The sequence below is a fragment of the Providencia sp. Me31A genome (genome assembly GCF_050487165.1).
GTDB lineage: Bacteria > Pseudomonadota > Gammaproteobacteria > Enterobacterales > Enterobacteriaceae > Providencia.
In genome coordinates this window covers 1-57,671 of the sequence record NZ_JBKQGZ010000013.1, presented here as the reverse complement: position 1 = coordinate 57,671, position 57,671 = coordinate 1, and the positions used below count along the sequence as shown (strand labels likewise).

The following is a 57,671-nucleotide window of genomic DNA, read 5'->3' as shown; positions in this document are numbered from 1 at the left end:
GGGGTCGAATTAAACAATGTACTTAAACAGATGGGTACGCAGATCCAAACACGTGATCCATACTTAAAACTGGTTCGAGTAGGGCAGTTTGATCCAAAAACAGTTCGCTTAGTTTTCGAAGTGAAAAATAAAGTGAATCCTCAATTCTTTACGATGACACCCGTAGGTGAGTTTAAACACCGTTTAGTTCTTGATTTTTATCCAGCTAAAGGTGTGGATACGAATGATGATCCGCTACTAGCTTTGCTTGAAGATTACAACAAAGGTGATCTTGAAGAAAGTATGCCTGCTCAAGCGAAAAAGCCAGGAAAAGCAGGAACGGATCGACCTATCATCATCATGATTGATCCAGGGCATGGCGGCGAAGATCCTGGCGCAATAGGAAAATATAAAACACGTGAAAAAGATGTGGTTTTGCAAATTGCTCGCCGCTTAAAAACAATGATAGATAAGGCTCCGAAAATGCGTGCGTATATGACACGTAATGAAGATGTCTTTATTCCGTTAAAAGTACGAGTGGCCAAAGCTCGGAAAATGCAGGCTGATTTATTTGTTTCTATTCATGCGGATGCATTTACTAATCGATCCGCTCGCGGATCTTCTGTTTTTGCCTTATCAATAAAAGGGGCAACCAGTAATACCGCCCGCTACCTTGCCCAAACTCAGAACGAAGCTGATTTAATTGGTGGTGTGAGTAAGAGTGGTGATGCGTATCTTGATCATACTATGCTCGATTTAGTGCAAACAGCCACGATTAATGACAGTTTAAAATTTGGCGATGAAGTATTAAAGCGCATGGGCAAAGTTAATAAGTTGCATAAAAACAAAGTGGATCAAGCAGGGTTTGCAGTATTAAAAGCACCTGAAATACCGTCAATTTTAGTTGAAACTGCGTTTATTAGTAACTTAGAAGAAGAGCGTAAATTAAAGACCTCCAAGTTTCAGCAGCAAATGGCTGAGTCAATTTTTGAAGGAATTAAAGCTTATTTCCGTAATGGCGGAGAGTTAGCTATTCGCAATTAATCAAATATATTCAGTTTGTGAATGAAAGGTGATGAACGAATAGTGAGTCACTTTTTTTATATAAGCAAAAGTTGAAGTAATAATGGATTGATAAAGCAGGAAAATAAAGAAAGAGGAAAAATTGGTTGCGGGGGCTGGATTTGAACCAACGACCTTCGGGTTATGAGCCCGACGAGCTACCATGCTGCTCCACCCCGCGCCTGAAGAAGTAAAAAATTGGTTGCGGGAGCTGGATTTGAACCAACGACCTTCGGGTTATGAGCCCGACGAGCTACCATGCTGCTCCATCCCGCGACTGAATTCTTACGACTATTGATTTTACTGCAAACTACTTTGACGCTTTACTGACTAAACAGTAATTGGTTGCGGGGGCTGGATTTGAACCAACGACCTTCGGGTTATGAGCCCGACGAGCTACCATGCTGCTCCACCCCGCGTCCGATGCGGGCACTATACTCGGGATGAGATCTGATGCAAGTTTTTTCGTGTTTTTTTTTCAAAATTTATCATTTGTAGAACAAAATACGCACGGAATGTCTATTTTTTCATCTTTGTAGAGGGCGAGAAGAAAAATAACTCGGCTAAATATGTTTACTCATTTCATTCCCAATTTGGGTTTGCTATTGTGCGTTTCATATTGGATTGTTGGAAGTATCTGGAGTGGTGAAGCATGAATGAAGGATTAATAAAAATCGTCAATAAACAAAGAGCAAGAAAATGGTTGGTGGCAAGTGTATTTGTTTCTTTGCTAGCAGGGTGCCAAACTCATCCAACAGATAAAGGCCAGCAATATAAAGATGGACGTTTAGATCAAGATTTGCAAAAAGTTAGCTTAGTAAACGTTCAGGGGCAGCCTATTAATGCTCCGGATTTTAATCGACAGGTTAGTGAAATCCAAAATGCATCGCCACGTTTATTTCAAAATAATAGTGACACCTACCATGCTATTGAAAACTGGTTAATGGCAGGAGGTAATCCCGCCCAATTAGCTAATTTCAATTTAACCGCTTTCCAAATGGAAGGGGCTGATAACTATGGTAATGTCCAGTTTACGGGTTACTACACTCCTGTCATTGAAGCTCGACGTACACCACAAGGTGAATTCCGCCATCCACTATATGGTATGCCTGTTAAAGGTAAATCGCGTTTACCTAGTCGGGCGGCAATTTATAATGGGGCATTGAGTAAAAACTTAATCTTAGCCTATAGCAACTCAGCGGTTGATAATTTTATGATGGAAGTTCAAGGAAGTGGCTATGTTGACTTTGGTGATGGTAGTCCATTGAATTTCTTTGGTTATGCGGGAAAAAATGGTCATCCATATAAAAGCATTGGCAAAGTCCTTGTTGATCGCGGAGAAGTTCCACTCAGTGAGATGTCCTTACAAGCAATCCACGATTGGACAAATAGCCACAGTGAACAAGAAGTACGCCAATTATTAGAAGAAAATCCATCATTTGTTTTCTTTAAGCCTCAATCATTTGTACCTGTTAGGGGGGCGAGTGCTGTACCTTTAATAGCAAAAGCGTCAGTAGCATCAGATAAAACGTTGATACCAGCAGGTACTGCCTTGCTTGCAGAAATCCCTATATTAGACGGTAATGGAAAATTTACGGGGCAATATGAAATGCGTATGATGGTCGCCTTAGATGTGGGCGGTGCAATTAAAGGGCATCACTTCGACATCTATCATGGAACAGGCCATGAGGCAGGAAAAATGGCGGGTTTTTATAACCACTATGGCCGTGTTTGGGTGCTGAAAAAAAGCCAACCATTGTTTGGTTCAATGTAGTTATTGTTTTTATTAAGGTCATTTATCATTATGCAAGCTAAGCTTTCTGATGCTTGGATGCAGCGATTTGCTGGCATCGGGCGCTTATATGGGCAGCAAGCTCTACATCTATTTGCACGTTCTCACATTTGTGTTATTGGCGTTGGGGGTGTTGGGGTATGGGCTGCGGAGGCGCTTGCTCGCTCAGGTATTGGTTATATCACATTGATTGATATGGATGATATTTGTGTAACCAATACAAATCGCCAGTTACATGCAATTAAATCGACCGTTGGCTTGCCTAAAGTCGAGGTAATGAAAATGCGCATTTTGGACATAAATCCTGAATGTGTGGTGAATGTTATTGATGATTTCATTACCCCTGATAATGTTGACCAATACCTCAGTATGGGATTTGATTACGTTATTGATGCGATTGATAGTGTTAGGCCTAAAGCTGCCTTACTGGCGTACTGTAGACGTTTTAAAGTACCAGTGGTAACTACTGGCGGTGCAGGGGGACAAATTGACCCAACACAAATCCAAGTTGCAGATTTAGCCAAAACAATTCAAGACCCTTTAGCAGCTAAATTACGTGAACGATTGAAATCCGACTTTAATGTTGTCAAAAATGGCAAAGGCAAACTTGGGATTGATTGTGTTTTTTCGACTGAACAATTGGTTTACCCACAAAGTGATGGCACGGTTTGTGCCGCAAAAAGTACGGCTGAAGGTTCTAAACGTATGGATTGTGCTTCAGGATTTGGAGCAGTGACGATGGTTACGGCAAGTTTTGGATTTATTGCTGTTTCTCATGCTCTTAAAAAAATGATAGCAAAAGCACAAAGGCAAACGAACAATCAGTAGCCGATAATTAGAGGCTATTGTAATAATAGCCTCATTCAAGGTGTTAGGCTGGCGTCATTTCGCTCACAATATTTTGAATTGCAGTAATTAGTGCTTGAATACCATTTTGACGTGACTCACTCAATTGACCAGATAAACCGGTTTGTGCGAGTAAGCCATTAAAGTCAATTTCCATAATTTCTTTAGCTGTTTTTTGTTCTATCGCAGCTAATAAAATTGCAAATAGGCCTTTTACTACACGCCCTTCGCTATCCCCGTAAAAATGGAACGTTTCATCATCGTTAATCAAGGCGCCAATCCAAACGCGATTCTCACAACCTTTAACCTCTTGAGTTTGCTGTATCTCTTCATTAGTTAAAGTGGGGAGTTTCCGTGCAAATTGGATTAATAAACGATATTTATCTTCCCATGCTTTGTGTGTGGAAAGCTGTTCAACTATTTCTTGAATTCCAATCTCTGTCCCGAAAGGGTGCGGAGCAAGTTCATGTCTAGTCGAAGTCATTAGGCTTCCTTCTGTATCTTTAGTATTAATTTAATCATTTAGTAGAGAAAGTGAAAATGTGACTGCATCAATAAATGTATCAATATCTTGCAGACTGTTATACGGCATCATTGAGATGCGCAAGCAACCACTTACCTTTAATGCATCCATTAAAGGTTGTGCGCAATGTTGCCCATAGCGTAATGCAATATTTTGTTCGGTCAAGAGAACACCTAAATCGCTATGGTGAATACCCTGAAAATTAAATGATAACAAAGGTGAATGTGGAGCACTATAAGCAATGAAGCCCGGTAGTGACGAAAGTTTGCTGTTGGCATGTTCAACGAGTGAGCGAGTGTAGGCTTCTGCTGATGATAAATCTATAGTCTCGAGCCATTCAAGTACAGAAGAAAAGGCAATAACACCCGCAATGTTGGGAGTACCCGCTTCAAAACGTTGTGGGATTGGTGCGGGTGTAAAATGTTCAAAAGTGACTTCAGTTAACATTTTGCCACCACCGTGCCAAGGGGGCATCTGTTCTAAAAGTTCCATTTTACCATAACATACGCCAAGTCCTGTTGGCCCATAAAGTTTGTGGGCTGAAAATACATAGAAATCAATATTGAGCTCAGTGACATCAAGAGGGTTATGGACTACACCTTGTGCGCCATCAACGACGATGCGAGCTCCAACCTGATGGACAAGTTGAGTGATCGCTAATAAATCAGGTTGATAGCCAGTAACATTAGACATCTGGGTTATTGCCACAACCTTACATTTTGGTGAAAGTTTGGATTTGAGTACATCAATATTTAAAGTTAAGTCATTTTCCACTGGCCATTTAATAACTTTTGCCCCGGTTTGTTGAGCAAGCATAATCCAGGGTAATAAATTAGAATGATGTTCTATCTCACTAACAATGATTTCATCTCCAGGTTGTAGCACTGAACGAAAATAACTTTGAGCGATCAAGTTAATTGATTCAGTGGTCCCTCGAGTCCAAATAATATTCTTTTCGCAAGGTGCATTTATAAATTTAGCAGCACGAATTCGCCCCTGTTCAAAGTCACGGGTTAACTTTAAAGATTCAGATGACTGTCCTCGATAGACTGAACTTCCTGATAAGCTGTAATAATTATTAGATGCACTAATCATAGCGACAGGTTTTAACGCTGTTGCAGCACTATCTAAAAACACAGTTGTTGATCTTATCGCTGGAAAGGCAAGGCGAAATGAGGCAGCATTAAAATGATCCATAGCTTATTTCTTTTAAATTAATATTTATCTGTTAATTGATATAGATATGCATTGTATAATTTGATTGTACATTTATTAGTACATTTACGGCTATTTTTGATTGATTTAAATATGGTATTTTTTTAATCCAATCATTGAAATATTTTGTTACGTTTGGTATTAATTGTTATCAATTATCTAAATTTGCTTTTTTAGGATAATTCAGTGTTTTGCATCGCAATGCAATCTTTTTTATTTAGAAATTATTCTGTTGCTACTCTTGGCGAGTAAATTTCAAGAGTTATCTTAAATACCTAACTGAAAGTTTTTTCGGTACACTAGTAATTATCTGTAGCTATTTGTATTTATTGAGTTAAATTTACGTAAGTACATGTAATTAGTTTGGTAGATAAATAGTAAAAAAAAGCACCGCTTATTTGCGGTGCACTATAAAAATCACTATGGACAGACAGGGTAAATGTACAGGAAGTGAAAAAAACAGTAGCTAAAGCTACAAAGTCTGGTTTAACCAGACAACTTGCAAACACAACATCACAACCACAAAGCCAAAAGTTTCAAAGTAACTAAACTCTGTAACTTTTCGTTCCGGCTTAGGAAGTGTGCATACTATAGGTATTTACTGGCGTATCCTCAAGGGACAAATTATAATGCTTCGGATGAAAAAAACTAATGTATAACAATATGCCGAGTATAAGTGATTATGTCTAAGAGATTACCGCCCCTTAATGCACTGAGAGTCTTTGATGCCGCTGCTCGTCATTTAAGTTTTACTAAGGCAGCAGAAGAATTATTTGTAACTCAAGCTGCAGTTAGTCATCAAATGAAGAGCTTGGAAGATTTTCTTGGATTGAAGCTATTTCGCCGTCGTAACCGCTCATTGTTATTAACGGAAGAAGGGCAAAGTTATTATCTTGATATTAAAGAGATTTTTTCTTCTTTGAATGAGGCTACGCGCAAGCTTCAAGCGCGAAGCGCGAAGGGGGCATTAACAGTAAGTTTATCGCCGAGTTTTGCTATTCAGTGGCTAGTACCAAGGCTTTCAGGGTTTAATCAAGCTTACCCTGGTATTGATGTACGGATTCAAGCTGTAGATAGAGAAGAGGATAAGTTGGCAGATGATGTCGATGTCGCTATTTTCTACGGCAGAGGAAATTGGTCTGGTTTAAGAACTGATAGACTGTATGCAGAATATTTAATGCCAGTATGTTCGCCATCTTTGTTGGCACGGGGTAATCAGCTTAAAAACCCAGAGGATTTAGCGAAATGTACGTTGCTTCACGATTCTTCACGCAAAGACTGGCAAGCGTATGTTAAGCAACTAGAGTTACAACATATAGTCAATGTACAGCAAGGGCCAATATTCAGTCATAGTGCGATGGTTATTCAGGCGGCTGTACATGGGCAAGGTATCGCGTTAACTAATAATGTAATGGCTAAAAATGAAATTGATGCAGGGCGTTTAGTTTGTCCCTTTAGTGAGGTGTTAGTTAGTAAAAATGCATTTTATTTAGTTTGCCAAGAAAATCAGGCCGAGTTAGGCAAAATTGCAGCATTTCGCCAATGGATACTAGGGCAAGCTGCAAGTGAACAAGAAAAATTAGGCTTTATTACGGGTGACCAAGATGTGGCGCTTATTCAGTAATCAAGTAGTTAAATAAAAAGGTGTTACTGTGAATAGTCGTTTGATGTTAATTTTTGCGGGAATTAGTGGCTTTTTTACTGTTGCTTTTGGCGCGATAGGTTCTCATGCTTTATCGTCAATTATGAGTGTCCATCAAATGGACTGGATTGATACTGGCCTGCGTTATCAAATGCTGCATACTCTGGCTTTAATGGTTTTGGGGGCAGTTTTACTACGTAAAGTTATATTATGGTTTTACTGGTCAGGGGTGTTTTTCTCTGTAGGTATACTTCTTTTTAGTGGTAGCCTTTATTGTATGGCCCTATTGCAGGTAAAATACTTTTCTTATTTTACGCCAATAGGGGGAGTCTGTTTCCTGATTGGCTGGCTGTTAGTGGTTATTGGCGCTATGCGTCTAAGGAAATCGGCGTCACGCAATGAGTAATAAAATTGCACTATATTGCCGTCCAGGCTTTGAAAAAGAATGTGCAGCAGAGATTACAGATAAGGCTGGGCAAAAAGAAATTTATGGTTTTGCTCGAGTAAAAGAAAACAGTGGTTATGTTATTTTTGAGTGCTATCAAGCTGACGATGCTGATAGGCTCGCACGGACGCTACCTTTTCGTGAATTAATTTTTGCTCGTCAAATTATTGTGGTAGGGGATTTGCTCAAAGACCTTCCACCAGAAGACCGTATTACCCCAATTGTTGATGCACTGAGCCAACAAGTTGTACGTGCAGGGGACGTTCGCGTTGAAGTTGCTGATACTAATGAGTCAAAAGAATTAATGAAATTTTGCCGTAAATTTACGGTACCTCTGCGTAATGCATTACGCAAAGAAAAAGTTTTGCTGCCTCTTGAGAACTTTAAACGTCCCGTGATCCATGTATTCTTTATTGCACCGGGTTGTTGTTATACGGGGTATTCTTATACCAACAATAGCTCGAATTTTTACATGGGTATCCCACGACTAAAATTCCCATCAGATGCACCTAGCCGCTCAACGCTAAAACTGGAAGAAGCTTTCCATGTGTTTATTCCTTATGAAGAATGGGATGAACGTTTAGCGAGTGGTATGAAGGCGGTAGATCTCGGTGCATGCCCTGGCGGATGGACTTATCAACTGGTAAAACGCAGTATGATGGTGGATGCGGTAGATAATGGTCCTATGGCAGAAAGTTTGATGGATACAGGGCAAGTTAAGCATCACCGTGAAGATGGTTTTAAATTTAAGCCAACGTCTCAAAATATAACATGGCTAGTTTGTGATATGGTTGAAAAACCAGCAAAGGTTGCTGCATTAATGACGGCATGGTTAGCTCAAGGTTGGTGTAGAGAGGCTATTTTCAATCTTAAATTACCTATGAAGAAACGCTATGAAGAAGTTTCACATATTTTAGAAAAAATGAAAATGCAACTAAAAGAGCAGGGTGTGAATGTCTTAATTCAAGCGAAGCAACTTTATCATGATCGTGAAGAGATTACGGTGCACGTGACAAGAATTTGGGCAGCTAACCCTATGGCTCGTGAGTTTTATTAAGCCATCGCTGTCATTTGAAAGGTCACTTCAAAGGTGGCCTTTTTTATATCTGTTATTTAGGTGAGTAACGTAACTGGTTCAAATTACCTTGTAAGGCAATATCTGTTCTTAACGTTGCAATATCGCGACAAATTAGTGCAATTTCTTGCTGGTTGAGTAATTTTTTTTGCCATTTATCATCAAGGTTATCTAGATGAGCAAATAAGTTTTCGATAGAGTGGTATTGTTGCAGTAGGAGTGTCGCGCTTTTTGGCCCGATACCTGCTACACCAGGTATTTTACTGCTGCTGATACCCGCTAGTCCCCAATAGTCAGCGAGTTGTTCAGGTTTTACACCGAATTCTTTTTCAATAAAGGGAACATCTAACCAACGCTTTTGAAAATAGTCGCGAATACGAATATTCGGCGATAATAATTGGCAGTAACCTTTGTCTGTTGAGACAATGGTCACAGTATGACCTGCCTTAGCGATACGAGAGGCTAACGTTGCGGCTAAATCATCAGCTTCATCTCCTTCAGATTGCCAACAATGAATACCTTTCTCTTGAAACAGTGTCATTAACGCTGGGAGCTCAGCTTGCAAATCCTCTGGCATGGGTTGTCTGCCCATTTTGTAATCAGCGAGCTTCTCATGGCGCCAACTTTGGTGGCGACCTTCTTCATCAAATACCGCCACAATATGCGTTGCGGCGGTGTGATTCAGCAACTGAGATATAGCAGACAAGCAAGTTTCTCCACATGGACTTCCTTGCACCGCGTGGATACGGCGTATCAAATTCAATGCATCAATAATTAACAAATGGATCATAAATACGCCATACCTAGAAAGACCTACCTCTGAATATACTAAACTTACTTTACAATTTTGTAGCAAGGCTCGTAAGCCGTGCCGCCGGGCAGCTTCATACGGTGCTGTTCAACAAAGCCTTTCAGTAGAATATCCATGCGATTCATGAGTTCTGTATCACCATGAATTTCGAATGGGCCATATTTTTCAATTGCTTTCATTCCGACTTCTTTTACGTTACCTGCCACAATACCCGAGAACGCACGACGTAAGTCGGAAGCGAGTTTTTCAGGGGCTTGGCCTGGGTAAAGATTCAATGATGCCATGTTTTCATGACTTGGCTCAAATGGATGCTGTAAATCTTGTGCAATTTTGATTGACCAGTTGAAACTATAAGCATCGCCTGTACTGCGGCGGTTTTCTTTGACGAGAGGCATGCTTTTTTTCATCACTTGAGCAACTTCTTGAGCATCATCAATAATGATCTGGTAATGTTTGCTCGCTTCGTCACCTAAAGTATGGCGGATGAAATCATCTAAAACAGCAAAATATTCAGCACTTTCTTTTGGACCAGTTAAAATTAATGGTAATACTTGCTCGCTGTTTGCTGGGTCCATTAAAATTCCCAACAAATAGAGCAGTTCTTCAGCCGTACCAACCCCACCTGGGAAAATAATGATGCCATGACCTAAGCGAACAAACGCTTCCAAACGTTTTTCTATGTCAGGCATGATGATCAATTCGTTAACGAGTGGGTTAGGTGGCTCAGCAGCAATAATTGATGGCTCAGTTAAACCAATAAAACGGCTGTTTTTATATTGTTGTTGAGCATGGCCAACAGCAGCGCCTTTCATTGGAGCTTCCATTGCGCCAGGGCCACAACCTGTACAGATGTTTAACTCACGAAGACCAAGTTCATTACCGACTTTTCGACCATATAGGTATTCAATTTCATTAATTGAGTGGCCTCCCCAACAGACGATCATGTTTGGGTCTTCATCAATATGTAGTGTCCGTGCATTACGTAAGATAGAGAAAATCATATTGGTAATATGTGTGCCATTTTCTAAATCTAAACGGAATTGTTCTTTAGCGTAGGTAATTTGTGCGTGAACAAACAGAATATCGCGTAATACAGCGAATAAGTTGGCTTGTAATGTGCGAATGATTTTGCCATCTACAAATGCTTCTTCAGGTGGGTCAATGAGCTCAAGCTTAACGCCACGTTCACGGCGTAGCACATTGATATCAAAACCTTTGCTTTTTTCGAGCAATTCTTTGCTGCTATCAGTAAGACTACCTGAATGTAAAACGGCTAAAGAACAATTTCTAAATAATTGGTACAAATCGCTACTTGCCGTGCGTTTTAGCATATCTACTTCAAGTTGAGAAAGTAGATCCATAGATCCTAATGGACTGATATGAGTAATCAAGTAGTACTCCTTTACCCCATGGGCTCTTGATATATGAATTGTACTGCAAATGTATTAATAACCATTTACTACCAACTGTTTTTTAAACATTCATCAACTACATACATATTTATTGCCGAGCTAAACGACCTAATTCGGGCGTAAAGTCTTCATTACTGCGCCATGGGTTAATATCAAGGCCGCCACGACGGGTATAACGTGCGTAAACGCTTAATTTTTCAGGTTTACACAATTGTGTAATATCATTAAAAATTCGTTCAACACATTGTTCATGAAATTCATTGTGATGGCGAAATGAAACTAAATAACGCAGTAAGGCTTCATGATTAATTTTAGGGCCTCTATAGTGGATCTGTACAGACCCCCAATCAGGCTGATTTGTAATCAAACAATTCGATTTTAACAAATGACTGACTAGTGTTTCTTCAACGATGCACTCTTGAGTGCAATTAGCTAAATAGTCACGGTTAAACTCGTAATTATCGATATCAATTTCCAGCTCATCAATACATTCACCATTAAAAGAGTGAATAGGTTGATGAGCAAGATCATTTAGTTTATGGAGTGTAACGCTTACCTTACCATTAGCACAGTGGCTTAAATCATTTTGCAAAACGCTTCGCACGTTTTCCCAAGTTTCATAGCGGGTTTGATTAAAACTGTTGAGATACAGCTTAAAACTTTTAGATTCAATGAGGTTTTCGCTATTTGCATCGACACTAATTGAGCCTATAGCCACTTGGGGAACACCGCGTTGATTAAGCCAAGAAAGTTCATACAGAGTCCAAATGTCAGCACCATGAAATGGAAGCGCATTGGCATAAATCGCCAATGGATCGCGGTTTAAACTGCGGGGTACGGCTTGTAATAATGCTGCATCATATTGATCATGGTAAGCCGTCTTTTTCCCAAGGGTTAAATTATCAAGTGCGGGATTATTTTGGTAGTGTGACATATTGGACCTTATACTCCATAAAATAAAATGAGGCTAAAAGCAGAAGAGAGTACATTTTATTCGCCTGCAAAACTCTGCCATAATAGCATTTATCCTTAATATTGACGTCTTTCAATTTAATTACCTATAAAAATCACGCAATCATGAATACAACACTCTCTGCGGTACTGCATAATTTTACTGAGAAATATGTTTCTCAATGGCATCAGCAAACAGGTTTGTCGCCAGCTTCTAAAGAGTTATATGGTGTTCCGTCTCCTTGTATTGTGCGTACAGGGGAAAACTGGGTTTATTGGGAGCCCAAACCATTCCCACACACCAAGGCAAACTTAGAAAAAGTGGCAACCGCCTTAGATATTAGCCTACAAACGGATATTCATGTTTTTTACACTACTCAACTTGCTGGCGATATGAAAGCCAAATTTAGAGATATTACACTTAGCCTTGTACAGGTTTGGAGTGATGAAGATTTTATCCGTTTACAGGAAAATTTAATTGGGCATTTAGTGACTCAAAAACGCTTGAAGCTGCCACCCACTTTATTTATTGCAACTTTAGACTCTGAAATTGAAATGGTTTCAATGTGTAATTTAACGGGAGAAATTATTTTAGAAAAATTTGGTAGTCAAGAAAGACGCGTACTTTCGTCTAGTTTAATGGCTTTTCTAGAGGAACTCGTACCGATAGTGGAACCCCTAGGGTAAGTATTTTAATGAGAAAACTGTAAGCTAATGCTTACAATTTCGCTAAGTCATTTCTCAAAAAAATTTCGTTTTATTGAAATGATAATTATTTAACTTTTAATTTCATAACGTTACTATTTTTCAATGTATCGTCATCATTTTTATCGAATTATTGTTTTCTTCGCTAGGTTGTTTCACTAATGGATTTAATACATTCTACTCGGGCTGGACAGGGTAAATTTGTTTAGCGTTTTATACTACTTCTAGAGTGTAAAAAGTGTTAAAAATAAGGTAAGGGATTATTAAATAGGGAAGAAACATCTATTTGCTTGTTTTATTCAACAGGATGTTGAGCGACAGGATGTCAGTTCGCAGGATGCATAAGTTTTAAGATGTGAGCCAGTCAGCGGTGGTTGACTGGCTTTTTTTCATTCAATTTAGTGGGCTAAAGGCTAATAGTGGTTATTGAGTGAGTTCTCTGATAATGACGTAATAATACTTTGAGTCATTGCATCACGCAGCGCTTCTCTACGTCGAAACTCTGCACGACGCTGGCTTTTGACTGATTCAATATCACGCGTAGGTTCTTGTGGTGGTAACTGAAACCAACCATCCGCGTTGGCTGTTGCACCACATTCCAGCCAGAAGGTATCATAGCTTGATTTCAAATGTTGGCTTTTAATATGGCACTGGTTAGAGATGCCCAGAATAGATTTTACATGGAAGAATGCAGCAACGGCATAAACGGCGGACATTAATAGGTTTTTAGGCCTCATGTTGTGCATTTGTTTAGTGATTAGCTTAACTTGTTCAACACTGTGCTCAGTCGACGGTCCTTGTAAGGAGCAAACATACATCTGCCCTTCAGGTCCGAACGAAAAACTCATCAAATAAATATCATCACCTATTTCATTTTTTAGGTGTAGGGTTAAATCGCCTTCCCTTGGATATTGCGAGTAAATTAAAAATAACTGAGCAAAATCGCCTGATTTTAGTTCAATATCAGCAACTTTCAGTCCTTGCCGCTTTGCACAAAACATCGCCTCAATGGCTTCTTGCTTAAAGGTAGTTTCAATTAAGTTGAGTGTATAGCTGGCTGTAATCAGCTTTTGTTTCCCATTCCATGCTTTATGGAGGTACTTATTAATAGGCCTTTCAATAAAATGTGGAACACCTTCAATGATAGAAGATAATTGAACACTACGGTAATTTTGGCACATTAATTGATAGTGCTTATATTGTTCTGAAGGTAATTTTGCAATGCGAACTTTTCTTTTTAATTCAATATACTTAGAATTGAAAGCTTTCCAAGCTTTGCTTTCTTTGCGCCACTGTTTTAATAGTCCCATAGATAAACCATCTAATTGTTAATTATTCTCCGGTAATAAATTTCAAAAAAACACGTTATGATACCTTTATTAACCACAACAAAAGGTCAACAAGACTTATTGATTTTGTTAATGCAAAACATGAAATTGAAAATAAAAGCGATATACAACCAATAAGCTTGTATTTAGGTACTTTTAACCCCATTTATCCGACAGAATTGTTAGGAAAAATAAAGTATATTTTCCTTTGTTATCATCAAATAGGCTCAAGTATGAATCTCGAACAACGTATTACTGAAAAGCTCCGTCATTTAGAAGAAGAAATGAAATTAAAATCCCTATGGAATGAGTTACCGCCAAGTGACGAAGCCTTTGAAAGTGTTCAACCTTTTTGTATTGATACTATGGATGCATTGGAATGGCTACAATGGGTTTTGATCCCTCGCTTGCAAATGCTAATCGAACAAGGTGCAGTATTACCGACCAATTTTGCGGTAGCACCTTATTTTGAAGAGGCTTACAAGCACGATGAAGAAGAACGTTATGCTTTGGTCATCAGTCATTTACGTGAATTAGATAGCCTATTCTTACCAAATGCCAATGGATAACTAATTTATGTTGGAAATCATTTACCATGATGAATACATGGTAGCGGTGAATAAGCCTGCGGGTATGTTAGTGCACCGTAGCTGGTTAGATAGTAAAGAGACCGTATTTGTTATGCAGACTCTAAGAGATCAAATCGGCCAACATGTTTATCCTATTCATCGGCTAGATAGGCCAACTTCAGGTGTGTTACTCTTTGCGTTGTCGAGTGACGTTGCTCGGCGTCTAGCAGGGCAATTTGAAAGCCACCAGTTAAAAAAAGTCTACCATGCTATCGTTCGAGGTTATTTAACTGAACAACAAACGATTGATTATCCTTTGTTAGAAGAACTGGACAAAATAGCCGATAAACATGCGACTCGTGAACCTGTTTTACAAGAGTGTGTTACGCATTGTCGGCCTATTGCTACGGTTGAGTGCCCGATTGCGATTGGCCGTTACGCAACATCACGTTTTAGCTTAGTTGAGCTAGAGCCCGAAACGGGTCGTAAACATCAACTCAGAAGGCATATGTCGCATTTACGGCATCCTATTATTGGTGATAGTAAACATGGTGATTTACGACAAAACCGAGGTGTTAGCTCACATTTCTCTGTTTCTCGTCTAATGTTGCATGCCAGTTTTTTAAATTTAAGTCATCCTATCACAGAACAAAGTATATCGTTGGTTGCCCCTTGGGATGCACAATGGATATCACTCATTGAACAGTTTGGATGGTCAGATGATGTGGCCAGATTAGGTGTTCAAGTTATTAATTCACACGATTAAGCAAAATAGAGGGAGGTGTTATGTCAAAAATCGGCATTTTTGTTGGGACTGTCTACGGTAATTCTTTGGCTGTTGCTGAAATAGCTCAAGAGATTTTAGAGCAACAAGGGCATGAAGTGGTTGTTTTTGATGAACCGACTCTAACAGATTGGCAGCAGTATAACACTGGTAATGAAATTGCGTTGATTGTTACTTCATCAACAGGACAAGGTGATTTACCTGATACCATCGCCCCCCTATATAGCGAAATCAATGATGTCGTTGGTTATCAGCCTGATCTGCGTTATGGCCTTATTGCTTTAGGTGATAGTAGCTATGAACGTTTTTGTGGTGCAGGTATTCAGTTTGATGAGTTACTCACTGAACAATCAGCTACGCGTATTGGCGATATTTTGTTTATTGATGCCATTGAGGTTGATGCTCCAGAAGAGTTCGCAAAATCGTGGATTGAAGCATGGAGTGAATTGCTTTAATTTTAATGTTGCAGCTTGCACCGTGATGTACCACGGTGCAGTAAATTAGTTTTGACTATACTGGTAGTTTATTTACGAGTCAGTTTTTCAAGATCCGCTTCTATTTCTGCAATTTTATTCGAAACAACATATTCTAAATGACGTAAGTCATCAAGAATTTTGTTCTTCAAGTCAATATCGTTTTGGTCTGTTTGACAGATTTGATCAAGCTCTTCGATAGCGTAACGAAGATTGGTGTTGATCTCATTAATTTCTTTGAAATTATTACTACCATCAGCAATGGTTTTTCGTTGGCGTGGGTATTTAAATTTTACGCTTTTCGCGAAAAATTCACCTTTATCTTTACGAAAATAGATTTTTAAAATGTCATTGTTCGCTTCTTGGCGTAAGGTATAGCGGTCAATGTCCTGAGGGTTACTGATGCCTAAACTTTTCAAATTATCGTACATGTTAGCTCGCTTAACAGTAGAGTTGAACAGAGTGATAGTGTGAGCAGGCCGTAACAATATCGGTCTATTTCTCTTTATTGAGCTACTTATTGGGCTACTGGCTAAAGCACCATACTATGTCATTCGGCAAGTAGCATCATTATAATGAAAAATAAAATAATACAGTTTTATTGATGGTAAACGGCAAAAGCCACGGACATATTATGCGCGATTTCTTGAAATTGACAAACTTCTCTTTGCAATTAATGCGCAAAAATCAATTATAAAAAGAAATGAAGTTGGGGAATATTAAAAATGGCCTCCCGAGTTGCATACCAACGTATGCGCTTCGGGATAGCTTTGTTGTCCTGATTACTCGGTATTTATTATCAAAATCAAGTAACAGGCTTGAGGATAATTAACAAATGGTGTTCATTAATTATTCATCAATACTTCTTAATAATTCATTGATACCTACTTTACCACGGGTTTTCTCGTCAACTTTTTTCACAATGACTGCACAATAAAGACTGTAGCTGCCATCTTTTGACGGTAAGTTACCAGAAACCACCACTGAACCCGCTGGTACACGGCCATAGAATATTTCCCCCGTTTCACGGTCATATATTTTGGTACTTTGTCCCAAATAGACACCCATAGAAATCACGGAGCCTTCCTCGACAATCACCCCTTCAACGACTTCAGAACGAGCGCCGATAAAGCAGTTATCTTCAATGATTGTTGGGTTAGCTTGTAAGGGCTCTAAGACGCCACCAATGCCGACACCACCGGATAAATGCACATTTTTACCAATTTGCGCACAAGACCCTACAGTAGCCCAAGTATCTACCATAGTACCTTCATCAACATAGGCACCAATATTGACATATGATGGCATTAACACGCTGTTTTTCGCGATATATGCCCCTTTACGTACTGCGGCGGGTGGAACAACACGGAAGCCTTCTTTTTCAAAGCGCGCTTGGTCGTAGTCGGCAAATTTCATCGGTACTTTATCGAAGTAACGGCTTTCCGCACCATCAATCACTTGATTGTCTTGGATGCGAAATGACAATAAAACGGCTTTTTTTAACCACTGATGGGTAACCCATACGCCAGCAATCTTTTCAGAGACACGCAATTTACCGCTATCGAGTAAAGCGATAGTGTCTAAAACGGCTTGTTTTATAGGTGCAGAGACAGTGTTAGGTGTAATGCTAGCTCTGTCTTCAAATGCTTGTTCAATGATCGCTTGTAAATGCTGCATTGATTGTATTTTCCTCTTGAATGACATAAAAGTGAACGTTCATCATGAAAATGTGATGAGCGTTATATTTTATCCTTCGATTCTAGGGCTTCTGTCAACCTTTCTGATAACTCTTGTTGTATATTTTTACTTAATGCCTTGTGTTCTTTATCCGCTAACACAAAAAAATCCTCTACTTTTTCCCCAATTGTTGTGATCCGAGCACCATAGAGTGAAATTTCCATTTGGGCAAAAATATGGCCAATTCGTGCAAGTAAACCCGGCTGATCCAACGCAAATAGCTCCATGTAAGTACGACGCTCATTTGTTGAGTGCAGGAAATTGACTTTGGTTGGAACGGTAAAATGACGTAGTTTGGCTGGAATGGTTCGTGTTTTGGGGAGTGAAATTTCAGGTTGCTGTACCGCAAGTAATAGCATTTTGCGGATGTGCTCATATCTATCTTTTGATAGTGGGCTACCATTTGGCTCTAACACGACAAAAGTATCCATTGCCTTATTATCTTTATTGGTAAAAATCTGTGCGCTATGAATACTTAAATTACGTCGGTCTAATTCACTCGCTACAGCAGCAAATAAATGAGGTTTATCATGGCACCAAATAAAAATCTCTGTTCCACCATGCTTAGGTTGAGTGCTGATCAATATGAGGGGTTGACTGAGATCATGAGCTAACAAGTGTTTGGCATGCCAAGCAAGCTGGGATGGCGTGTGGCGTAAAAAATAATCTGCATGGCAGCGAGACCAGAGCGTTTGTAACTTTTCCTCATCGATTGATGATTGTTTTAGCAATGATAGGGCTTGGTTGCGATGGTGACGAATGCGTTCACGTAAATCAGGGGTACTTTGCATACCTTGATTTAACTGGTGTTCCGTAGATAAAAATAGTTCACGGATTAAACTTTGTTTCCAGCTATTCCATAATGTGCTGTTAGTCGCACAAATATCAGCAACAGTTAAACACATCAAATAGTTAAGGCGGGAAACCGTTTTGACCTCACCAGCAAACTGTTTAATAACATCAGGGTCTTGAATGTCACGCCTTTGGGCTGTTACTGACATCAATAAGTGATTTTTAACCAACCATGATGCTAACTCAGCCTCTTTAAGCGGCAGGTCATGTAATAGTGCGAAGTCATAGACAAATTCTGCGCCAAGATCGGAGTGATCCCCAGACCGGCCTTTGGCAATATCATGGAAAATAGCGGCTAAACGTAAAATTTCAGGCTGTAACAGTTTGGGATAAACATTGACGCACAGAGGGTGGTCTCGCCGGTTTTCTTCCAATGTGAAACTATCAATTTTTTGCAGCACTCGAATCGTATGTTCATCAACAGTATAGGCATGGAAGAGGTCGAATTGCATCTGACCTACAATATTGCTCCACAGCGGAGTATAGGCACTCATTACGCTATGAAGGTGCATGGGGACAAATGCGCCTTTGATTGCCCTCGGATGGCGTAATATTTTTAGGAATAACTTTCGCGCTTCGTGAAGTTCACATAAGGGGGCAGCAAGGTTTCGTCGTGCAAAACGTAACAGGCGTAGAGTCGTTGAATAGATCCCTGTGATATTTGGGTAGCGAGCCATTTGATAGAACATTTTTAAGATAGTGGCCGGCTGATCGATAAAGAGATTTTCATCAATCACATCAATTAGTGTGCCACGAAGCTGAAATTGTGAATCAATAGGTCGCGGTTTTTCATTGGGGTTAAGGGTTAAAATGGCTTCATCAAATAATTGGAGCAGCATTTGATTCAGTTCTCTTACGCGACGAGTAACACGATAGAAATCTTTCATCATCCGCTCGACAGGCTGGTTTTTTTCACCTTCATAGCCCAGCAAACGGGCAACACTAAATTGGCGATCAAATAATAGGCGATTGTCATGGCGTTTGACCACCAGATGTAGAGCAAAACGAATTTTCCATAAAAACATTAAACATTCTTTGAGCTCTTGGCGTTCTTCTCCAGTTAAAAAACCGAAACCGACCATTTCATCAACGGTGGTTGCACCAAAATGACGCCTACCTACCCAAAGTAAGGTATGAATATCCCGTAGTCCGCCAGGGCTGCTTTTAATATCCGGTTCTAAATTATAGCTCGTACTGTGATAGCGTTGATGACGCTCTTGTTGCTCCTCAATTTTGGCTGCAAAAAATACCGCAGAAGGCCAAAAGTCATCACTGAATATGGTTTTTTGTAATTGTAAAAATAGCGCAACATCACCACAAATTAGCCGAGACTCAATTAAATTAGTTGCCGTGGTAAGATCTGCGTTACCTGCCTCAATGCATTCAGCGAGTGAGCGAACACTATGACCAATATCAAATCGCAAATCCCACAATAATGTAATAAATTGACCGATTTTACTGGCGATTTGCTCTGGAAGCGGATCTTTACTTAACACTAAAATATCGATGTCAGAAAGAGGGTGTAATTCATGGCGTCCATAGCCGCCAACAGCGATCAAAGACATGTTAGGTTGTTTATCGAACTTAAAATACTGCCAAAGGCGTGTCAGTAAATTATCCAAATAATCGCTACGAATATGGATCAGGTCGACAACATTTTTACCTTGGTTAAATGCATTTTCCAACCATTGGTCGAAGTGTTCAACATGCAGCCTTAAAGTATTAAGCTCAAGGTCACTAGGTGTAAAATGATTTGGTGAGAGATAGGCGGTAGAATATGCTGTCATTTTTATATTCCGTATTAGTCGCGATAGGAAAACGGTTATCAGCTTACGGTTTTTTCGTAAAAATGAACAGAAGAAAGAACCCTCGCTAAGGAGGGTTCGATTAAGAAAATTAGGCGTTAACTAATACTGCGGAAATAAACGGTTCTTCTTCTTTTCGTAATGTGAGGATCTCACAACCCTCATCAGTGACGACTAAAGTGTGCTCGTATTGTGCTGACCAGCCACGATCTTTCGTTTTAACTGTCCAGCCATCTTTCATAGTACGAATACGATGGTCGCCTGTATTGACCATAGGTTCGATAGTAAATGTCATGCCTTTTTGCAGTACAACACCGCTATCATCTGCGTCATAGTGCAAAACTTGAGGTTCTTCATGGAAACCCTCACCAATACCGTGACCACAGTATTCACGCACGACTGAAAAATCTTGTTTTTCAACAAATTCCTGAATCGCTTTACCAATGGTGCGTAAACGAATACCCGGTTTCACCATACGAATGGCAAGATATAGGCTATCTAATGTTACTTGGCAAAGGCGCTCACCTTGAATGGTTGGCTTGCCGACGATAAACATTTTAGATGTATCACCGTGGAAGCCTTCTTTAATTACCGTAACATCGATATTAACAATATCGCCATCTTTTAAAATTTTATCGTCACTCGGGATTCCGTGGCAAATAACATCATTGACGGAGATACAAACGGATTTAGGAAAACCGTGGTAATTTAAGCATGCAGGAATAGCTTGCTGTACATCTACAATATGCTGATGGCATAAGCGGTCGAGTTCGCCAGTGCTGACACCGGGCACAACGTGTGGCGCAATCATTTCTAACACTTCAGCCGCTAAGCGTCCAGCAACACGCATTTTCTGAATATCTTCTTCAGTTTTGATAATAATAGCCATGAGTCTAGTCCATTCATGCCATTAGCTCTTAATGACATGTTAAATAAAGAGGGTTTGAAAATGGAGGTTGAATACCATTTTTTACATCGATAATACTTATGGTAACAGCCACTGCATTTTCTGCCAACTAGCTAACGATAGATTCGAAAGTGGAAGTTGCTTTTAGGATAGGTGATAAGGGGTGATGGGGTTGTTCACTTTGAGCCATTAATAGCACAAAATGCAAATGGTTATTGCCAAGGAGAATGGGTAGGGGAAATATGTAAGTAAGATAACCCATTCTATAGATAAGGGTTTAGATCTAAGCAAAAGGCACCTATAATTTCAAAGTGCATGTTCTATCTATATTCAATCGACGTAAAGTCATTTTTGTGAGCGAAAAAAACAACAAAAGTTGGCTTTAGAGTTGGTTTTATGGTATAAAGCGCGCCGGCAATCCATATAATTTCTTCTCACTGCGTTTTGTGTGCCATGATGGTGCTCAACTTCGATTTCTGAAAAGAAATTGGATATGCGAAAACTTAAACTCAATTGTGTAACAACACACACAAATCGACACATGCGCCGGGGTGCTCTTATGCGTTTAAACGCAGCTTTGGAGTCGGTAGTATGGGATTTGTGGAGGCATAACCCCAATTACTTAAATACAGAGGTATTAAATGGCAACTGTTTCCATGCGCGATATGTTACAAGCGGGCGTACACTTCGGTCACCAGACTCGTTACTGGAACCCAAAAATGAAACCTTTCATTTTCGGCGCTCGTAACAAAGTTCATATCATCAACCTGGAAAAAACTGTTCCAATGTTCAACGAAGCTTTAGCTGAGTTGACTAAGATTGCTTCTCGTAAAGGCAAAATTCTGTTTGTCGGTACTAAACGTGCTGCAAGCGAAGCCGTTCAAGAAGCTGCTAACAGCTGTGACCAATATTTCGTTAACCACCGTTGGTTAGGCGGAATGTTGACTAACTGGAAAACCGTTCGTCAGTCAATCAAACGTCTGAAAGATTTAGAAGTTCAATCACAAGACGGTACTTTCGACAAACTGACTAAGAAAGAAGCGCTGATGCGTTCTCGTGAATTAGGTAAGTTAGAAAACAGCTTAGGCGGTATCAAAGATATGGGCGGTTTACCTGACGCTCTGTTCGTTATCGATGCAGACCACGAACACATTGCTATCAAAGAAGCAAACAATCTGGGTATCCCAGTATTTGCTATCGTTGATACTAACTCTGATCCAGACGGTATCGACTTCGTTATCCCTGGTAACGATGATGCAATCCGTGCAATTAAACTGTATCTGGGCGCTGTAGCAAGCACCGTTCGTGAAGGCCGTTCACAAGACCTGGCTGTTCAAGCAGAAGAAAGCTTAGTAGAAGCTGAATAATAAGGTTTAATCCTTATTAATAGGTATTGCTATACAGGTACTGCTATATGTTAGAAGGGGCCTGATTTTGGCCCCTTTTATATATGAATCAGAACTATCCACGTGAGGACGACTCTCACGGGGAATATCGAGGAATAAATCACATGTCTGGAATTACCGCTGCATTGGTAAAAGAACTGCGCGAACGTACTGGCGCAGGTATGATGGAATGTAAAAAAGCACTTGTTGAAGCTAATGGCGACATCGAATTAGCGATTGATAACATGCGTAAATCAGGTCAAGCAAAAGCGGCTAAAAAAGCAGGCCGTGTTGCAGCTGAAGGTGTTATCCTGACTGAAGTTTTCAACGGTGGTAAAACAGGTGCTCTGATTGAGCTGAACTGTGAAACTGACTTTGTTGCTAAAGATGCGGGTTTCTTAGCATTTGGTAAAGAAGTTTTAGCTTCTGTTGTTGCTGACAAAAATACTGACATCGAAGCGCTGAAAGCAAAATTCGAAGACGCTCGTACAGCTTTAGTTGCTAAAATCGGTGAGAACATCAACATTCGCCGCGTAAGCATTCTGGAAGGCGCACAAGTAGGTAGCTACCTGCACGGTGCTCGTATTGGTGTTTTAGTTGCGGCAGAAGGTGCTGACGAAGAATTACTGAAACACATTGCTATGCACATCGCTGCAAGCAAACCTGAATATGTGACTCCAGATGACGTTCCTGCTGATGTTGTTGCTCATGAGCACCAAATTCAGTTAGACATCGCAATGCAATCAGGTAAACCACGCGAAATCGCTGAAAAAATGGTTACTGGTCGCATGAACAAATTCACTGGCGAAATCTCACTGACAGGCCAACCTTTCGTAATGGACCCAAGCAAATCTGTTGGTGACTTACTGAAAGAAAAAGGTGCTTCTGTTTCTAACTTCATTCGTTATGAAGTTGGTGAAGGTATCGAGAAAGTTGAAACTGACTTCGCAGCAGAAGTTGCTGCAATGAGCAAGTAATCAACTTAAGGGCCGCCAATTGGCGGCTCTGTTTTATACACGTCTATCTAAAGCTGTATGATATTGCTTTCTTCAGTTAATCAAATTGTGTATATATCTCAATTGGGTTATTTGGCACCAACATGCAACTCTAACTATTCAGTGTATGGCGTTATATTTAAAATTATAAAATTAGGTACGTAGAAACTGACTTTCTACGTGTGTTACCCCAATAAATAATCTGTTAGGACAGAACACCATGGCAACCAATGCAAAACCCGTTTATCAACGTATTCTGCTCAAGTTAAGTGGCGAAGCCTTACAAGGCGCAGAAGGTTTTGGTATCGATGCTAGCGTTTTAGATCGTATGGCTCAGGAAATTAAAGAACTCATAGAACTGGGTATACAAGTCGGTGTAGTTATTGGTGGTGGTAACCTGTTTCGTGGTGCTGGTTTGGCACAAGCTGGTATGAACCGTGTTGTCGGTGACCACATGGGCATGTTAGCAACAGTGATGAATGGACTCGCTATGCGTGATGCATTACATCGTGCTTATGTGAATGCTAGACTGATGTCTGCGATTCCACTTAACGGTGTCTGTGATAACTATAGCTGGGCAGAAGCCATTAGCTTGTTACGTCACGGCCGTGTTGTTATTTTTTCTGCGGGAACAGGAAATCCATTCTTTACAACGGACTCAGCTGCATGTCTGCGCGGCATTGAGATCGAAGCTGATGTTGTGTTAAAAGCCACCAAGGTTGACGGCGTTTATTCAGCCGATCCAGCAAAAGATCCAGAAGCAGTTTTGTATGAAAATTTGAGTTATCAAGAAGTTTTAGAACGTGAACTAAAAGTGATGGATTTAGCTGCATTCACATTAGCACGTGACCATAATTTACCGATTCGTGTTTTCAATATGAACAAGCCGGGCGCTTTACGTCGTGTTGTTATGGGTGAAAACGAAGGAACTCTGATTTCTCACAATTAATACTCAGAGACATCAGCTGAGTTTAAATGTATTATCTAGCATATGAATTCAGACTATTTAAGCGAGGTCGCACCGCGGCCTTTAATAACCAGTTCTTAAGGGTTGAAAACGTGATTAACGAAATCCAAAAAGATGCTCAAGAGCGTATGGAAAAAAGCCTTGAAGCATTCAAAAACCAAATTAGTAAAGTTCGTACAGGCCGCGCATCTCCAAGCCTGCTAGATGGTATCTCTGTTGAATATTACGGCACAGCAACACCTCTGCGTCAATTAGCAAACGTCACTGTTGAAGATTCACGCACATTAGCGATTTCTGTTTTTGACCGCAGCATGTCACCTGCGATTGAAAAAGCGATTATGGCATCTGACTTAGGTCTGAACCCATCATCAGCAGGGACCGTTATCCGTGTTCCTCTTCCTCCACTAACGGAAGAGCGTCGTAAAGACTTAATTAAAGTGGTTCGTGGTGAGGCCGAACAAGGCCGTATTGCTGTTCGTAACGTTCGCCGTGATGCTAACGATAAAGTAAAAGCTTTACTGAAAGATAAAGAAATCAGTGAAGATGATGAGCGTCGTTCACAGGATGATATCCAAAAATTGACGGATAACTTCATCAAGAAAGTTGATGAGTCATTAGCACAAAAAGAAGCGGAACTGATGGAGTTTTAATCCATCAATGATAATAGAAAGCCACCGAAGCAAACTAAAAAAGTGTGTTAGGGTGGCTTTATTATTTTTCATATCTATTAATAAATCCTTTCCAATCATTAAGCTGATATAATCTCAGTATTGAATTAATACAGAGTAGTCAATCACTATGAAACGTCTGACAATCCTAGGGTCTACAGGCTCAATTGGTACCAATACACTTTCTGTTGTTCGTCAAAATCCTGAAAAATTTCAAGTTACAGCATTAGTAGCGGGTAAAAATGTTGCTGAAATGGCAAAGCAATGCCTTGAGTTTAGTCCGAAATATGCGTCAATGGCAGATGAAATTTCAGCGAAAGCGTTGCGTATCATTTTGGCTGAAAACAACAATAAAACGGAAGTGTTATCAGGTAAACAAGCTGCCATTGACCTTGCGGGGCTTGACGATGTAGACCAAGTCATGTCTGCAATTACGGGTGTTGCAGGTTTACTTCCTACTTTATCGGCGATCCGTAAAGGCAAAAGAATATTATTAGCGAATAAAGAGTCTTTAATAACCAGTGGCCGTTTATTCTTTAATGAGATTCGTAAACATAATGCGACAGTTTTTCCTATTGATAGTGAACATAATGCTATCTTTCAAAGTCTGCCTGAAATTATCCAATTAAATTTAGGTTTCGCTGATTTATCTGCATCGGGTATTTCAAGTATTATATTAACAGGCTCTGGAGGCCCATTTAGAGAGACTCCGTTATCGCATTTCGACAATGTGACGCCAGATGAAGCTTGTAATCACCCTAATTGGTCGATGGGGCGGAAAATTTCAGTCGATTCAGCGACAATGATGAATAAAGGTCTAGAATATATTGAGGCTTGCTATTTCTTTAATGCTAGTGCTCAGCAGATGGAAGTGATTATTCATCCTCAATCAGTGATCCATTCAATGGTTCGGTATCGAGATGGTAGTGTGATCGCCCAATTAGGAACACCTGATATGCGCACACCAATTTCATATAGCATGGCATATCCTCAGCGTATTACATCAGGGGCTAAATCACTTGATTTTACAAGCCTTTCATCATTAACCTTTGTTGAACCTGATTATCAACGTTATCCTTGTTTAAAATTGGCTATCGATGCTTGTCATCAAGGGCAAGCTGCAACAACGGCACTCAACGGGGCGAATGAAATAACGGTTGCGGCTTTCCTTGAAGGAAAAATTCGTTTTACGGATATTGCAAAAATTAATCATAAAATACTTGAGAGCCAAGTTTTTTCTGAACCTGTTTCTATTGACGAGGTCTTAGAAATCGATGAATGTGCGCGTCGGGATGCGGCAAAAATAATCGCTCAAACAGTTTAAGCTTGGTATGTGATTTGTTTAGTTGCCGATAGCCATAATAACTCTTTAGTATGTGAACTGTTCAAGAAGAAAGATAATATAGTATTTCGCTGAGAATTAAGGATGTGTCTTATCAGCAAACGTAATCATAATGGTTATCATTGGGCTGTATTCTCAAGGCGGTACTCACAAGGATTAACATTTAATGAACTCTAGTGGTGAAAATCTCTCTGATTCGATGATGCCTAAGCATGTCGCTATCATTATGGATGGCAATGGGCGATGGGCGAAACAAAGAGGTAAACTTAGAATAACGGGCCATAAGGCGGGCGTTGAATCTGTTCGTAATTCAGTACGTTTTGCCGTAAAAAATAAAATTAGCTCACTCACATTGTATGCTTTTAGTAGTGAAAACTGGAGAAGGCCTGAAAAAGAGGTCAGCTCTTTAATGGAATTATTTGTTTTTGCACTCGATAATGAAGTTAAAAATCTGCATAAAAACAATGTAAAATTAAAAGTTATCGGTGATGTTAGTCGCTTTAGCGAGCGCCTCAGAAAAAGAATTGATAAGGCAGAGGCACTAACGAAGAACAATACGGGCTTGAATTTGAATATTGCAGCAAACTATGGTGGTCGTTGGGATATTACCAATAGCGTGAAGCAAGTATTTGCTAAGGTACAAAGTGGTGAGATCTCAATCGATGACATCAATGAAGAAATGATTAATAGCCAGATTTGTATGCATGACCAAGAAAATGTCGATTTAGTCATAAGAACAGGTGGGGAACATCGTATTAGCAACTTCCTATTGTGGCAAGTCGCCTATGCGGAATTTTATTTCACCAACGTTTTATGGCCAGATTTTGACCAAGTCGTGTTTCAGAATGCAGTTGATGCTTTTAGTAAGCGTGAGCGTCGTTATGGTGGAGCTGAATCAGATGATGAACTCGTCAAATAATAGGGGAAAGATGTGCTGAAATATCGTTTGCTTACTGCGATAGTGTTAATACCGATTGTTATTGCAGCGTTGTTTTTACTTTCTCCAGTAAACTTTGGTTTTGTCGTAATTGCTGTCTGTGCATTAGGTGCATGGGAATGGGCACAATTTGCAGGCTGGCACTCACAAGTTAAACGCATTGGGTTAGCCGTTGTTTTTGCTGCCATATTGCTTGTGATCCAGTTTTCTATTCCAAACATAACCTCATTTTCCAATCAGCCGCTAGTTCTTTATGGCTTGTGGGCGGGGCTAGTTTGGTGGGTCGTAGCGATTATTTTAGTTGTGACGTATCCTGCCACAGCATCTTGGGGAAAATCAGTGGTTATTCGCCTGCTATTTGGCGTGCTGACTATTATTCCATTCTATTTTGGCATGATGGTGCTTAGAACGATTGGTTATCATAGCGACACATTCTTTGGTGCGTGGTGGCTGTTATACGTTATGTTACTTGTCTGGGGGGCAGACTCCGGAGCTTATGCATTTGGGCGTACCATTGGCCGTAACAAGATGGCACCTAAGGTTTCTCCTGGTAAAACTTGGGAAGGCTTAGTGGGGGGGCTTATCACCGCAGGTATTATTTCTTGGGTGTTCAGTACATATGCGCCAATTCCTGTGATGCCTGATTATTTGCTAGTGACTTCGATTATTGTTGTTGTAGTATCTGTATTTGGTGACTTAACGGAAAGTATGTTTAAGCGTCAATCAGGTATAAAAGACAGTAGCCATTTGATCCCAGGGCATGGTGGTATTTTGGATCGAATTGACAGCTTAACAGCGGCAATCCCAGTTTTTGCTGGGCTAAATTTGTTAATTTTTAACGGCTTTGGTCTTTAGGAAGATAAATGGGATTTATTTGGAGTTTAGCGGCGTTTATTATTGCGATTGGTGTGCTGATTACAGTACATGAGTATGGTCATTATTGGGTCGCTCGCCGTTGTGGTGTTTATGTAGAACGTTTCTCGATTGGTTTCGGGAAAACGTTATGGCGTAAAGTCGATAAACATGGCACTGAGTTTGTATTAGCCATGATCCCGTTAGGGGGTTATGTCAAAATGCTTGATGAGCGTGTTGGAGAGGTTGCTCCTGAACGTCGTAATCAAGCGTTTAATAACAAAACCGTGGGGCAGCGTGCCGCTATTATTAGTGCAGGACCAATTGCGAACTTTTTGCTCGCTATTGTTGTCTATTGGATTGTCTTTATGATTGGTGTTCCTTCGGTGAAGCCAATTATTGAAGATGTGAAACCGGGTTCGATTGCAGCGGCTGCAAATTTTGAACCAAAAATGGAACTAAAATCTATTGATGGTATCGAAACTCCTGATTGGAATTCTGTTCGCTTAGCCATAGTGAGTAAAATCGGTGATCGTGAATTAACGGCGCAAGTGTTGCCAAACGGTTATAATGAGCCGATCAGTAAAACAGTTGATTTAACGACTTGGCAGTTTGATCCAGAAAAGCAGGACCCAATATTGTCCATAGGCATAATGCCTGTATCTGCAAAAATTGATCCTGTCATTCAAAAAGTGACCGAAGGGTTAGCAGGCTCTCGTGCTGGGTTACAGCCGGGCGACAGAATTGTTAGTGTTAACGGGGAAGTGCTGGGGGTTTGGGAACCTATCACGCGTATTATTCGTAATAACCCGGGAACGCCATTGAAGTTAGAAGTACAACGGTCGCAACAATTGGTTACTCTCACGTTGACTCCAGATAGCCAAGATGGACCACGTGGTGAAAAAATTGGGTTTGCGGGCGTTGAACTTTCAGTGTTACCGTTAGCAAATGAATATAAAATGGTACAGCAATATGGGCCATTTTCTGCGTTTTACCAAGCGAGTGATAAAACGTGGCAGTTAATGAAATTAACGGTCAACATGATGGGTAAATTGGTTGTTGGTGATGTCAAACTCAATAACTTAAGTGGTCCGATATCTATCGCAAAAGGTGCGGGGGTATCTGCCGAATCGGGCTTGGTATATTATTTGATGTTTATTGCGCTTATTAGCGTCAATTTAGGTATCATCAATCTGTTTCCATTGCCTGTTTTAGATGGGGGGCACTTGCTCTTCTTATTAATTGAAAAAATTAAAGGAAGTCCGGTGTCTGAGCGAGTACAAGACTTTAGTTTTCGGATAGGTGCAATGGCATTGATTCTGTTAATGGGACTTGCACTTTTTAATGATTTCTCTCGCTTCTAATTTTTGAAAGCTGGGGACCAGTAAGGAATACGCATAACAACGATGGCGATGAAAAAGTTGCTCATAGCGTCGCTGCTTTTCGGCAGTGCCACTGCATACGGTTCAGACGGATTCGTAGTTAAAGACATTCGTTTCGAAGGTCTACAACGCGTCGCCGTTGGTGCAGCATTATTGAACATGCCAGTTAGGGTTGGCGACTCGGTTGATAACGATGATATTAGTCGTTCGATTCGCTCCCTATTTTCAACCGGTAACTTCGAAGATGTTAGGGTCCTGCGTGATGGAAATACGCTGATCGTTCAAGTAAAAGAACGACCAACTATCGCAAGTATCACTTTTACGGGGAATAAATCTGTAAAAGATGACATGCTAAAGCAGAACTTAGAAGCTTCGAATATCCGTGTTGGTGAGGCTCTCGACCGCACTACAATTGCGAATATTGAAAAAGGGTTAGAAGACTTTTACTACAGCGTGGGTAAATATAATGCAACAGTAAAAGCCGTTGTTACGCCTTTGCCGCGTAATCGTGTTGATTTGAAATTTGTTTTCTCTGAGGGCGTTTCTGCTCAAATTCAACAGATTAATATTGTTGGTAATAAAAATTACACAACTGCGGAATTGGTTAACAAACTGCAGTTGCGTGATGATGTGCCATGGTGGAATCTTGCTGCTGACCAAAAATATCAAAAACAAAAACTGGCGGGTGACTTAGAAACACTGCGCAGTTTCTATCTTGATCGCGGTTATGCACGCTTTAATATCGACTCGACACAAGTAAGTCTGACGCCAGATAAAAAAGGCATTTATATTACGATTAATATCACTGAAGGCGACCAGTACAAAATTTCTGGCGTTGAGGTTAATGGTAATACCGCGGACCACTTAGCAGAAATCCAAGAGTTAATCACGATCACACCGGGAGAATTATACAACGGTGCGCAAGTGACACGCATGGAAAACAAAATTAAAGAAATGTTTGGTCGCTATGGTTACGCTTATCCACGTGTTATGACTCAGCCTGAAATTAACGATGCAGATAAAACGGTTAAATTGCACCTTAACATTGATGCAGGTAACCGATTCTATGTGCGTGAAATTCGTTTCCAAGGTAATGACACCAGTAAAGATACCGTTTTACGCCGTGAAATGCGTCAGATGGAAGGTGCTTGGCTCGGAAATGACCTTGTTGAGTTAGGTAAAGAACGTTTGAATCGTACCGGTTTCTTTGAAACTGTTGATGTTGAAACTCAACGTGTTCCAGGTACCCCTGACCAAGTTGATGTTATCTACAAGGTTAAAGAACGTAATACAGGTTCAATGAACTTCGGTATTGGCTTTGGTACTGAAAGTGGTGTGAGTTTCCAAGTCGGTGTTACACAAGATAACTGGCTAGGTACAGGTAACGCGGTTGGCATCAACGCAAGTAAAAATGATTATTCAACTAACGTTGAGTTTTCTTTCACAGACCCTTACTTTACCGTTAATGGTGTAAGCTTAGGCGGCCGTGTTTTCTATAACGATTTTAGTGCGAAAGACGCAGATCTGTCGGGCTATAATAATAAAACCTATGGCTTAGATAGTTTCTTAAGTTTCCCATTCAATGAAAATAACTCTTTCCGTGTGGGAGCGGGTTATGTTCATAACCGTCTTTCTGATATGCGTGCTCAAGCTGCAATGTGGGATTACCTTGATTCTATGGGTAAAAATCCACCAATTACAGAAAATGGGCGCAATAAAGAAAGCTTTGATGCGGATGACTTTACGCTTAACTTAGGTTGGACCTACAACTCCTTAAACCGTGGTTTCTTCCCAACATCGGGTAATAGAAGTAACGTATCTGCTAAAGTTACAATTCCAGGCTCTGATAACGAATACTATAAATTGCGTTTTGATACCGCACAGTATTATCCATTGAATGAAGATGAAACATGGGTGGTTCTTGGTCGAGCTCAAGCCGGTTATGGTGATGGTATTGGTAGTAAGCAAATGCCATTCTATGAAAACTTCTATGCAGGTGGTTCAAGCACTATCCGTGGTTTCCGTTCGAATAATATCGGTCCAAAAGCGGTTTATTTGAAGCGTGATAAAACGACGGGCGCTGCTGGACCTGAACCTGGAAGCCCATCAAGTGATGCCGTTGGTGGTAATGCAATGTATGCAGCATCATTTGAGATAATTACCCCTACGCCATTTATTGACGAGAAATATTCGAACTCTGTTCGTACTTCTTTGTTTGTAGATGCGGGTACGGTATGGGACACTAATTGGAATAGTATCCCTGCGGCTTGGCGTGCAGGTATGCCTGACTACGGTAAGGCATCTAATGTTCGAGCTTCTGCGGGGGTGGCTTTACAGTGGATGTCCCCGCTTGGACCACTGGTCTTCTCTTATGCGCAGCCGATCAAGGACTACGATGGGGATAAATCAGAGCAGTTCCAATTTAATATTGGTAGAACGTGGTAATCTATCCCTGTTTCTATCTGTGAAGGCTCCCATGGTTTCATGGGGGCAACCAAAATTTCCAACCATACAAATGGGTTAAGGAGTTTAGTGTGAAAAAATTGTTGTGTGCAGCGGGTGTTAGTATTGCTTTAGCAATGTCTGCGGGTGCTTATGCTGAAAAAATCGCTATCGTAAATGTTGGTGAAATTTTCCAAAATATGCCTGCACGTGAAGCCGTTGCTAAACAGCTTGAAAGTGAATTCAAAAGCCGTGCTACTGAGTTGCAAAATCTAGAAAAAGATTTACAAACTCGCGTTGAAAAGCTGCGCCGTGATGGTGCAACAATGAAGCAAAGTGAGCGTGAAAAGCTTGAATCAGAACTTATGACTAAACGTGACCAATTTGCTGAAAAAGCTCAGAAATTTGAAGAGGATAATCGTCGTCGTCAAGGTGAAGAGCGCGCTAAAATTTTAAGTCGTATCCAAGACTCTATTAAGTCTATTGCTGCGAAAGAAGGCTATGATATTGTTATCGATGCAAATGCAGTTGCATATGCAAAAGATAGCACAGATATCACAAGCAAGGTTCAAAAACAGGTTAAATAATAGATGTCTTCAATTCGATTGGCTGACCTTGCTCAGCAGTTGAATGCGCAATTACATGGTGATGGCGATATCGTCATCACCAGTATTGCTCCTATGCATTCAGCGAATAATCAACAGATTACTTTTCTATCTGATAGCCGCTATAGCGACAAACTGGTGGATTGCCAAGCAGCAGCGGTAGTTCTCACAGCAAAAGATCTCGAGGCCTGCAAAGTAGCTGCACTGGTTGTTGATAACCCGTACCTTGCTTATGCGCGAATGGCTCAAATCATGGATACAACACCAAGCCCAGCAGAAGATATCCATGTATCAGCGGTAATCGCTGATGATGCTAAACTTGGTAAAAATGTTGCAATTGGCGCAAATGCCGTTATCGAAAGTGGTGTAGAACTTGGTGATAATGTGGTGATTGGCGCAGGTTGCTTTGTGGGTAAAAACACACGTATTGGGGCAGGGACTCGTTTATGGGCAAATGTCAGCGTGTACCACAATGTTGAGATTGGCGAACAATGTCTAATTCAATCAGGTACTGTGATTGGTTCTGATGGTTTTGGTTATGCAAATGATCGTGGCAATTGGATTAAGATCCCTCAATTAGGTACTGTAATCATTGGTTCACGTGTTGAGATCGGTGCAAGTACGACTATTGATCGTGGTGCTTTAGATAACACTATAATTGGCGATGGTGTTATCATCGATAACCAGTGTCAAATTGCACATAATGTCATAATTGGTGATAATACCGCAGTTGCTGGTGGTGTCATCATGGCAGGTAGCTTAAAAATAGGTCGCTACTGTATGATTGGCGGTGCCAGTGTGATCAATGGTCATATGGAAATTTGCGATAAGGTAACAGTAACAGGAATGGGAATGGTCATGAGACCTATCACTGAGCCAGGGGTTTACTCTTCAGGTATTCCTTTACAACCTAATAAAGTTTGGCGTAAAACAGCTGCTCTAGTCTTAAATATCAATGAGATGAATAAGCGACTGAAACATGTTGAGCGTGAATTAGATAGCCAAAATCAAAAAAATCAGTAATCATTTGGTAATTCAGGCTAAAATAGTCATATGAATTACGTTTTCCGGCCTGCCTGTTAACCTTATTTAGGTTAAAGCAGGCCGATTCATTAATTAAACCGTATTAATAGACAGGAAGAGTATTTCGATGAGTGATAATCATACTCTGAATATAGAAGAAATCTTAGAACTGCTTCCGCACCGTTACCCATTCCTTCTGGTTGACCGTGTATTGGATTTTGAAAAAGGCAAATCTTTACGTGCAGTAAAAAATGTCTCTTTTAACGAGCCATTTTTTCAAGGTCACTTCCCAGGTAAACCAATTTTCCCTGGCGTGTTAATTTTAGAAGCAATGGCTCAAGCTACAGGTATCCTTGCATTTAAAAGCGTCGGTAAATTAGAACCAGGCGAATTGTATTATTTTGCGGCAATTGATAACGCACGTTTTAAGCGTCCTGTCTTGCCTGGGGATCAAATGGTATTAGAAGTTGAATTTATCAAAGAACGTCGCGGAGTTGCACGTTTTAAAGGTGTTGCCAAAGTTGATGGAGAAGTGGCCTGCGAAGCAGAAATGATGTGCGCCCGTCGCCGTGAGGTCTGATATGATTGACAATACTGCCCATATTCATCCGTCATCTATCGTTGAAGATGGCGCCATTATTGGAGCCAATGTACGGGTTGGCCCTTTTTGCTATATTGGTGCGAATGTAGAAATTGGTGAAGGCACTGAATTAAAATCTCACGTTGTTGTCAACGGCCATACAAAAATTGGTCGAGATAATGTGATTTTCCAGTTCGCATCCATTGGTGAAGTTAACCAAGATCTTAAATACCAAGGTGAGCCAACGCGAGTTGAAATTGGTGATCGCAACCGTATTCGAGAAAGCGTCACTATCCATCGCGGTACAATCCAAGATACAGGACTCACTCAAGTGGGTAACGATAATTTGCTGATGGTGAATGTGCATATTGCTCATGATTGTATCATTGGAAACCGTTGCATCATTGCAAATAACGGGACATTAGGTGGTCATGTAACACTTGGCGATTTCGCAATTATTGGCGGAATGACCGCAGTACACCAATTTTGTAAAATTGGCGCTCACGTCATGGTCGGGGGCTGTTCTGGTGTAGCTCAAGATGTGCCGCCATATGTTATTGCTCAAGGGAATCACGCAACGCCATTTGGTTTAAACCTTGAAGGGTTAAAACGTCGTGGCTTTGAGAAAGATACACTGCATGCTATTCGTAATGCTTATAAAGTGCTATATCGTTCAGGTAAGTCTTTAGAGGAAGCTCGAGAAGAAATTGCCGAAATGGCAAAAGTGAATGATCAGGTAAAAGTATTTAGTGATTTCTTAGAAGATTCTGCACAGTCTAAGCGCGGAATTATCCGCTAATCTCTATTGTGAGAGGTTAGCGAGTCTAGGCCTTTATTAAGGAGCGAATTTCGGTGAATAGCAACCGTCCACTTACTATTGGCCTTGTTGCCGGGGAAACGTCTGGCGATATCCTTGGTGCGGGTCTGATCCGTGCACTTAAGGAGCAAGTACCAGATGCGCATTTTGTTGGCGTAGCTGGCCCCTTGATGCAAGCTGAAGGTTGTGAAGCTTGGTATGAAATGGAAGAACTGGCGGTGATGGGGGTTGTTGAAGTCCTCGGTCGCTTGCCTCGCCTATTATCTATTCGTAAAGACCTCACTGCACGTTTTGCCCAGTTACAGCCTGATATTTTTGTGGGTATCGATGCGCCTGATTTTAATATCACCTTAGAAGGGCGATTGAAGTCAAAAGGCATCAAGACTATTCATTACGTTAGCCCATCAGTTTGGGCATGGCGTCAAAAACGGGTATTTAAAATCGGTCGCTCAACTAACTTAGTATTGGCTTTTCTGCCATTTGAAAAAGCGTTTTATGATCGTTTTAATGTGCCTTGTCGTTTTATCGGTCATACAATGGCCGATGCTATCCCACTAATCCCTGATAAACAAGCAGCGAGAGCGCGTTTAGGGATACCTGAAGGGGTAAAATGCTTAGCATTATTGCCAGGAAGTCGCCATTCAGAAGTGGAAATGTTGAGTGCTGATTTCTTAAATACCGCGAAAATTTTACAGCATAAGTTTTCTGATCTGCACATTGTTGTGCCTTTAGTGAATGAAAAGCGTCGCCAGCAGTTTGAGGCTATCAGGCAAACCATAGCCCCTGAATTACACCTTCATATTTTAGATGGTCAGGCTCGTGATGCGATGATTGCAGCGGATGCCACCTTGTTAGCATCGGGTACCGCTGCGCTTGAATGCATGTTAACAAAGTGCCCAATGGTTGTTGGGTATCGCATGAAACCCTTTACTTTCTGGTTAGCGAAACGACTAATAAAAACACCTTATGTTTCATTGCCTAACTTGTTGGCAGGAAAAGAAATCGTCAAAGAATTATTGCAAGAAGAATGCCAACCAGAGCAACTTGCCCAGCAATTGATTCCGTTATTGGAAGGTGGCGAGTTAGTTGAGCATTTGAAACAGACCTTTTTGCAATTACACCAACTTATTCGCTGTGATGCAGATAAACAAGCTGCTCAAGCAGTACTCGATTTGGTTAGAAATTAATGGAATTTGTATACCCGAAAGCACATTTAATTGCTGGCGTCGATGAAGTAGGGCGTGGTCCCTTAGTCGGCGCAGTAGTGACTGCCGCAGTGATCTTAGATCCTAACAATCCTATTGCAGGGTTAGCGGACTCGAAGAAACTCACAGAAAAAAAACGTGAGAAATTATTTAATGAAATTCAGGAAAAAGCGTTGTGCTGGTGTATTGGCCGTGCAGAACCTGAGGAAATTGATGAACTAAACATCCTACACGCCACGATGTTAGCTATGCAACGCGCAGTTGAGGGATTATCTATTGTTCCTGATTATGTTTTAATTGATGGCAACCGTTGCCCTAAACTCTCTATGCCTTCACAAGCCGTTGTGAAAGGGGATAGCCTAGTACAAGAAATTAGTGCGGCGTCGATATTGGCAAAAGTGTTTAGAGACAGAGAAATGATTGAGTTAGATGAAAGCTTTCCTGAATACGGCTTTGCAAAGCATAAAGGTTATCCAACGGCATATCATTTAGAAAAATTAGCGCAATATGGCGCAACTGAATTCCATCGTAAAAGCTTTGCTCCAGTCAGGAGAGCTTTGGATATGAAAGAATAGGTGTAAAGACGATGGCTGCTCCTCGTTTTATTCATTTACGCGTCCACAGTGACTACTCAATGATAGATGGACTGGCAAAAACCGGTCCATTAGTCAAAAAAGTCGCAGCTATGGGGATGCCCGCTTTTGCGATTACAGACTTCACTAACCTATGTGGGCTAGTTAGGTTCTATGGTGCTGCCCACAGTGCAGGTATCAAACCCATCATTGGTGCAGACTTTTATGTGGAAAGTGAATTATTAGGTGAAGAAGTCGCTCATCTAACGATTTTGGCTCGTAATAATGAAGGCTATCAAAACTTAACATTATTGATTTCGGAGGCCTATCAAAAAGGCTATGGGGCGATTGGTCCGACTATCCAACGAGATTGGTTAGCGAAACATAAAGAAGGTTTAATTATACTCTCAGGTGGGCGTAAAGGCGATGTTGGTCAGTTTCTTTTAAGAGGTAATCAAACATTAGTTGATGAATGCCTTGAGTTTTATGAAACACATTTTCCCGATTGCTATTATTTAGAGTTAGTCAGAACGGGCCGCCCTGATGAAGAAAGTTATCTACATGCGGCGGTCGAGTTAGCGACTAAAAAAGGTCTTCCCGTTGTTGCCACCAACGAAGTCTGCTTTATTGAAAGTAGTGATTTTGATGCCCATGAAATCCGCGTTGCTATCCACGATGGCTTCACTCTCGCTGATCCGAAAAGACCAAAAAATTATAGCCCTCAGCAATATTTACGTTCTGAAGAAGAGATGTGTGAGCTATTTGCCGACATCCCTGAAGCATTGGAAAACAGTGTAGAGATTGCTAAGCGTTGTAACGTCACTATTCGTCTTGGTGAATACTTCTTACCGCAATTCCCGACAGGGAATATGAAAACTGAAGACTTCTTGGTTCAACGGTCAAAAGAAGGGTTGGAAGAGCGCCTTGAATTTTTATTCCCTGATGAGAAGGTGCGAGCAGAAAAACGGCCTGAGTATGATGAGCGTTTAGATATTGAACTAAACGTGATTAACCAAATGGGCTTCCCTGGGTACTTCTTGATCGTGATGGAATTTATCCAGTGGTCAAAAGATAATGGCGTACCTGTTGGTCCGGGACGAGGTTCCGGTGCGGGTTCTTTGGTGGCATATGCCCTTAAAATTACGGATCTTGACCCGCTTGAATTCGACTTGCTTTTTGAGCGATTTTTGAATCCTGAGCGTGTTTCAATGCCTGACTTTGACGTCGACTTCTGTATGGAAAAACGCGACCAAGTTATTGATCACGTGGCGCAAATGTATGGGCGAGATGCTGTTTCACAGATCATTACTTTCGGTACGATGGCGGCAAAAGCGGTTATTCGTGATGTTGGGCGTGTTCTTGGGCATCCTTATGGTTTCGTGGATAGAATATCGAAATTAGTGCCACCAGATCCCGGTATGACTCTGGAAAAAGCGTTTGAAGCGGAACCCCAACTGCCTGAAATTTATGAGGCGGATGAAGAGGTTAAAGCGCTTATTGATATGGCGCGTAAGCTTGAAGGTGTGACGCGAAACGCAGGGAAACACGCGGGTGGTGTGGTTATCGCACCGACTAAAATTACTGACTTTGCGCCATTATATTGTGATGCAGAAGGGAACAACCCCGTCACTCAGTTCGATAAAAACGACGTTGAATATGCAGGGCTAGTAAAATTCGACTTCCTTGGTTTACGTACGCTGACCATCATCAACTGGGCATTGGAGATGATCAATGCTCGCCGAACTAAGAAAAATTTAGAACCGATTGATATTGCAGCTATCCCATTACACGATCAAAAAAGCTTTGATATGTTGCAACGTTCCGAAACAACCGCGGTATTCCAGTTGGAGTCCCGAGGAATGAAGGACTTGATCAAGCGGTTACGACCTGACTGCTTTGAGGACATGATCGCACTTGTGGCACTTTTCCGTCCAGGGCCACTGCAATCAGGGATGGTAGATAACTTTATTGACCGTAAGCACGGTCGTGAAGAAATTTCTTATCCTGATGTCGAATGGCAACATGAATCGTTAAAACCTGTTCTAGAGCCGACGTATGGTATTATTTTATACCAAGAACAGGTCATGCAGATTGCTCAGGTTCTTGCAGGTTATACCCTAGGTGGCGCAGATATGCTGCGCCGTGCTATGGGGAAAAAGAAACCGGAAGAGATGGCCAAACAACGTTCTGTTTTTGAAGAGGGTGCAATCAAAAACGGGATTGATGGCGAACTAGCGATGAAAATCTTTGACTTGGTAGAGAAATTTGCTGGTTATGGGTTTAACAAATCGCACTCAGCGGCTTATGCATTAGTTTCATACCAAACTTTGTGGTTAAAAGCTCATTATCCGGCTGAATTTATGGCTGCGGTAATGACCGCTGATATGGATAATACCGAAAAAGTTGTTGGTTTAGTTGACGAATGCTGGCGAATGGGCTTAAAAGTATTACCGCCAGATATCAATAGTGGGCTTTATCACTTCCATGTGAATGATGATGGTGAGATAGTTTACGGTATTGGTGCTATCAAAGGTGTGGGAGAAGGGCCGATTGAAGCCATTGTAGAGGCTCGTCAGCAGGGGGGGATATTTAAAGAAATTTTTGATCTTTGTGCTCGTGTCGATATCAAAAAAATTAACCGTCGTGTGATGGAAAAATTAATTATGGCTGGGGCATTTGACCGCCTAGGCCCTCATCGCGCAGCCTTGATGTCTTCCCTTGAAGACGCGCTCAAAGCGGCAGATCAACACGCTAAAGCAGAGGCAATTGGCCAAGCAGATATGTTTGGGGTGTTAGCTGAAGCCCCTGAGCAGGTTGAAAGCTCCTATGCCAGTGTGCCGAAATGGCCTGAGCAAGTGGTATTGGATGGAGAGAGAGAAACCCTAGGGTTATATTTAACGGGGCATCCAATAACACGGTACTTAAGCGAAATAGAACGTTATACTAACGGACTTAGGTTAAAAGATGTGAACCCGACCCCTCGTGGTCAAGTGACAACTGTGGTAGGTTTAGTTCTTTCAGCCAAAGTGATCACAACCAAGCGCGGTAATAGAATTGGTATTTGTACGCTTGATGATCGTTCCGGTCGTCTGGATATTATGCTATTTTCAGATGCTCTCGATAAATACCAGCATATGCTGGAAAAAGACAACATCCTGATAGCCACCGGTCAGGTCAGCTTTGATGATTTTAATGGTGGTAATAAAATGACAGTGCGTGAGTTAATGGATATTAGTGAAGCAAGGGAAAAATATGCGCGGGGGCTTGCGATTTCACTGTCAGATAAACAAATTAACGATCAATTGCTGAACCGGCTTCGCAATACACTTGAACCTCATCGTTCAGGTACGATACCGGTTCATTTGTATTACCAGAAGGATGATGCCAGAGCTAAGCTTAAATTTGGCGTTGTTTGGCGTGTGACACCCGTGGATCTCCTTCTGAACGATCTTCGAACTCTGCTGGGTAGTGAGCAGGTAGAATTAGAATTTGACTAAAATAGGAATATTATGAGTCTGGATTTTCTTGATTTTGAACAGCCGATCGCAGAATTAGAGGCGAAAATTGATTCTCTAACAGCGGTTAGCCGTCAAGATAACAATTTAGAAGTCAACCTAGATGAAGAGGTTGCTCGTTTACGTGAAAAAAGTGTTGAATTGACACGTAAAATTTTCTCTGATCTGGGGGCTTGGCAAATTGCTAAACTCGCTCGTCACCCACGTCGTCCCTATACATTGGACTATATTTCTCGCATTTTTACTGATTTCCAAGAACTAGCGGGTGATCGTGCTTATGCAGATGATAAAGCCATTGTCGGTGGTATGGCGCGCTTAGATGGTCGCCCTGTGATGATTATTGGTCACCAGAAAGGGCGTGAAACCAAAGAAAAAATCCGTCGTAATTTTGGTATGCCAGCCCCTGAAGGTTACCGCAAGGCATTACGCCTGATGGAGATGGCTGAGCGTTTTAACCTCCCTATTATTACATTCATCGACACGCCGGGCGCATACCCAGGGGTAGGTGCGGAAGAGCGTGGTCAATCAGAAGCGATTGCACGTAATTTACGTGAAATGTCCCGTTTATCGGTTCCAGTAATTTGTACTGTTATTGGGGAAGGCGGTTCGGGTGGTGCTTTAGCCATTGGTGTCGGTGATAAAGTGAATATGCTGCAATACAGCACCTATTCTGTTATTTCGCCAGAAGGCTGCGCATCCATTTTGTGGAAAAGCGCAGATAAAGCGCCGTTAGCTGCTGAAGCAATGGGGATCACTGCTCCTCGCCTTAAAGAACTGAAGCTCATTGATAATGTGATACCTGAGCCTTTAGGCGGCGCACATCGTAATTATGATGAAATTGCAGAGCATCTAAAAGCACGTATTATTGAAGACTTGAACGAATTAGAAGTGTTAGATGGTGAAGCGCTGAAGAATCGTCGCTATCAACGTTTAATGGAATACGGTTACTGCTAATTGTTAACCTGTCATGAGTAAAAAAAACGGGAGTTTGCATTTGCCAGCTCCCGTTTTTTATTGTGAATATAGCGACATGTTGAGGTTCATATAGTTATCTGTATAAAACCAAAAAATAGGAACCCAATTGAGACAATTTAATTATTTAGTGTATGCCTTTATTTGTGTGTTGATATGGAGCTTTATTCCTATTGTGTCTCGGCTTGGGCAAGAGGGGATGGACAGCTTCCAATTTCTATTTTGGTCAAATCTGATTTCTGCGATAGCAGTAACTATAGTCGCTCTAGTTTCGGGTTATAAAATAACGAAATTGTTTATTTTACCTCGACGTATTTTGAGCAAAATTTTTGTACTAGGCTTCCTTGATTGTTTATTCTATTTATTATTGTACTACGGCTATTCCATCGAAAATGGCATTGCCGTGTTAGTTATTCAATATAGCTGGCCATTAATTATTATTTTACTGTCAGTGGTGTTATTAAAAGATCAGTTAGCTAGTCGGCAAATCGTTGGCATTGTTATTGGGTTTATTGCCGTGATAATTACCTTCACTAAAGGACAACTAACGCAGTTGCAAGTAGAAAATCCAACTGCGTTATTATTAGTCTTTAGCGGCGCTTTTTGTTTTGCACTAATGTCTGTTTTTTCTCGGCAGTATTCGATTGATCCTTATATTAGTACAGTCTGGCTATTCATCTTTTCTACACTGACTTCATTTGTGTTGCTGATATTGTTTAGCGAAATACAGTTGCCATCAAAAGCTGCCTTTTGGCCAACGTTGATTAATGGCATTTTAATTAACGGCATTTCGTATATTTTATGGTTTAAAGCGATGAATACAGGACATTCCGCAAAAATTGCTTCTGTCGTGTTTTTGTCTCCCGTATTATCGGTGCTCTGGTTAGTACTAATTTTTAGTGATCCTTTTGAAATCGCCTATATTATAGGGGTATTACTTGTGATCACTTCTGGTATTTTATGTGTCGGTATAAAAGGAAATGTCAGGAATCGTGAGTAGAGGTAGGTTAACGGTGCAGCAATCAAACATCATCATTGAACGTATTCGCAACAAAATACAAGGTTTTGAGCAGCTATTGGTCGGTTTTAGTGGTGGCATTGATTCTACTGTACTATTGCATGCTCTCTACCAAATCAAAAATAGCACAAATCCGTTACTTCAAATCCGCGCAATTCATGTTCACCATGGGTTAAATCAAAAAGCAAATGTTTGGGAGCAACATTGTGCTCAGCTTTGCTCTCAATGGGACATTCCTTTTATTTGTCGACATGTGATTGTTGATCCGAGCCAGAAAGGGATTGAAGCTGCCGCACGGGATGCACGTTATCAAGCTTACCGTGAAGAATTGGGGAACAATGAATTGCTAGTCACGGCTCAACACCTTGATGATCAAGCAGAAACTTTTATGTTGGCGCTTAAGCGAGGTAGTGGCCCCGCAGGGTTGTCATCTATGCCTGAATTGTCACCGTTTATGGCGCTGAATGGGGCAACATGGTTATTGCGGCCGTTACTTTCGACACCTCGCGCTGAATTAGAAACTTATATGCAGGAAAACCAGCTCACATGGGTTGAGGACGATAGTAATCAAGATGATCGCTACGATCGCAATTTCTTACGTCTACATATTATGCCTGCATTAGTTGAACGCTGGCCTCATTTCTCAAATGCTGTCGCTCGTAGCGCAGCTTTATGCGCTGAGCAAGAAAGTCTACTTGATGAACTCCTAAAAGAAACGTTAGATGAGATCGTGGATTATCGAGGAGGGTTATTCATTGATGATTTACGCAATTACTCCTCGGCGAAGCGTAATGCTCTTATCCGCCGTTGGATTGGGCTTCATCAATTACCGATGCCACCTTTTAATCAATTAGAACGAATTTGGCAAGAGGTTGCTCTTGCAAGAGCAGATGCCGAACCAATCTGTCGGTTGGGTGAATATGAAGTTCGCCGCTATCAAGAAGCATTATGGATTATTAAGCGTATAAATAGTTTATCAAATCAAAAATTTGTATGGCAATATCCCGAACCTTTTCAATTACCAGAGTCTCTTGGCATTCTCTACGTTATGGATGGCCAAGGGCAAATAAGGCCACCACAACTTGATGAAGCAGTAACTGTGCGTTTTGGGCTAAAAGGCACATTGAATATCGTGGGGCGGCACCGTTCTCGAAGCAGTAAAAAAATATGGCAAGAATTGGGGGTTGCTCCTTGGATGCGTGAGCGTGTGCCATTAATTTATTACAACGAGCAGCTCATTACCGCGGTAGGGTGCTTTATAACTCCTGAAGGGTTGGTTGATGAGACGTCATTTGGCATGGCCATTGATTGGCAACAAGTGAGTGAGTTTAAGGCACTTGTTTAAGACTTAAATAGAAAACCCCTTATAACTGTGATCATCATAAGGGGCACTGAAGGACTCAAAATTGTGAGTTTAATGAGAGTGGTCGACAACAATCGTGCCGATTTCTGGATGACTGAAGGAGTTAATGCAATCCAGTCGTAGCTCCTTGGTTCCTTCATGTGTCTCAACAATCAGGTACTCGACTTTTTTTCGTAGGAGTAAATCACTGGCTTGCCCTTCAATATTCTCGCCGCCATTGAGTTTGATCTGTAACTTCAACTGACGCTGGCATGCAATTTCAAGGTATTCGTAATCATCACAATTGATAGGTTGATATTCAGTATCTGTAGACATATTCCCTCACCACTGTGTTAGTGGCGGTTATTGCCGCCTTGAACATGTTGTACCAAGCAATAAGTGCTTAATAGGATAATAGCATAGTAACTTTAATAACTATAATCTCAGCCGTCTGAAAAAGACAATTCTTATTCATCAAGTTAATGTATTACATATTTTATCAGTTATGTCCTAATTTTCTTATGCTCTACGTTTTTTTGTGTCTTGCAATGTTATTATGACTTTATCAGTTAACGAGTCAAAACATATGGTTTTAAGGTACTTATAATGAAAAAAACACTAATTTTAGTATTAATGGCGGTTGGCGCGGTAACGCTGGCGGGCTGCCAAAGTGGCACGAAAAAGGCACAAACAGTACCTGTAGATAGAGTTTATAGTGGGGTTTTACCATGCGCAGATTGTTCTGGTATTGAAGCTACATTGTTGCTCCAACAAGATGGTAGTTATGTTGAACAGTTAGTTTATTTAGACACCAAGGATGGCAGTAGGTCGTTCCATGATTCAGGTAAATGGAATATTGAAGGTAATAAATTAAGGATGACTAATCCAAAAGGTGAAAGTACGTACTTCTCACAATCTGCGGATGAGCAATCAGTGACTTTACTTGATTTAGAAGGCAACTTAATTGAAACGCAGCTGAACTATACGTTAGAAAGAGTTAAACCAAGTAAGAAAGCGGGTCAGTATCGTTATATGGCAGATGCCGCGGTATTCACTGAATGTGAAAGTGGTCGTCAATATACCGCATCGGGTCTTGAATTAGAAAAAGCGTATAGTAAGACTGGTGTTGATGGCGGTACCCCTGTATATGTTGAGGTGGAAGGTTATTATACGGTTCGCCCTTCAATGGAAGATGGCCAGTTTGATTCTGCCTTGGTGCAAACTGGTAAAATTAATTTTGATAAAACCGCTTCTTGCAAATAATCTTAGATTATTCATTTCGACTGAAAGGCTCAACAGACGTTGGGCCTTTTCTTTTTTCAAGCCACTAAAACACCAACTAAAAACCGCTATTGCTCATCAGAGGTGGTAGCTTTCTCTTCTTTGATATCAATATAACTTTTTTATTGACGAAAAATATTTGTATAAATGTGAAGGTGGTCATAACGACAGGTCAATAAGAAACAATTATTACTTACATTGGAATATCGTAGATTCAGGTAGGGCAGTATACTCAATTCAACTAGAGATAATTTTTATCTTTAGTTTATAAAATTAAAATTGCTGTAAGTATGTAAAAAAATTTATAAATCACAGCGGTAATAGAACAATAGAACAAATCAAAGGATAAGTAATGAAAAAGAAAAATATCTACCTATTTTGTTCTGCCGGAATGTCTACCTCACTACTAGTTAACAAAATGAGACTACAGGCAGAAAAATACGATGTGCCCGTCAATATTGAAGCTTTTCCTGAAAGTTTAGTGGCAGAAAAAGGAGTGGATGCTGATTTAGTATTACTCGGACCACAAATTGCTTGGATGTTATCCGATATTCAAAAATTATTACCAAATAAACCTGTTGAAGTGATTGATTCACTCTTGTACGGCAAAGTTGATGGATTGGGTGTTCTGAAAGCTGCCGTTGCAACGATTAAAAAACATACCGCAAGTTAATATTAGAGAGCAACTGGCTACCTCTACTAAATAATAAATAACTCCATCATATTAATGCTATCGCTAAAATATAGCTGATTAAGAATGGAGGATGCTCAAAAAAATCGAGGGTATTTTTATGAGTCATGTTATCACTTCACTTGAAAAGGTACTCCTCCCATTCGCAGTTAGATTGGGAAAGCAACCTCATGTTAATGCAATAAAGAATGGTTTTATTCGAATTATGCCGCTGACCTTAGTTGGCGCGATGTTTGTACTTATTAATAACGTTTTTCTTAGCTTTGATACAGGTTCTTTTTTTTATTCTTTAGGGGTTCGTTTAGAACCATCAACAATCGAAACCTTAAATGGTTTTAAAGCAATAGGAGGAAACATTTATAACGGGACACTCGGCATCATGTCTCTAATGGCACCGTTCTTTATCGCTATGGCATTAGCTGAAGAACGCAAAGTCGACCCGTTAGCGGCGGGTTTACTTGCTGTGGCATCTTTTATGACGGTGACCCCTTATGATGTCAATGGAGACTATGCCGTTGGTGCGAATTGGTTAGGAGGGGCAAATATTATCTCAGGGATTATTTTAGGGTTAATTGTCGCTGAGATGTTTGCTTTTATTGTTCGTCGTAATTGGGTTATCAAATTACCAGATAGCGTTCCACCTTCTGTTTCCCGCTCATTCTCTGCACTTATTCCAGGCTTTATTATTTTGTCAGTAATGGGAATTGTGTCATGGGCGCTTTCTAGCGGCATTAGTACTAACTTCCATCAGATTATTATGGATACCGTCTCGACACCGCTTGCGTCAATGGGAAACGTTGTAGGCTGGGCCTATGTGGTATTCACATCATTACTTTGGTTCTTTGGTATTCATGGTTCATTAGCACTGACCGCATTAGATAGCGGAATTATGACACCGTGGGCATTGGAAAACGTTTCTCTATATGCTCAGTACGGTTCGGTAGACGCAGCTATTGCAGCGGGTAAATCATTCCATCTGTGGGCTAAACCTATGCTTGACTCCTATGTATTCTTAGGTGGCACAGGGGCGACATTGGGATTGATTATTGCGATTTTCATCGCTTCACGTCGTGCAGATCATCGTCAAGTCGCTAAATTAGCATTGCCAGCAGGTATATTCCAAATTAACGAACCGATTATTTTTGGATTACCAATTATTATGAACCCTGTAATGTTCATACCATTTATTCTTATTCAGCCTTTATTAGCGGGAATTATGGTCGCAGCATATTCATTAGGAATAATCCCACCAGTGACAAATATTGCTCCGTGGACGATGCCTACAGGTTTGGCTGCGTTCTTTAATACTAACGGTAGTATTGCAGCTCTGTTACTTGCCTTATTTAATCTTGGTGTTGCTGTATTGGTTTACCTTCCGTTTGTCGTAATTTCTAACAAAGCGCAAAATACGATAGATGAAGAAGAAAGTGAAGAAGATATTGCGAACGCCCTTAAGTTTTAAAGTATGGAGGAGCTTGCTCCTCTCATTAAAGTAGGAATAAAAACATGTTTGAACTTGATGGTATCCAAGAAGATGCAGCTAATGAACTAGAAGAAGTTGTTATGGGGCTGATTATTAATGCGGGGCAAGCAAGAAGTTTAGCGTATACCGCGTTAAGAAAAGCGAAAGAAGGCGATTTTACGACAGCAAAAAATTTAATGGAACAATCACATGTTTCATTGAACGAAGCTCATAAAGTACAAACTCAATTGATTGAAAGTGATATGGGTGAGGGACGAATTAAAGTTAGTTTAGTTCTCGTCCATGCTCAAGATCATTTAATGAATGCAATGTTAGCCCGGGAATTAATTACTGAATTAATTGAGTTGCATGAAAAACTAAATCATTAGAGAGGGGAACGTGATGCAGACACTGATTAATAGAACCGATACTAATGCTGATATTAAATTAGTTCAAGAAAGTGAACTCTTTAATAATAAAACCTTTCATGTCTTTATTTATAATAAAGTTGAGAGTGCAAGTGGACTGCATCAACACGATTATTATGAATATATGATTGTTTTAACTGGTCGTTGTTATCAAATAATCAATGGTAAAAAAGTTTTATTAGAGCGTGGAGATTTTGTTTTTCTACCAATTGGGTCTTATCATGAAAGTGCCTATGAATTTGGACCAACAAGAGTATTAAATGTTGGGATCAGCAAATCTTTCTTTGATAAACATTACCTACCATTATTGCCAATTTGTTTTGTAGCATCTCAAAGTTATCAATTAAAAAATGAATTTATGGCTTATATAGAATCTGTTGTTGCTTCATTAAATTTTCGTGATAGCGAGTTTAATGAATTTATTGAATTAGTTACTTTTAATGTCGTTAATAGATTACGCCATTTTCGTGAAAAAAGTATGCGAGATGATGCACCGCAATGGCTTAAAAGCACCTTGGAAGAAATGCATGATATCTCAATGTTTAGTGAGAGTGCATTACAAAATATGATCACGATGACAGGAAAATCACAAGAGTATTTGACTCGAGCAACAAAACGTTACTATGGTAAAACACCAATGCAAATTATTAATGATATAAGAATTAATTTTGCTAAAAAACAATTAGAAATAACCAATTATTCAATTACCGATATTGCATTCGAGTCAGGCTATAGTAGTCCAAGTTTGTTTGTGAAAAAATTTAAAGAATTAACATCATTAACACCAAGTGATTATAGGAAGAATCTATTCAGTGTTGAACAGAAAATGGTAGGTTAATTTTTTATCTAAACAAGCTTTTATTTTCTAGGGAAATCTAGCACAACCATCTTTATACCAAAGATGGTGTGCTTTTCTATATTCATTTTATAAGGTTTAATGAGGTTAATATGACTCAGAAGTTAAAAGTGGTCACCATTGGTGGTGGGAGTAGTTATACTCCAGAACTATTAGAAGGTTTTATTAAGCGTTATCATGAGTTGCCAATTACTGAACTTTGGTTAGTCGATGTTGAGGAGGGCAAAGAAAAGTTAGATATTATTTTTGATTTGTGCCAGCGTATGGTGAAACATGCCAATATCCCACTAAAAATATTTAAAACATTAGATAGAAGGGAAGCACTCAAAGATGCAAATTTTGTGACGACTCAATTAAGAGTTGGGCAATTAAAAGCTCGTGAATTAGATGAATCAATTCCATTAAAACATGGATATTTGGGGCAGGAAACTAACGGCGCTGGTGGGCTGTTTAAAGGGTTGCGCACCATTCCTGTTATTTTTGATATTATTAAAGATGTTGAAGAAATTTGTCCAGATGCATGGGTGATTAACTTTACTAATCCAGCTGGGATGGTAACTGAAGCAGTATATCGCCATACTAATTTCAAACGTTTTATTGGTGTGTGTAATATCCCAATTGGTATGAAAATGTTTATCACAGATGTTCTTAAATTGTCTGATAAAGATGAGCTTTCTATCGACTTATTTGGCTTAAACCATATGGTCTTTATTAAAGATGTGATAGTCAATGGGGTATCTCGTTTTGATGAACTACTAGACGGTATTGCTTCAGGTACATTAAGCGCAAACTCAGTAAAAAATATTACTGACCTTCCTTTTGAAGAAGGACTTATTAGAGGTTTAAAACTGATCCCTTGCTCCTACCTATTATACTATTTTAAACCTAAAGAAATGTTAGCAATAGAGCTTGGCGAATATTACAAAGGTGGAGCTCGAGCACAAATAGTACAAAAAGTAGAGCATCAACTTTTTGAGCTTTATAAAGATCCGTCATTAGATGTGAAGCCAAAAGAGCTTGAATTAAGAGGGGGAGCTTATTATTCGGATGCAGCTTGTGAGGTGATCAACGCAATCTATAATAACAAAAATACAGAGCATTATGTCAATATCCCACATTGTGGACATATTGATAACATTCCAAGAGATTGGTCAGTTGAAATGACCTGTATATTGGGACGAGATGGTGCAAAGCCTCATCCAAGAGTTACTCATTTTGATGATAAGGTTCTTGGGTTAATTTATACACTGAAAAATTTTGAGATAGCGACTAGCCGTGCAGCAATGAATGGTGAATTCAATGATGTCTTATTAGCAATGAATTTGAATCCATTAATTCATTCAGATAAAGATGCGCGCTTAATTTCGAAAGAACTATTAATTGCTCATAAAAAATACCTGCCTCAGTTTGATAAAGCAATACAACAGTTAGAGCAGGAAAAGTAAATATGGCAGTTTGTAGATGACATAAAGGAAATAAAGATGTCTTCATTACTGATTGTGAATGCTGATGATTTTGGACTATGCCGAGCAGTTAATTATGGCATCATTGAGTCTCATCGCAGTGGTATTGTTAATTCCACTACGGCAATGATGAATATGCCTGCAATATCGGATGCCGCTAAATTAAGTCATGATTATCCTAATTTATCGGTAGGGATGCATTTTGTTTTGACCGCAGGTCAGCCATTTTCATCGATGCCATCTCTTAGCCGTGATGGCCTACTTGGCAAATGGCTATGGGATATTACTCCAAGTGAATTACCACTGAATGAAATTGAAGAAGAGCTAAATCTACAATATCAAAAATTTCTTGAAGTTTTTGGTTGCAAGCCAAGCCATATTGATAGCCATCACCATGTACACATGATTGAAGGCATTTTTCCTATAGTGGTTAATTTTGCACAGGAAAAAGGTGTGGCATTACGAGTTGATCGTCAATTAGAAAAAAATTGGCTTCCATTATCATATCAAGTAGCAAGTACAGATTCTTTTAGTAGTGAATTTTATGGTGATGAAATTAGTGAATCATTATTTTTGCAGATATTAGATAATGCAAAGCAGCGAGGAAATCATTCTGTGGAGGTCATGAGCCATCCTGCATTCATTGATAATGCATTATTAAAAAGTAATTATGCCTACCCACGTTTGAACGAATTAGATGTATTGACGTCAGAGAATTTAAAGGCGCAAATACTAGAACGTGGATTTAAGATTGGTTCATATCGAGATATTTAAAAAATAGCCCAGCGTCAATAATTACATAACGTTGGGCTATCACTTTGCTTATATCGTTTAGCGAGCCGCTAATTTCGCTTTTAAGAAACTAACCACATTATCAAGGCCGACAAGGTCTTTATCATCATTTCGACGTGACTTATATTCAACTTGGTTATTATCTAAATTGCGGTCACCGATAACGATAGTATAAGGTACACCAATCAGTTCCATATCAGCAAACATCACACCAGGGCGCTCTTTGCGGTCATCAAAAATGACATCAATACCATTTGCTTTTAAATCAGCATACAGTTTTTCTGCAACTTCTTTAACGCGATAAGATTTGTGCATATTCATCGGCAAAATGGCAACTTGGAAAGGCGCAATTGCATCAGGCCAAATAATTCCGCGCTCGTCGTGGCTTTGTTCAATCGCTGCTGCGACGATACGGGTTACACCAATACCGTAACAGCCCATTGTTACGATCTGATTATGGCCTTCTTCATTCTGTACAGAGGCTTTCATTGCTTCAGAATATTTGGTACCTAATTGGAAAATATGGCCTACTTCGATACCGCGTTTAATTTGCAGGATACCTTTGCCATCAGGGCTTGGATCGCCATTAACCACGTTACGTAAGTCAAAAGTTTCTGGGGTTGGAAGGTCACGTTCCCAGTTAATACCAAAATAGTGCTTACCATCGATATTTGCACCTGCACCAAAGTCACTCATAACCGCCACACTACGATCGATAATGATAGGTAATGGCATGTTTACAGGGCCTAAAGATCCAGGGCCAGCATTGACTGCTTTTCTGATTTCTTCTTCAGAAGCAAATTCAAGCGGACTAGCCACTAAAGGGTGTTTTTCAGCTTTGATTTCATTCAGTTCATGGTCACCGCGGATCAATAGGGCAACTAGTGTATGGCCAGAATCTTTTTTAGCATGAACAATTAATGTTTTGACAGTCTTTTCAATGGGTAAGTTAAATTGTTCAACTAGTTCAGCAATAGTTTTCGCATTTGGGGTATCCACTAAACGCATTTCTTCTGTTGCTGAGCCTCGTGGTGTAGATGGTGCAACCGCTTCAGCAAACTCAATGTTAGCTGCAAAATCAGATTCAGTTGAGAAAACGACATCATCTTCGCCACTTTTTGCTAATACTTGGAACTCGTGAGATGCACTACCACCAATTGAACCTGTATCAGCTTGAACTGCGCGGAAATCAAAGCCAATGCGCGTGAAAATTTTGCTGTACGCTTCATACATTGCGTCGTAAGTTTCTTGTAACGACTCTTGATTGATGTGGAAAGAGTAAGCATCTTTCATAATAAACTCACGTGAACGCATAACACCAAAACGTGGGCGAACTTCGTCACGGAATTTAGTCTGAATTTGGAATAAATTCAGAGGTAATTGTTTGTAAGATGTGATTTCGTTACGCACTAAGTCGGTGATCACTTCTTCATGGGTTGGGCCAAGTACAAATGGGCGCTCACCACGGTCAACAAAACGCAGTAACTCAGGACCATACTGTTCCCAACGTCCACTTTCTTGCCATAAATCTGCGGGTTGAACTACGGGTAAAGATACCTCGATAGCACCTGCATTTTCCATTTCTTCACGCACGATAGTTTCTACTTTACGCAGAACACGTACGCCAGTGGGTAACCAGTCATACAGACCAGAAGCAAGTTTACGGATCATTCCTGCACGCAGCATCAGCTGGTGGCTGATAACTTCTGCATCCGCAGGGGTCTCTTTTAGAGTTGAGAGCAGATATTTGCTAGTACGCATTGTATAGGTTCCATTAGAACAACAAATTATGGCAAGCCGCTTGCTTACCTATGTATATAGAGAGCTAGTCTACCAGTGACTGACACTCGCCAAAAGGGGTTAGTACGTTTTTTCGTACGGTTCGATAGCGAATACTTCAGTCACACCATTTATTACTCGCCAGCGAATATTAAAATCTAATAAATGGACGGCATAGTCACGAATTTCAGTAGATTGTTTTTTATAAGCGGGACGAGGGTCTTGCATTAATACTTGTTCAATAAACTGTTTCAAGCCAGGATATTTTCTCTGATAAGAACTTAATAAGGCCAGAACCTGTGCAGTAAATAAAACTTGCATATCATCTGAAGGGACGTCTTGTGCGTAACCCGCTGTTGCGGTTGGCAAGGCTTCAGCAAAAGGTAAATAAGGTTTGATATCAACAACAGGGGTGCCATCAACCAGATCTAGACTGCCAAGATCAAGAGTAACTTGATTGTTTCTAACTGAAATACCTTTCAATTCAACAAGAGACATACCTATAGGGTTTGGTCGAAATGTTGAACGTGTAGCAAAGACTCCCATTTTTTTGTTACCACCAAGACGAGGAGGGCGAACTAAAGGTTTCCAACCGCCTTGCATTGTTTGATGAAAGACAAACAGCACCCAAATATGGCTGAATTGTTCAAGGCCTCGAACTGTATTTGGGTCATTAAAAGGAGGATGGAGATATAGGCGTCCGGCACCACCTGAAACAAGACCAGGCTGGCGCGGGATGGCAAACTTTTCTTTGTAAGGGGATTCTATGTGCCCAATTACATCAAACTGAAAAGATTGCATACGACGATTATTCAACAATTTGTAATGCGCTACCTTCACAAATTGTTGCCTGATAACAACCAGGTGAGGTCATTGTCTGGCATTGATGTAAAAGTACCGCATCAGCAGCAATATAAGCTGCTTGAGTTAACATACTATTTTTAGCCGAATTCATATTTGCCGGAGGACTTTGAACGCTTTCTCGGCAGGATTCACCAGATACAATGCCTAGATCCTTGAAAGGCATACCTAACAATTCTTCAGGACTATTCATTAATTTAACGTTTGCAGTCTCTGGTTCAGACACACTAGGTACAGGTTTAGACAATTTCATACTAGTGAAACCTTTGTTTTGCCCTGGACTTGTGTATTGGTTAATTCCACACCCAGCTAAAGTGAAAGTTGCCAAGGTGAGCAATAACAGTCTCATAAGTTATACCTTTCTTATATGATTCAAAATAATATCGTTTTTTTTATTGTCTATAAATTGCAAAAAATACTAGACGGCATTAAGCCGTCTAGTATTTTAATCGTTTTTTTACTAATAAAAAAGGTTACCAGCCTTTAACTGCTCCACCATCAAAGACTTCATTAGCTTTATTTGCCACTTCATCAGATTGATATGCTTGAATAAATTTCTTCACATTCTCGCTATCTTTATTGTCTTCACGAGCAACAATAATATTTACATACGGAGAATCTTTATCTTCAACAAACAAACCATCTTTAGATGGGGTTAATTTAGGTGTTGCACTGCTTGCCCAAGTTGTATTGATAATCGCTAATGCAATTTTTTGATCATCTAAAGCACGAGGCAATTGAGGCGCTTCTAATTCAACGAATTTAAGATTTTTTGGATTTTCTACAACATCCAAGACAGTTGGCATTAAACCCGTGCCATCTTTTAATTTAATTAAACCTTGTTGTTGTAATAATAGTAATGAACGACCTAAGTTAGTTGGATCATTAGGTAATGCAACTTGTGAACCGTCCTCTAACTCATCAACAGATTTGATTTTTTTAGAGTAAGCGGCGATTGGGTAAATAAATGTATTGCCAACAGGCACTAATTTATAGTTACGGTCTTTAATTTGTTGGTCAAGGTATGGTTTGTGCTGGAATGCATTTAAATCGATATCGCCTTTGCTTAAAGCTTCGTTTGGTAATACGAAATCATTAAATGACACTAATTCGACATCTAAACCATATTTATCTTTAGCAACTTTTTGTGCAACTTCAGCAACTTCTAATTCTTTGCCCATAATCACACCAACTTTAATGCTGTTTGCATCTTTTTCTTTTTCGCCACATCCTGTAAGAACAAGAGTGCCTAATAGCGCGCCGACAACTGCGATAGATTTTAATTTAATAGACATTGGTATACCCCTTTAAACGAACTTTATAAGCACCTTAACGGCGCAGCTATTTTACTAACTATCGATGTGAAACTTTTTTCATTAAGTATTCGCCACCAAATTGAATAACGTTTACTAAAATGACAAGAAGAACAATAACGGTATTCATCACAACAGGGTTATAGGTTTGATAACCATATTGTAGTGCTATTTGACCTAAACCACCGGCACCCACTGCTCCACCCATAGCAGAATATCCAACCAACATAATTAAGGTGATCGTTGCAGCGTTAATTAAGCTTGGTAATGCTTCAGGAATTAAAATCTTGCGAATAATCTGAAGCGGAGTTGCTCCCATCGCGCGAGCTGATTCAATTAAACCGCTTGGAATTTCTAATAACGCATTTTCAACCATACGTGCAATAAACGGCGCGGCTCCAATCGTTAAAGGTACGATAGCTGCTTTTAAACCAATAGTGGTGCCAACAAGAAATGACGTTAATGGAATAATCCAAACCAGTAAAATAATAAATGGTACTGAACGGAAAATATTAACAACAACTGCAAGGGCTCGATATAAGCCAATATTTTCCATAACTTGGTCTTTGCGCGTAATGTAGAGCAACACCCCTAAAGGTAAACCTAAAACAAAACCTAAAAAGCCAGAAACAAAGGTCATTGTGATAGTGTCAATTGTGCCGTTAATCAGCAGATAAATCATTCTCTCAGACATAACCCAAAACCTCTACTTTCACGTGGTGCTCTTTCAAAAATGCAATTGTGGAATCAACACCACCATTGACGCCATGTAACTCAGCTAGCATCACGCCAAATTTTACGCCACCGGCGTAGTCAATTTGTGAACTTAAGATATTAATATCAATATCAAATTTACGTACCGCCATTGAAATTAAAGGTGCATCAACAGATTGACCTGTAAACTCTAATTTTAACAATGGTGATAAATCGTTATCCTGCTCGTTTTTTAAGCGTTCTTTGTAATCGTCCGGTATGTCAATTACTAAAGTAGATTGGATAAATGCTTGAGCGACAGGTGTTTTCGGGTGAGAGAAAACTTCACTAACTTTATCTTGCTCAATTAACTGACCACCACTAATCACAGCGACTTGGTCGCAAATACGTTTCACAACATCCATTTCATGCGTAATCAACAAGATAGTTAAACCTAAACGGCGGTTAATATCTTTTAATAACTCAAGTATTGAGCGTGTTGTTGCTGGGTCTAATGCACTTGTTGCTTCATCACATAATAATACTTTCGGTGAATTCGCTAATGCGCGTGCAATTGCAACTCGTTGCTTTTGTCCACCAGAAAGATTTGCAGGATAAGCATCTTTTTTTTCACTTAACCCAACTAAATCAAGTAATTCATTAACACGCTCTTTGATTTTTTCTTTAGGCGTATTATCTAGTTCTAAAGGAAGTGCGATGTTATCAAAGACAGTACGTGAAGATAACAGGTTAAAGTGTTGGAAAATCATGCCAATACCACGGCGTGCTCTCGTTAACGCTTTCTCTGTCATTGTTGTTAAGTCTTGTCCATCAACAATAACTTGGCCTGAGGTTGGACGCTCAAGCATATTCACACAACGAATGAGCGTACTTTTACCTGCACCTGAAGCACCGATAACGCCATATATCTGACCAGCAGGAACATGCAAGCTAATATCAGTTAGTGCTTGAATGCTACGGCTTCCTTGCTGGAAAACTTTATTAATATTTGAGAGCTTTATCATTTATATTTTCTAACTTTTATCTGAATTGTTCTTTAGATAGTGTATCTAATACCGTTGGATGTTAAGGCGTCTAGACGTCTAAGTCAATAAAGATTGTTTTATTTATTCTATTCTCATTTTTTTTCTTTTCGTGAGATACTAAAAAGATATTAAATTTGAGGAGTAAACAGGTGAGTAAAGGGATTCCAGCAGTCTTTTTAGATAGAGACGGCACAATTAATATCGATCATGGCTATGTTCATCAAATCGATGATTTCGAATTTATCGAAGGTTCAATTGAGGCAATGGCTGAATTAAAGAAAATGGGCTATGCACTAGTTGTGGTAACTAACCAGTCTGGTATTGGTCGTGGTATTTATGCAGAAGACCAATTTATGCAACTGACAGAATGGATGGATTGGTCACTTGCTGACAGAGGTGTGGACTTAGACGGTATTTACTTTTGTCCTCATCATCCTGATGCTGAAGTTAAAGAATATCGCCAAGAGTGCAATTGTCGTAAGCCAAAGCCAGGAATGTTATTAGATGCACAATCATTTTTAAATATTGATATGGCTTCTTCTATCATGGTGGGTGATAAACTTGCTGATATACAAGCAGGTAAAGCGGCTAAAGTTGGTATGACGGTATTAGTAAAAAGTGGTGAAACGGTAACAGATGAAGCAATAAATAATGCTGATCTTGTTATTAGTAGTATTGCAGAGTTACCGGAAGCTTTAAAAAGAATCAATAAATAGTCGTTTTGGGTGAAAGCTAAGCAGTTGGGAAAAAAAATCAAAAAAACACTTGCCAGATTTTTCTGACCCCCTATAATGCGCCACCACTGACCGGGAACAAGACAACGCAAAGCGCGATGAACACTGAAACGGCAGCGAGAGATTCTGAAAAGAAAAAGCAAAAAAAATGCTTGACTCTCACAGAGGAACGCGTAATATACGCCACCTCGCGACAACGACCTAAGTTAATAAAAACTGAGTCGAATTTCCAAAAGAAATGTCGCAACGCTCTTTAACAATTTATCAGACAATCTGTGTGGGCACTCACAGGACACTATCAAAAAAATATTTGATTTTAAGTCTTGAAGAGTGACTAACACGTTAATTCATATATATGAACTAATAGGTAATTTGGTTTCTTCGGAAATCAAACGACAGTAAACATTCTTTGAGCATCAAACACTTTTAATTGAAGAGTTTGATCATGGCTCAGATTGAACGCTGGCGGCAGGCCTAACACATGCAAGTCGAGCGGTAACAGGGGAAGCTTGCTTCTCGCTGACGAGCGGCGGACGGGTGAGTAATGTATGGGGATCTGCCCGATAGAGGGGGATAACTACTGGAAACGGTAGCTAATACCGCATAATCTCTTAGGAGCAAAGCAGGGGAACTTCGGTCCTTGCGCTATCGGATGAACCCATATGGGATTAGCTAGTAGGTGAGGTAATGGCTCACCTAGGCGACGATCCCTAGCTGGTCTGAGAGGATGATCAGCCACA

At 40.2% G+C, this 57,671-nt stretch carries 54 protein-coding genes, 3 tRNA genes and 1 rRNA gene (1 of these 58 running past the window's edge); 38 read left to right on the top strand and 20 right to left on the bottom strand.

Features of this window, described 5'->3' with window-relative positions:
• A protein-coding gene (gene amiC / locus ACLPIE_RS12425; protein WP_430262012.1) for an N-acetylmuramoyl-L-alanine amidase AmiC crosses the window boundary here: on the top strand, positions 1–1,023 show its 3' portion. 228 nt of this gene lie to the left of the window's left edge; 1,023 of the gene's 1,251 nt are visible here — the last part of the coding sequence; its start codon lies off the left edge, out of view; the stop codon is at positions 1,021–1,023.
• A gap of 122 nt (positions 1,024–1,145) precedes the next feature.
• On the opposite strand, the gene ACLPIE_RS12420 is transcribed toward amiC, so the two are convergent.
• From ACLPIE_RS12420 to ACLPIE_RS12410, 3 genes are all read right to left on the bottom strand, one after another.
• Positions 1,146–1,222 (bottom strand) — tRNA-Met (locus tag ACLPIE_RS12420).
• A gap of 18 nt (positions 1,223–1,240) precedes the next feature.
• Positions 1,241–1,317, bottom strand: a tRNA-Met gene (locus tag ACLPIE_RS12415).
• A gap of 66 nt (positions 1,318–1,383) precedes the next feature.
• A tRNA-Met gene (locus ACLPIE_RS12410) sits at positions 1,384–1,460 on the bottom strand.
• A gap of 233 nt (positions 1,461–1,693) precedes the next feature.
• Between ACLPIE_RS12410 and mltA the strand changes: the two genes are divergently transcribed.
• On the top strand, positions 1,694–2,815 hold the full coding sequence (mltA, locus tag ACLPIE_RS12405) for a murein transglycosylase A (protein WP_430262011.1): 1,122 nt from the start codon (positions 1,694–1,696) through the stop codon (positions 2,813–2,815).
• 30 nt (positions 2,816–2,845) lie between these two features.
• Positions 2,846–3,661, top strand: coding sequence for a tRNA cyclic N6-threonylcarbamoyladenosine(37) synthase TcdA (tcdA, locus tag ACLPIE_RS12400; protein ID WP_430262009.1), 816 nt, complete (start codon positions 2,846–2,848; stop codon positions 3,659–3,661).
• Positions 3,662–3,704: 43 nt separating this feature from the next.
• Here the strand turns inward: tcdA and csdE are convergent, their stop codons facing one another.
• Complete coding sequence (gene csdE, locus ACLPIE_RS12395) at positions 3,705–4,163, bottom strand: cysteine desulfurase sulfur acceptor subunit CsdE (protein ID WP_430262007.1); 459 nt, start codon at positions 4,161–4,163, stop codon at positions 3,705–3,707.
• A 30-nt stretch (positions 4,164–4,193) separates the two neighbouring features.
• On the bottom strand, positions 4,194–5,399 hold the full coding sequence (gene csdA, locus ACLPIE_RS12390) for a cysteine desulfurase CsdA (protein ID WP_430262005.1): 1,206 nt from the start codon (positions 5,397–5,399) through the stop codon (positions 4,194–4,196).
• A gap of 700 nt (positions 5,400–6,099) precedes the next feature.
• Between csdA and ACLPIE_RS12385 the strand changes: the two genes are divergently transcribed.
• From ACLPIE_RS12385 to rlmM, 3 genes are read left to right on the top strand one after another with little or no spacing between them, the layout of a single operon-like run.
• Complete coding sequence (locus ACLPIE_RS12385) at positions 6,100–7,041, top strand: transcriptional regulator GcvA (protein WP_430262004.1); 942 nt, start codon at positions 6,100–6,102, stop codon at positions 7,039–7,041.
• 28 nt (positions 7,042–7,069) lie between these two features.
• The gene (locus ACLPIE_RS12380; protein WP_430262002.1) at positions 7,070–7,465 is read left to right on the top strand and encodes a DUF423 domain-containing protein; all 396 of its coding nucleotides are present in this window, start codon (positions 7,070–7,072) and stop codon (positions 7,463–7,465) included.
• Positions 7,458–8,561, top strand: coding sequence for a 23S rRNA (cytidine(2498)-2'-O)-methyltransferase RlmM (rlmM, locus tag ACLPIE_RS12375; RefSeq protein ID WP_430262000.1), 1,104 nt, complete (start codon positions 7,458–7,460; stop codon positions 8,559–8,561). The genes ACLPIE_RS12380 and rlmM overlap by 8 nt, the downstream gene beginning before the upstream one ends.
• Before the next feature lie 52 nt (positions 8,562–8,613).
• Here rlmM and xni read toward each other — a convergent pair whose 3' ends face one another.
• From xni to queF, 3 genes are all read right to left on the bottom strand, one after another.
• Positions 8,614–9,369, bottom strand: coding sequence for a flap endonuclease Xni (gene xni, locus ACLPIE_RS12370; protein ID WP_430261999.1), 756 nt, complete (start codon positions 9,367–9,369; stop codon positions 8,614–8,616).
• A 44-nt stretch (positions 9,370–9,413) separates the two neighbouring features.
• The gene (ppnN, locus tag ACLPIE_RS12365) at positions 9,414–10,781 is read right to left on the bottom strand and encodes a nucleotide 5'-monophosphate nucleosidase PpnN (protein WP_430261998.1); all 1,368 of its coding nucleotides are present in this window, start codon (positions 10,779–10,781) and stop codon (positions 9,414–9,416) included.
• A 109-nt stretch (positions 10,782–10,890) separates the two neighbouring features.
• A complete protein-coding gene (queF, locus tag ACLPIE_RS12360; RefSeq protein WP_430261996.1) occupies positions 10,891–11,736 on the bottom strand; it encodes an NADPH-dependent 7-cyano-7-deazaguanine reductase QueF in 846 nt (281 codons plus the stop codon).
• Between the two features lie 143 nt (positions 11,737–11,879).
• On the opposite strand from queF, the gene syd reads away from it, so the two are divergent.
• Positions 11,880–12,440: a SecY-interacting protein gene (syd, locus tag ACLPIE_RS12355; RefSeq protein ID WP_430261994.1), complete on the top strand. Its 561-nt coding sequence runs from the start codon at positions 11,880–11,882 to the stop codon at positions 12,438–12,440.
• Positions 12,441–12,871: 431 nt separating this feature from the next.
• On the opposite strand, the gene ACLPIE_RS12350 is transcribed toward syd, so the two are convergent.
• Positions 12,872–13,768 (bottom strand): DUF535 family protein, encoded by an 897-nt coding sequence (locus ACLPIE_RS12350; RefSeq protein WP_430261992.1) that lies wholly within the window; start codon positions 13,766–13,768, stop codon positions 12,872–12,874.
• Between the two features lie 251 nt (positions 13,769–14,019).
• Between ACLPIE_RS12350 and ACLPIE_RS12345 the strand changes: the two genes are divergently transcribed.
• From ACLPIE_RS12345 to ACLPIE_RS12335, 3 genes are read left to right on the top strand one after another with little or no spacing between them, the layout of a single operon-like run.
• Positions 14,020–14,355 carry a YqcC family protein gene (locus ACLPIE_RS12345; RefSeq protein WP_430261991.1) on the top strand — a complete coding sequence of 112 codons (336 nt, stop codon included), beginning with the start codon at positions 14,020–14,022 and terminating at the stop codon, positions 14,353–14,355.
• 7 nt (positions 14,356–14,362) lie between these two features.
• A complete protein-coding gene (truC, locus tag ACLPIE_RS12340) occupies positions 14,363–15,121 on the top strand; it encodes a tRNA pseudouridine(65) synthase TruC (protein WP_430261989.1) in 759 nt (252 codons plus the stop codon).
• 20 nt (positions 15,122–15,141) lie between these two features.
• Positions 15,142–15,594: a flavodoxin gene (locus ACLPIE_RS12335; protein ID WP_430261987.1), complete on the top strand. Its 453-nt coding sequence runs from the start codon at positions 15,142–15,144 to the stop codon at positions 15,592–15,594.
• A 68-nt stretch (positions 15,595–15,662) separates the two neighbouring features.
• Here ACLPIE_RS12335 and ACLPIE_RS12330 read toward each other — a convergent pair whose 3' ends face one another.
• The 4 genes from ACLPIE_RS12330 to map form a co-directional block, all read right to left on the bottom strand.
• The gene (locus ACLPIE_RS12330; RefSeq protein ID WP_430261986.1) at positions 15,663–16,043 is read right to left on the bottom strand and encodes a DUF3461 family protein; all 381 of its coding nucleotides are present in this window, start codon (positions 16,041–16,043) and stop codon (positions 15,663–15,665) included.
• Positions 16,044–16,461: 418 nt separating this feature from the next.
• The gene (gene dapD / locus ACLPIE_RS12325) at positions 16,462–17,289 is read right to left on the bottom strand and encodes a 2,3,4,5-tetrahydropyridine-2,6-dicarboxylate N-succinyltransferase (protein ID WP_430261984.1); all 828 of its coding nucleotides are present in this window, start codon (positions 17,287–17,289) and stop codon (positions 16,462–16,464) included.
• 62 nt (positions 17,290–17,351) lie between these two features.
• On the bottom strand, positions 17,352–19,988 hold the full coding sequence (gene glnD, locus ACLPIE_RS12320; protein WP_430261982.1) for a bifunctional uridylyltransferase/uridylyl-removing protein GlnD: 2,637 nt from the start codon (positions 19,986–19,988) through the stop codon (positions 17,352–17,354).
• Positions 19,989–20,097: 109 nt separating this feature from the next.
• A complete protein-coding gene (gene map / locus ACLPIE_RS12315) occupies positions 20,098–20,895 on the bottom strand; it encodes a type I methionyl aminopeptidase (protein WP_430261980.1) in 798 nt (265 codons plus the stop codon).
• A 659-nt stretch (positions 20,896–21,554) separates the two neighbouring features.
• Between map and rpsB the strand changes: the two genes are divergently transcribed.
• The 19 genes from rpsB to tilS all read left to right on the top strand — a co-directional run bounded on the left by rpsB (position 21,555) and on the right by tilS (position 43,535).
• Positions 21,555–22,280, top strand: a complete 726-nt coding sequence (gene rpsB, locus ACLPIE_RS12310; protein ID WP_430261978.1) for a 30S ribosomal protein S2 — start codon at positions 21,555–21,557, stop codon at positions 22,278–22,280.
• Positions 22,281–22,423: 143 nt separating this feature from the next.
• Entirely contained in the window at positions 22,424–23,275 is an 852-nt protein-coding gene (gene tsf / locus ACLPIE_RS12305) for a translation elongation factor Ts (RefSeq protein WP_430261976.1), read from the top strand.
• 238 nt (positions 23,276–23,513) lie between these two features.
• Complete coding sequence (pyrH, locus tag ACLPIE_RS12300; protein ID WP_430261974.1) at positions 23,514–24,242, top strand: UMP kinase; 729 nt, start codon at positions 23,514–23,516, stop codon at positions 24,240–24,242.
• A gap of 110 nt (positions 24,243–24,352) precedes the next feature.
• The gene (frr, locus tag ACLPIE_RS12295) at positions 24,353–24,910 is read left to right on the top strand and encodes a ribosome recycling factor (protein ID WP_430261972.1); all 558 of its coding nucleotides are present in this window, start codon (positions 24,353–24,355) and stop codon (positions 24,908–24,910) included.
• A 148-nt stretch (positions 24,911–25,058) separates the two neighbouring features.
• Positions 25,059–26,252, top strand: coding sequence for a 1-deoxy-D-xylulose-5-phosphate reductoisomerase (gene ispC / locus ACLPIE_RS12290; RefSeq protein WP_430261970.1), 1,194 nt, complete (start codon positions 25,059–25,061; stop codon positions 26,250–26,252).
• Between the two features lie 184 nt (positions 26,253–26,436).
• On the top strand, positions 26,437–27,189 hold the full coding sequence (gene uppS / locus ACLPIE_RS12285; protein WP_430261969.1) for a polyprenyl diphosphate synthase: 753 nt from the start codon (positions 26,437–26,439) through the stop codon (positions 27,187–27,189).
• Positions 27,190–27,201: 12 nt separating this feature from the next.
• Positions 27,202–28,062: a phosphatidate cytidylyltransferase gene (gene cdsA, locus ACLPIE_RS12280; RefSeq protein WP_430261967.1), complete on the top strand. Its 861-nt coding sequence runs from the start codon at positions 27,202–27,204 to the stop codon at positions 28,060–28,062.
• Between the two features lie 8 nt (positions 28,063–28,070).
• On the top strand, positions 28,071–29,423 hold the full coding sequence (rseP, locus tag ACLPIE_RS12275; protein WP_430261965.1) for a sigma E protease regulator RseP: 1,353 nt from the start codon (positions 28,071–28,073) through the stop codon (positions 29,421–29,423).
• A gap of 42 nt (positions 29,424–29,465) precedes the next feature.
• Positions 29,466–31,886, top strand: coding sequence for an outer membrane protein assembly factor BamA (gene bamA / locus ACLPIE_RS12270; protein ID WP_430261963.1), 2,421 nt, complete (start codon positions 29,466–29,468; stop codon positions 31,884–31,886).
• A gap of 89 nt (positions 31,887–31,975) precedes the next feature.
• Entirely contained in the window at positions 31,976–32,470 is a 495-nt protein-coding gene (gene skp / locus ACLPIE_RS12265) for a molecular chaperone Skp (RefSeq protein ID WP_430261961.1), read from the top strand.
• A gap of 3 nt (positions 32,471–32,473) precedes the next feature.
• A complete protein-coding gene (gene lpxD, locus ACLPIE_RS12260) occupies positions 32,474–33,511 on the top strand; it encodes a UDP-3-O-(3-hydroxymyristoyl)glucosamine N-acyltransferase (RefSeq protein WP_430261959.1) in 1,038 nt (345 codons plus the stop codon).
• A 127-nt stretch (positions 33,512–33,638) separates the two neighbouring features.
• Entirely contained in the window at positions 33,639–34,091 is a 453-nt protein-coding gene (gene fabZ / locus ACLPIE_RS12255; protein ID WP_430261957.1) for a 3-hydroxyacyl-ACP dehydratase FabZ, read from the top strand.
• Between the two features lies 1 nt (position 34,092).
• Positions 34,093–34,890 carry an acyl-ACP--UDP-N-acetylglucosamine O-acyltransferase gene (gene lpxA, locus ACLPIE_RS12250; RefSeq protein ID WP_430261955.1) on the top strand — a complete coding sequence of 266 codons (798 nt, stop codon included), beginning with the start codon at positions 34,093–34,095 and terminating at the stop codon, positions 34,888–34,890.
• A 47-nt stretch (positions 34,891–34,937) separates the two neighbouring features.
• A complete protein-coding gene (gene lpxB / locus ACLPIE_RS12245; protein WP_430262116.1) occupies positions 34,938–36,095 on the top strand; it encodes a lipid-A-disaccharide synthase in 1,158 nt (385 codons plus the stop codon).
• Positions 36,095–36,688: a ribonuclease HII gene (gene rnhB, locus ACLPIE_RS12240; protein ID WP_430261953.1), complete on the top strand. Its 594-nt coding sequence runs from the start codon at positions 36,095–36,097 to the stop codon at positions 36,686–36,688. Before lpxB ends, rnhB begins: the two co-directional genes overlap by 1 nt.
• Before the next feature lie 11 nt (positions 36,689–36,699).
• Complete coding sequence (gene dnaE, locus ACLPIE_RS12235; RefSeq protein WP_430261951.1) at positions 36,700–40,182, top strand: DNA polymerase III subunit alpha; 3,483 nt, start codon at positions 36,700–36,702, stop codon at positions 40,180–40,182.
• A gap of 12 nt (positions 40,183–40,194) precedes the next feature.
• Positions 40,195–41,154 carry an acetyl-CoA carboxylase carboxyl transferase subunit alpha gene (gene accA / locus ACLPIE_RS12230; RefSeq protein ID WP_430261949.1) on the top strand — a complete coding sequence of 320 codons (960 nt, stop codon included), beginning with the start codon at positions 40,195–40,197 and terminating at the stop codon, positions 41,152–41,154.
• Between the two features lie 127 nt (positions 41,155–41,281).
• Positions 41,282–42,172, top strand: a complete 891-nt coding sequence (locus ACLPIE_RS12225) for a DMT family transporter (RefSeq protein ID WP_430261947.1) — start codon at positions 41,282–41,284, stop codon at positions 42,170–42,172.
• A gap of 13 nt (positions 42,173–42,185) precedes the next feature.
• A complete protein-coding gene (gene tilS / locus ACLPIE_RS12220) occupies positions 42,186–43,535 on the top strand; it encodes a tRNA lysidine(34) synthetase TilS (RefSeq protein ID WP_430262115.1) in 1,350 nt (449 codons plus the stop codon).
• Between the two features lie 69 nt (positions 43,536–43,604).
• On the opposite strand, the gene rof is transcribed toward tilS, so the two are convergent.
• On the bottom strand, positions 43,605–43,868 hold the full coding sequence (gene rof / locus ACLPIE_RS12215; RefSeq protein WP_430261945.1) for a Rho-binding antiterminator: 264 nt from the start codon (positions 43,866–43,868) through the stop codon (positions 43,605–43,607).
• 270 nt (positions 43,869–44,138) lie between these two features.
• Here rof and nlpE point away from each other — a divergent pair, with 270 nt between their 5' ends.
• From nlpE to chbG, 7 genes are all read left to right on the top strand, one after another.
• Positions 44,139–44,795 (top strand): envelope stress response activation lipoprotein NlpE, encoded by a 657-nt coding sequence (nlpE, locus tag ACLPIE_RS12210; RefSeq protein ID WP_430261943.1) that lies wholly within the window; start codon positions 44,139–44,141, stop codon positions 44,793–44,795.
• 370 nt (positions 44,796–45,165) lie between these two features.
• Complete coding sequence (locus tag ACLPIE_RS12205; RefSeq protein WP_430261941.1) at positions 45,166–45,486, top strand: PTS sugar transporter subunit IIB; 321 nt, start codon at positions 45,166–45,168, stop codon at positions 45,484–45,486.
• Positions 45,487–45,604: 118 nt separating this feature from the next.
• Entirely contained in the window at positions 45,605–46,966 is a 1,362-nt protein-coding gene (gene chbC / locus ACLPIE_RS12200) for a PTS N,N'-diacetylchitobiose transporter subunit IIC (RefSeq protein ID WP_430261939.1), read from the top strand.
• 44 nt (positions 46,967–47,010) lie between these two features.
• Complete coding sequence (gene chbA, locus ACLPIE_RS12195; protein WP_430261937.1) at positions 47,011–47,355, top strand: PTS N,N'-diacetylchitobiose transporter subunit IIA; 345 nt, start codon at positions 47,011–47,013, stop codon at positions 47,353–47,355.
• 13 nt (positions 47,356–47,368) lie between these two features.
• On the top strand, positions 47,369–48,232 hold the full coding sequence (gene chbR / locus ACLPIE_RS12190) for a transcriptional regulator ChbR (RefSeq protein WP_430261936.1): 864 nt from the start codon (positions 47,369–47,371) through the stop codon (positions 48,230–48,232).
• Positions 48,233–48,342: 110 nt separating this feature from the next.
• The gene (locus ACLPIE_RS12185; RefSeq protein WP_430261935.1) at positions 48,343–49,695 is read left to right on the top strand and encodes a 6-phospho-beta-glucosidase; all 1,353 of its coding nucleotides are present in this window, start codon (positions 48,343–48,345) and stop codon (positions 49,693–49,695) included.
• A 36-nt stretch (positions 49,696–49,731) separates the two neighbouring features.
• Positions 49,732–50,487, top strand: coding sequence for a chitin disaccharide deacetylase (gene chbG / locus ACLPIE_RS12180; RefSeq protein ID WP_430261933.1), 756 nt, complete (start codon positions 49,732–49,734; stop codon positions 50,485–50,487).
• Positions 50,488–50,544: 57 nt separating this feature from the next.
• Here chbG and proS read toward each other — a convergent pair whose 3' ends face one another.
• From proS to metN, 6 genes are all read right to left on the bottom strand, one after another.
• Positions 50,545–52,266, bottom strand: coding sequence for a proline--tRNA ligase (proS, locus tag ACLPIE_RS12175; protein ID WP_430261931.1), 1,722 nt, complete (start codon positions 52,264–52,266; stop codon positions 50,545–50,547).
• Between the two features lie 99 nt (positions 52,267–52,365).
• On the bottom strand, positions 52,366–53,085 hold the full coding sequence (tsaA, locus tag ACLPIE_RS12170) for a tRNA (N6-threonylcarbamoyladenosine(37)-N6)-methyltransferase TrmO (protein WP_430262113.1): 720 nt from the start codon (positions 53,083–53,085) through the stop codon (positions 52,366–52,368).
• Between the two features lie 7 nt (positions 53,086–53,092).
• Positions 53,093–53,494 carry an Rcs stress response system protein RcsF gene (gene rcsF, locus ACLPIE_RS12165; protein WP_430261929.1) on the bottom strand — a complete coding sequence of 134 codons (402 nt, stop codon included), beginning with the start codon at positions 53,492–53,494 and terminating at the stop codon, positions 53,093–53,095.
• Between the two features lie 124 nt (positions 53,495–53,618).
• On the bottom strand, positions 53,619–54,440 hold the full coding sequence (locus tag ACLPIE_RS12160) for a MetQ/NlpA family lipoprotein (RefSeq protein ID WP_430261927.1): 822 nt from the start codon (positions 54,438–54,440) through the stop codon (positions 53,619–53,621).
• Between the two features lie 58 nt (positions 54,441–54,498).
• The gene (gene metI / locus ACLPIE_RS12155; RefSeq protein WP_430261925.1) at positions 54,499–55,152 is read right to left on the bottom strand and encodes a methionine ABC transporter permease MetI; all 654 of its coding nucleotides are present in this window, start codon (positions 55,150–55,152) and stop codon (positions 54,499–54,501) included.
• Positions 55,145–56,176, bottom strand: a complete 1,032-nt coding sequence (metN, locus tag ACLPIE_RS12150) for a methionine ABC transporter ATP-binding protein MetN (protein ID WP_430261923.1) — start codon at positions 56,174–56,176, stop codon at positions 55,145–55,147. Before metN ends, metI begins: the two co-directional genes overlap by 8 nt.
• Before the next feature lie 170 nt (positions 56,177–56,346).
• On the opposite strand from metN, the gene gmhB reads away from it, so the two are divergent.
• Both gmhB and ACLPIE_RS12140 read left to right on the top strand, forming a co-directional pair.
• Positions 56,347–56,913 carry a D-glycero-beta-D-manno-heptose 1,7-bisphosphate 7-phosphatase gene (gene gmhB, locus ACLPIE_RS12145; RefSeq protein WP_430261921.1) on the top strand — a complete coding sequence of 189 codons (567 nt, stop codon included), beginning with the start codon at positions 56,347–56,349 and terminating at the stop codon, positions 56,911–56,913.
• Between the two features lie 445 nt (positions 56,914–57,358).
• Positions 57,359–57,671 (top strand): 16S ribosomal RNA (locus ACLPIE_RS12140); the annotation flags it as partial.

Bases quoted from the DNA above. Each gene is read 5' to 3' on its own strand.
- mltA (WP_430262011.1), top strand. From the start codon at position 1,694: ATGAATGAAGGATTAATAAAAATCGTCAATAAACAAAGAGCAAGAAAA.
- tcdA (WP_430262009.1), top strand. From the start codon at position 2,846: ATGCAAGCTAAGCTTTCTGATGCTTGGATGCAGCGATTTGCTGGCATC.
- csdE (WP_430262007.1), bottom strand. From the start codon at position 4,163: ATGACTTCGACTAGACATGAACTTGCTCCGCACCCTTTCGGGACAGAG.
- csdA (WP_430262005.1), bottom strand. From the start codon at position 5,399: ATGGATCATTTTAATGCTGCCTCATTTCGCCTTGCCTTTCCAGCGATA.
- ACLPIE_RS12385 (WP_430262004.1), top strand. From the start codon at position 6,100: ATGTCTAAGAGATTACCGCCCCTTAATGCACTGAGAGTCTTTGATGCC.
- rlmM (WP_430262000.1), top strand. From the start codon at position 7,458: ATGAGTAATAAAATTGCACTATATTGCCGTCCAGGCTTTGAAAAAGAA.
- xni (WP_430261999.1), bottom strand. From the start codon at position 9,369: ATGATCCATTTGTTAATTATTGATGCATTGAATTTGATACGCCGTATC.
- queF (WP_430261996.1), bottom strand. From the start codon at position 11,736: ATGTCACACTACCAAAATAATCCCGCACTTGATAATTTAACCCTTGGG.
- syd (WP_430261994.1), top strand. From the start codon at position 11,880: ATGAATACAACACTCTCTGCGGTACTGCATAATTTTACTGAGAAATAT.
- ACLPIE_RS12350 (WP_430261992.1), bottom strand. From the start codon at position 13,768: ATGGGACTATTAAAACAGTGGCGCAAAGAAAGCAAAGCTTGGAAAGCT.
- ACLPIE_RS12345 (WP_430261991.1), top strand. From the start codon at position 14,020: ATGAATCTCGAACAACGTATTACTGAAAAGCTCCGTCATTTAGAAGAA.
- truC (WP_430261989.1), top strand. From the start codon at position 14,363: ATGTTGGAAATCATTTACCATGATGAATACATGGTAGCGGTGAATAAG.
- ACLPIE_RS12335 (WP_430261987.1), top strand. From the start codon at position 15,142: ATGTCAAAAATCGGCATTTTTGTTGGGACTGTCTACGGTAATTCTTTG.
- ACLPIE_RS12330 (WP_430261986.1), bottom strand. From the start codon at position 16,043: ATGTACGATAATTTGAAAAGTTTAGGCATCAGTAACCCTCAGGACATT.
- dapD (WP_430261984.1), bottom strand. From the start codon at position 17,289: ATGCAGCATTTACAAGCGATCATTGAACAAGCATTTGAAGACAGAGCT.
- glnD (WP_430261982.1), bottom strand. From the start codon at position 19,988: ATGACAGCATATTCTACCGCCTATCTCTCACCAAATCATTTTACACCT.
- map (WP_430261980.1), bottom strand. From the start codon at position 20,895: ATGGCTATTATTATCAAAACTGAAGAAGATATTCAGAAAATGCGTGTT.
- rpsB (WP_430261978.1), top strand. From the start codon at position 21,555: ATGGCAACTGTTTCCATGCGCGATATGTTACAAGCGGGCGTACACTTC.
- tsf (WP_430261976.1), top strand. From the start codon at position 22,424: ATGTCTGGAATTACCGCTGCATTGGTAAAAGAACTGCGCGAACGTACT.
- pyrH (WP_430261974.1), top strand. From the start codon at position 23,514: ATGGCAACCAATGCAAAACCCGTTTATCAACGTATTCTGCTCAAGTTA.
- ispC (WP_430261970.1), top strand. From the start codon at position 25,059: ATGAAACGTCTGACAATCCTAGGGTCTACAGGCTCAATTGGTACCAAT.
- uppS (WP_430261969.1), top strand. From the start codon at position 26,437: ATGAACTCTAGTGGTGAAAATCTCTCTGATTCGATGATGCCTAAGCAT.
- rseP (WP_430261965.1), top strand. From the start codon at position 28,071: ATGGGATTTATTTGGAGTTTAGCGGCGTTTATTATTGCGATTGGTGTG.
- bamA (WP_430261963.1), top strand. From the start codon at position 29,466: ATGGCGATGAAAAAGTTGCTCATAGCGTCGCTGCTTTTCGGCAGTGCC.
- lpxD (WP_430261959.1), top strand. From the start codon at position 32,474: ATGTCTTCAATTCGATTGGCTGACCTTGCTCAGCAGTTGAATGCGCAA.
- fabZ (WP_430261957.1), top strand. From the start codon at position 33,639: ATGAGTGATAATCATACTCTGAATATAGAAGAAATCTTAGAACTGCTT.
- lpxA (WP_430261955.1), top strand. From the start codon at position 34,093: ATGATTGACAATACTGCCCATATTCATCCGTCATCTATCGTTGAAGAT.
- rnhB (WP_430261953.1), top strand. From the start codon at position 36,095: ATGGAATTTGTATACCCGAAAGCACATTTAATTGCTGGCGTCGATGAA.
- dnaE (WP_430261951.1), top strand. From the start codon at position 36,700: ATGGCTGCTCCTCGTTTTATTCATTTACGCGTCCACAGTGACTACTCA.
- accA (WP_430261949.1), top strand. From the start codon at position 40,195: ATGAGTCTGGATTTTCTTGATTTTGAACAGCCGATCGCAGAATTAGAG.
- rof (WP_430261945.1), bottom strand. From the start codon at position 43,868: ATGTCTACAGATACTGAATATCAACCTATCAATTGTGATGATTACGAA.
- nlpE (WP_430261943.1), top strand. From the start codon at position 44,139: ATGAAAAAAACACTAATTTTAGTATTAATGGCGGTTGGCGCGGTAACG.
- ACLPIE_RS12205 (WP_430261941.1), top strand. From the start codon at position 45,166: ATGAAAAAGAAAAATATCTACCTATTTTGTTCTGCCGGAATGTCTACC.
- chbC (WP_430261939.1), top strand. From the start codon at position 45,605: ATGAGTCATGTTATCACTTCACTTGAAAAGGTACTCCTCCCATTCGCA.
- chbA (WP_430261937.1), top strand. From the start codon at position 47,011: ATGTTTGAACTTGATGGTATCCAAGAAGATGCAGCTAATGAACTAGAA.
- chbR (WP_430261936.1), top strand. From the start codon at position 47,369: ATGCAGACACTGATTAATAGAACCGATACTAATGCTGATATTAAATTA.
- ACLPIE_RS12185 (WP_430261935.1), top strand. From the start codon at position 48,343: ATGACTCAGAAGTTAAAAGTGGTCACCATTGGTGGTGGGAGTAGTTAT.
- chbG (WP_430261933.1), top strand. From the start codon at position 49,732: ATGTCTTCATTACTGATTGTGAATGCTGATGATTTTGGACTATGCCGA.
- proS (WP_430261931.1), bottom strand. From the start codon at position 52,266: ATGCGTACTAGCAAATATCTGCTCTCAACTCTAAAAGAGACCCCTGCG.
- tsaA (WP_430262113.1), bottom strand. From the start codon at position 53,085: ATGCAATCTTTTCAGTTTGATGTAATTGGGCACATAGAATCCCCTTAC.
- rcsF (WP_430261929.1), bottom strand. From the start codon at position 53,494: ATGAGACTGTTATTGCTCACCTTGGCAACTTTCACTTTAGCTGGGTGT.
- ACLPIE_RS12160 (WP_430261927.1), bottom strand. From the start codon at position 54,440: ATGTCTATTAAATTAAAATCTATCGCAGTTGTCGGCGCGCTATTAGGC.
- metI (WP_430261925.1), bottom strand. From the start codon at position 55,152: ATGTCTGAGAGAATGATTTATCTGCTGATTAACGGCACAATTGACACT.
- metN (WP_430261923.1), bottom strand. From the start codon at position 56,176: ATGATAAAGCTCTCAAATATTAATAAAGTTTTCCAGCAAGGAAGCCGT.